Source organism: Streptomyces sp. R302, from assembly GCF_012927245.1.
Taxonomy (GTDB): Bacteria; Actinomycetota; Actinomycetes; order Streptomycetales; family Streptomycetaceae; genus Streptomyces.
In genome coordinates this window covers 227,229-284,241 of the sequence record NZ_JABBGE010000002.1, presented here as the reverse complement: position 1 = coordinate 284,241, position 57,013 = coordinate 227,229, and the positions used below count along the sequence as shown (strand labels likewise).

The following is a 57,013-nucleotide window of genomic DNA, read 5'->3' as shown; positions in this document are numbered from 1 at the left end:
TCGCCTTCCACACGCGCGTGCGCCTCGACGACGTCTACCGCGAGGGCATGACCGAGGTCACCGCCGCCGACTTCGCCTCCGCCAAGGAGATGGGCTGCACCATCAAGCTGCTCGCGATCTGCGAGCGGGCCGCCGACGGCGAGTCCGTCACCGCGCGCGTGCACCCCGCGATGATCCCGCTGAGCCACCCGCTGGCCTCCGTCCGCGAGGCGTACAACGCGGTCTTCGTCGAGGCGGAGGCCGCCGGGCAGCTCATGTTCTACGGTCCGGGGGCGGGCGGCGCGCCGACCGCCTCGGCCGTTCTCGGCGACGTCGTCGCCGTCTGCCGCAACCGTCTCAACGAGGCGACGGGCCCCGGCGAGTCCGCGTACACCCAGCTGCCCGTGAGCCCCATGGGCGACGTGGTGACGCGGTACCACATCAGTCTCGACGTGGCCGACAAGCCGGGCGTCCTCGCCCAGGTCGCGACGGTCTTCGCCGAGCACGGCGTATCGATCGATACCGTGCGCCAGCAGGGCAAGGACGGCGAGGCATCGCTCGTCGTCGTCACCCACCGCGCGGCCGACGCCGCCCTCTCCGGGACGGTCGAGGCGCTGCGCAAGCTCGACACCGTGCGCGGTGTCGCCAGCATCATGCGTGTTGAAGGGGAGTAAGGACCCATGACCAACCAGGGCACCCACCAGTGGCGCGGCATCATCGAGGAGTACCGGGACCGCCTTCCGGTCACGGACACGACGCCGGTCGTCACGCTCCGTGAGGGCGGTACGCCGCTCGTCCCCGCCCAGGTCCTCTCCGAGCGCACGGGCTGCGAGGTGCACCTCAAGGTCGAGGGCGCCAACCCCACCGGTTCCTTCAAGGACCGGGGCATGACCATGGCCATCACCCGGGCGAAGGAGGAGGGCGCCAAGGCGGTCATCTGCGCCTCCACCGGCAACACCTCCGCCTCCGCCGCCGCGTACGCGGTGCGGGCCGGGATGGTCTCCGCGGTCCTGGTGCCCCAGGGCAAGATCGCGCTCGGCAAGATGGGCCAGGCACTCGTGCACGGCGCGAAGATCCTCCAGGTGGACGGCAACTTCGACGACTGCCTGGACCTGGCCCGCGCGCTGTCCGACAACTACCCGGTCGCGCTGGTCAATTCGGTCAACCCGGTCCGCATCGAGGGCCAGAAGACCGCCGCGTTCGAGATCGTGGACATGCTGGGCGACGCGCCCGACATCCACGTCCTCCCGGTGGGCAACGCGGGCAACATCACCGCGTACTGGAAGGGGTACCGCGAGTACGCCGAGGACGGGCTCGCCACCCGCCGCCCGCGCATGTGGGGCTTCCAGGCCTCCGGTTCGGCCCCCCTGGTGCGCGGCGAGGTCGTCAAGGACCCCTCCACCATCGCCACCGCGATCCGCATCGGCAACCCGGCCTCCTGGGACTACGCGATCGCCGCGCGCGACGAGTCGGGCGGCTTCATCGACGAGGTGACGGACCGTGAGATCCTGCGCGCCTACCGTCTGTTGGCCGCGCAGGAGGGCGTCTTCGTGGAGCCCGCCTCGGCCGCCTCGGTCGCCGGCCTGCTGAAGGCCGCCGAGCAGGGCAAGGTCGACCCGGGCCAGCGGATCGTCTGCACCGTGACCGGAAACGGCCTGAAGGACCCCGACTGGGCCGTCGCCGGCGCCCCGCAGCCGGTCACCGTCCCGGTGGACGCCGCGACCGCCGCGCAGCGGCTCGGACTGGCCTGAAACGGTCGAGGCCGCGTCGGTTCCTGATCGGACGAAACCCGATCAGGAACCTACATAGATGCACAGGTTGGCGCGCGACACGCATCGTGCGCCTCCTGTGCGCCCTATGTCGCCGCAGAACCTTCCTTGGATAGGCTGTACCGAACCCGCCGCGACGCAGACGCGACGCATATGCGTGGTGCCGTTGCCGTTGTCGCCTCCTCGCGGCCGAAACGGCCGAAACGGTACTCCGGGTTCCCCAGCACTTCTCTTGAACACCACGTCGCCGCAGTCAAGGAGAGTCATCGAGCGATGGCCGGTCCCGCGTTCCGCGCCGCCGCCGTACGGGTGCGCGTCCCCGCCACCAGCGCCAACCTCGGCCCGGGCTTCGACGCCTTCGGCCTGTCGCTGGGCCTCTACGACGACGTCGTCGTCCGGGTCGCCGACTCCGGGCTGCACGTCGACATCGCCGGAGAGGGCGCCGAGACGCTCCCGCGCGACGAGAGACACCTCCTCGTACGCTCCCTGCGCACCGCCTTCGACCTGCTCGGCGGGCAGCCGCGCGGCCTGGAGGTCGTCTGCGCCAACCGCATCCCGCACGGCCGCGGCCTCGGCTCCTCCTCCGCCGCCATCTGCGCCGGCATCGTCGCCGCCCGCGCCGTGACCATAGGCGGGGACAGCAAGCTCGACGAGGCCGCCCTCCTGGAGCTGGCCACCGAGATCGAGGGCCACCCCGACAACGTCGCCGCCTGTCTGCTCGGCGGCTTCACCCTCGCCTGGACCGAGTCCGGCGCCGCGCGGGCGATCAGGATGGATCCCTCGGATTCCATCGTTCCGGTGGTTTTCGTCCCCGGGAAGCCGGTGCTGACCGAGACCGCCCGCGGTCTGCTGCCGCGCACCGTCCCGCACGTGGACGCCGCCGCCAACGCCGGGCGCGCCGCCCTCCTCGTCGAGGCCCTGACCCGCCGCCCCGAGCTGCTGCTCGCGGCCACCGAGGACCGCCTGCACCAGGAGTACCGGGCCCCCGCGATGCCGGAGAGCATCTCACTTGTGAACCGGCTGCGGGCCGACGGCGTGCCCGCCGTCATCTCCGGCGCGGGGCCCACGGTCCTCGCGCTGGCCGACGGGAAGACCGCCGACAAGGTCGCCCTGCTCGCGGGCGAGGGGTGGGCCGCGAACAGGCTCGACCTCGACGCGCCCGGAGCGAGCGTGCTGCCGCTGGCGCCCTGAGGCGCGGCGGCGGGCGGTGCCAAGGACGCCGGGCAGCGTCCTGAACACGCGATTGCCGGTGAGTGAGAGGGGGAATGTTTGTTGGAGCCGGTAGTGTTAACCTCAAGTCTGCACCCGACCTCTTTGTGGAGCGGTGCGGAGTGTCCCCTCAGGGACCACACATTCTTCCGGGAGCCTCCCCAACTGCCTGAGCAGCCTGCCTGAGCAGTTTCGAGCACGCTCCGGAACCGGCACGACACCCCTCGCTCATTCCATGCGAGGGCCGAGCAGGGGGCGCTCGGGCCGGACCCACAGCACGTTTCCTCTCTCTCGCCGCATCCCGGCGGGACCACCGCCCCGGACACGGTCCACCAACCAGGACCCTGCCGGACAGCACAACCGGTCGCCGAGCCACAGGGCCGACGTCCGCTCCAGGGAAGGACCCTTCGTGAGCGACACCACCGATCTGATGGGCGTGCCTGCCGACAGCACTGTCGACGCCGCCGCGCCCGCCGCAGGTGCCGCCGGCAGCGGCACCGCACGGCGCCGCCGCTCCGGCACCGGCCTCGAGGGCATGGTCCTGGCCGAGCTGCAGCAGGTCGCGTCCGGCCTCGGCATCAGGGGCACCGCGCGCATGCGCAAGAGCCAGCTGATCGAGGTCATCAAGGAGGCGCAGGCCGGTTCCGGCTCCGCCGCCCCCGCCAAGACCGAGGCCGCCGCCGAGACCAAGCCGAAGCGCCGCGCCACCTCCAAGGCCCGTACGGGCGAGTCCGCCGAGGCCGCCGAGCCGAAGGCGGAGAAGGCCGAGCCGGCCCCCGCCCAGCAGCAGATCGACATCCCGGGCCAGCCGTCGAAGTCCAACGGTGCCGACCAGGGCGACGAGCAGCCGGCCGGCGAGCGCCGCCGCCGTCGTGCCACCGCCCCCGCCGGTTCGCCGGAGGGTGCCGAGGGCGCGCAGGCCGTGAAGACCGAGGCCCGTACCGAGGCGCGTGCCGAGGCGCGTACCGAGGTCAAGGGCGAGCAGCAGGGCGAGAAGGCCGAGGCCGCCGTCGACGGCGCCGAGGGCCGCACCCGCCGTGACCGCCGGGACCGTCGTGACCGCCAGCGCGAGCGCGGCAAGGGCGACGACAAGGAGCAGGGCGGCGGCCAGCGCAAGGACCAGCAGCGCCAGGGCCAGGGCCAGCAGCAGGGTCAGGGCCAGCGTCCGCAGGGCGGCGCCCCGCAGGACGACGACGACGACTTCGAGGGCGGCCGCCGTGGCCGTCGCGGCCGCTACCGCGACCGCCGTGGCCGTCGCGGGCGCGACGAGTTCGCCGCCGGCGAGCCGCAGGTCTCCGACGACGACGTCCTGATCCCCGTCGCGGGCATCCTGGACATCCTCGACAACTACGCGTTCATCCGGACCTCCGGCTACCTGCCCGGTCCGAACGACGTGTACGTCTCCCTCGCCCAGGTCCGCAAGAGCGGTCTGCGCAAGGGCGACCACCTCACCGGCGCGGTCCGCCAGCCGAAGGAGGGCGAGCGCCGCGAGAAGTTCAACGCGCTGGTCCGCCTCGACTCGACCAACGGCATGGCGCCGGACTCCGGCCGCGGCCGCCCCGAGTTCAACAAGCTGACCCCGCTGTACCCCCAGGACCGGCTCCGTCTGGAGTCCGACCCGGGCGTGCTGACCACGCGGATCATCGACCTCGTGTCGCCGATCGGCAAGGGCCAGCGCGGTCTGATCGTGGCCCCGCCGAAGACCGGCAAGACCATGATCATGCAGGCGATCGCCAACGCGATCACCCACAACAACCCCGAGTGCCACCTGATGGTCGTCCTGGTCGACGAGCGTCCGGAAGAGGTCACCGACATGCAGCGGTCGGTGAAGGGCGAGGTCATCTCCTCGACCTTCGACCGCCCGGCCGAGGACCACACCACCGTCGCCGAGCTGGCCATCGAGCGCGCCAAGCGCCTCGTCGAGCTGGGTCACGACGTGGTCGTCCTGCTGGACTCCATCACCCGTCTGGGCCGCGCGTACAACCTCGCGGCGCCCGCCTCCGGCCGCATCCTGTCCGGTGGTGTCGACTCGACCGCGCTCTACCCGCCGAAGCGCTTCTTCGGTGCCGCGCGCAACATCGAGGACGGCGGCTCGCTGACCATCCTGGCCACCGCGCTGGTCGACACCGGCTCGCGCATGGACGAGGTGATCTTCGAGGAGTTCAAGGGCACCGGCAACATGGAGCTCAAGCTCGACCGGAAGCTCGCCGACAAGCGGATCTTCCCCGCCGTCGACGTCGACGCCTCGGGCACCCGCAAGGAGGAGATCCTCCTCGGCAGCGACGAGCTCGCCATCACCTGGAAGCTCCGCCGCGTGCTGCACGCGCTCGACCAGCAGCAGGCCATCGAGCTGCTCCTGGACAAGCTCAAGCAGACGAAGTCGAACGCCGAGTTCCTGCTGCAGATCCAGAAGACGACGCCGGGCGCCAACAACGACTGACGCCGTCGGTGGCGGGGGGAGACCCTCGTCACACCGCGGGAACAGGGCGCCGACCTTGTGACCCGTTCGTGACCTGCGCGAACACTGTGCCCACCGCTCCCCGAGCGGTGGGCACAGTGCGTTGTCGACAGCTCGCTCATCGAAACCTCACAGAACGCCGTGCAACCCTTTCGGATGCTTCGCCGTCACAAAAGGTGAACCATAGGCCCGAGGGAAGACGATGACCGAGCAGAACAACAGCGGGCGCGCACGCGGAGGCGCCACCGGACGCCGCCGCAAACCGACCGCCACACGCCGCCGCCGGATCGCCATAGCCGTGTCCGGCGCCACCGCCGTGCTCGTCCTGGCCGGCGCCGGACTCGGCTACGTGTACCTCAAGCTCGACGGCAACCTCCAGGGCGTCGACATCAACGCCCAGCTGGGCACCGACCGCCCCAAGAACGTCGACGACGGCTCCATGGACATCCTCGTCCTCGGCTCCGACTCCCGCTCCGGCGACAACGGCGCCTACGGCAAGGACGAGGGCGGCGCCCGCTCCGACACCGCGATGGTCCTCCACGTCTACGAGGGCCACAAGAAGGCCAGCGTCGTCTCCATACCCCGCGACACCCTCGTCGACCGCCCCGCCTGCACCGACGGGCAGGGCAACGAGGTCGCCGGCCGGAGCCGCGCCATGTTCAACACCGCGTACGAGGTCGGCGGCCCTGCCTGCGCCGTCAAGACCGTCGAGTCCCTCTCCGGGATCCGCATGGACCACTACGTCGAGGTCGACTTCACCGGCTTCAAGAAGCTCATCGACACCCTCGGCGGCGTCGAGATCACCACCACCCGGGCCATCAAGGACTCCAAGAGCCACCTCGACCTGGAGCCCGGCACCCACACCCTCGACGGCGAGCAGTCCCTCGGTCTCGTCCGCACCCGCAAGAGCGTCGGCGACGGCAGCGACCTCGGCCGCATCCAGCTCCAGCAGGCCTTCATGAAGGCCTTCATCGAGCAGGTCAAGGACGTCGGGGCGGGCACCAGCCCCAAGAAGCTCCTCGACCTCGCCGACGCCGCCACCAAGGCCATCACCCCGGACTCCGAGCTCGACTCCGTCCAGGAGCTCATGGGCTTCGCCCAGGGCCTCTCCGGGCTCGGCGCCGAGGACGTCCACATGATCACGCTGCCCGTCGAGTACGACCCCCGGGACCTCAACCGCGTCGTGCCCCTCGAAGCCCAGGCGGAACAGGTCTGGAAGGCCCTCAGGGCCGACCGCCCCATCCCCGCCTCCGCCACGAAGGACGCCGCCACCGGCAAGGCCGAGGGCGTGATCGGCTAGCCCCGGAATCCGGCCCCCGGAATCCGGCCCCCGGAATCCGGCCCCGGAATCCGGGGGCCGGGAATACCGCCGCCGTCACCCCGGTTTGGGGAGATGCGGCCAGTCCTGGCAGACTGGTACGTCGGCCCCGGTTCACGTCCGCCGCAACCCGCGGCGACGACCCGGCGCCCTCCCGAAACTAGGAGACACCTTGAAGCGCGAGATCCACCCCGAGTACGTCGAGACCCAGGTCAGCTGCACCTGTGGCGCGTCGTTCACCACCCGCAGCACCCTGACCGAGGGCACCATCCGTGCCGAGGTCTGCTCCGAGTGCCACCCGTTCTACACGGGCAAGCAGAAGATCCTCGACACCGGCGGCCGCGTGGCCCGCTTCGAGGCCCGCTTCGGCAAGGCCGCCGGCTCCGCCGCGAAGTAGCGAGCCCCCGCGCCGGTCATCGGCCGCCCCCGCGCGGGGCGGCCGGGACCGGCGCTTTGGCGTCCCCGTAGCACCACACGAAACCAGGAGCCCGAAGATGTTCGAGGCCGTCGAGGAACTGGTCGGCGAGCACGCCGACCTTGAGAAGAAGCTCGCCGACCCGTCGGTCCACGCCGACCAGGCCAACGCGCGCAAGCTGAACAAGCGCTACGCCGAGCTGACCCCGATCGTCGGCACGTACCGCTCCTGGAAGCAGACCGGGGACGACATCGAGACCGCGCGCGAGTTCGCGCACGACGATCCCGACTTCGCCGCCGAGGTCAAGGAGCTGGAGAAGCAGCGCGAGGAGCTCACCGAGAAGCTCCGCCTCCTGCTGATCCCCCGCGACCCCAGCGACGACAAGGACGTCATCCTGGAGATCAAGGCCGGCGCCGGCGGCGACGAGTCCGCCCTCTTCGCGGGCGATCTGCTCCGGATGTACCTCCGCTACGCCGAGCGCGTCGGCTGGAAGACCGAGATCATCGACGCCACCGAGTCCGAGCTCGGCGGCTACAAGGACGTCCAGGTCGCCGTGAAGACCAAGGGCGGCAACGGCGCCACCGAGCCCGGCCAGGGCGTCTGGGCCCGCCTCAAGTACGAGGGCGGCGTCCACCGCGTGCAGCGCGTGCCCGCCACCGAGTCGCAGGGCCGCATCCACACCTCCGCCGCCGGCGTGCTCGTCACCCCCGAGGCCGAGGAGGTCGACGTCGAGATCCACGCCAACGACCTGCGCATCGACGTCTACCGCTCCTCCGGCCCCGGCGGCCAGTCGGTCAACACCACCGACTCCGCGGTCCGCATCACCCACCTGCCGACCGGCATCGTCGCCTCCTGCCAGAACGAGAAGAGCCAGCTCCAGAACAAGGAGCAGGCCATGCGCATCCTGCGCTCCCGGCTCCTCGCCGCCGCCCAGGAGAAGGCCGAGGCCGAGGCCGCCGACGCCCGCCGCAGCCAGGTCCGCACCGTCGACCGCTCCGAGAAGATCCGCACGTACAACTTCCCGGAGAACCGCCTCTCCGACCACCGCGTCGGCTTCAAGGCGTACAACCTCGACCAGGTCCTCGACGGCGACCTCGACGCCGTCATCCAGGCCTGCGTCGACGCCGACTCCGCGGCCAAGCTCGCCGCGACCTGACCGGCCCGCGGCACCTCTCCCCGCCCCACCCCGCACCACGGAGGACCAGCGTGAACCTGCTGCTTGCCGAGGTGGCCCAGGCCACCCAGCGGCTGGCCGACGCCGGCGTTCCCTCACCGCGTTTCGACGCCGAGGAGCTCGCCGCGTTCGTGCACGGCGTCAAGCGGGGGGAGCTGCACAACGTCAAGGACGCCGACTTCGACGCCCGCTACTGGGAGGCCATCGCCCGCCGCGAGGCGCGCGAACCCCTCCAGCACATCACCGGCCGGGCGTTCTTCCGCTACCTGGAGCTCCAGGTCGGCCCCGGGGTCTTCGTGCCCCGGCCGGAGACCGAGTCCGTGGTCGGCTGGGCCATAGACGCCGTGCGCGCGATGGACGTCGTCGAACCGCTCATCGTCGACCTCTGCACCGGCTCCGGCGCCATCGCCCTCGCCATGGCCCAGGAGGTGCCGCGCTCGCGCGTCCACGCCGTCGAGCTCTCCGACGACGCGCTCGTCTGGACCCGCAAGAACGCCGACGGCTCCCGCGTCACCGTCCACCAGGGCGACGCGCTCACCGCCCTCCCGGAGCTCAACGGCCAGGTCGACCTGGTCATCTCCAACCCGCCGTACATCCCCCTCACCGAGTGGGAGTACGTCGCCCCCGAGGCCCGCGACCACGACCCCGAGATGGCCCTCTTCTCCGGCGAGGACGGCCTCGACACCATCCGCGGCATCGAGCGCACCGCGCACCGGCTGCTCCGCCCCGGCGGCCTCGTCGTCATCGAGCACGCCGACACCCAGGGCGGCCAGGTGCCGTGGATCTTCAACGAGGAGGCCGGCTGGGCGGACGCCGCCGACCACCCCGACCTGAACAACCGGCCGCGCTTCGCGACCGCCCGCAAGGCGATGCCGTGAGCCGGCACCGCACCACCACGACTGAGGAGGAGCGCGACTGATGGCACGCCGATACGACTGCAACGAGGCGACCGACCGCGCGACCGGCCTGCGCGAAGCCGCGTCGGCCGTGCGCCGCGGCGAGCTCGTCGTGCTCCCCACCGACACCGTGTACGGACTCGGCGCGGACGCCTTCGGCAGCGAGGCCGTCGCCGAGCTGCTCGCCGCCAAGGGCCGGGGCCGCGGCATGCCCACCCCCGTCCTCATCGGCTCCCCGAACACCCTGCACGGCCTCGTCACCGACTTCTCCGAGCACGCGTGGGAGCTCGTCGACGCCTTCTGGCCCGGCCCGCTCACCCTGGTCGCCCGCCACCAGCCGTCCCTCCAGTGGGACCTCGGCGACACCCGCGGCACCGTCGCCATCCGCATGCCGCTGCACCCGGTCGCCATCGAGCTGCTCACCGAGGTCGGCCCGATGGCCGTCTCCTCCGCCAACCTCTCCGGACACCCGGCGCCGGAGGACTGCGACGCCGCCCAGCAGATGCTCGGCGACTCCGTCTCCGTCTACCTCGACGGCGGTCCGACGCCCGGCAACGTCCCCTCCTCCATCGTCGACGTCACGGGCAAGGTCCCGGTGCTGCTGCGCGAGGGCGCGCTGTCACCGGAGGAGCTCCGGAAGGTCGTACCCGACCTCGAGGTGGCCAGTTGACCGCCCCTGAGGGGCGTGGCATAGCGGGGTACGAGCACGACACCACCTTCCGCATCCTCCACGTCAGCACCGGCAACGTCTGCCGCTCGCCCATCACCGAGCGGCTGACCCGCCACGCCCTGGGCGAGCGCCTCGGCGACGGGCTCGGCCGGGGCCTCATCGTGGAGAGCGCCGGCACCTGGGGCCACGAGGGCGCCCCCATGGAGACCAACGCGGAGCTGGTCCTCGCCGACTTCGGCGCCGACCACAGCGGCTTCGTCGGGCGCGAACTCCTCGACGAGCACGTCATCCGCGCCGACCTCGTCCTCACCGCGACCCGCGACCACCGCGCGCAGGTCATCTCGATGGGCCACTCGGCCGGACTGCGCACCTTCACCCTGAAGGAGTTCACCCGCCTGGTCCGCGCCATCGACCCCGCCACCCTCCCGGACCCCCGCGACGGGGTGGTCGAACGCGCCCGCGCCCTGGTCCGCGCGGCCGCCGCTCTACGCGGGTGGCTCCTCGCCCCCTCCGCCGAAGCGGACGAGGTCAACGACCCCTACGGCGCCCCCATCACCGTCTTCCGCTCCATCGGCGACGAAATCCAGGAGGCCCTGGACCCGGTCGTCACGGCCCTGACGGGCGTCCCGACGAAGGGCTGACGCCGGCGCGGCGAAGGACCGACGGGTGCGGGCTGCTCCGGGGGCGGGCCCGGGGGCCCGCGCCTACATTGGTGCTACGTCCCCCAGGCCCGGAGTCAGCCATGTCGGTCAGCGCGCCCCCAGATGAGGTCCTCGACGTCCTGCGGCGGCAGGATCCGCAGATCGCCGACGTGCTGGCGGGGGAGGCGCGGCGACAGGCCGAGACGCTCCAGCTGATCGCGGCGGAGAACTTCACCTCGCCCGCGGTGCTCGCGACGCTGGGGTCGGCGCTCGCGAACAAGTACGCCGAGGGGTATCCGGGCGCCCGGTACCACGGCGGCTGCGAGTACGCCGACGCGGCCGAGCGGATCGCCGTGGAACGGGCCACCGCGCTCTTCGGAGCCGAGCACGCCAACCTCCAGCCCCACTCGGGCTCCGCGGCCGTCCTGGCGGCGTACGCGGCCCTTCTGAGGCCCGGTGACACGGTCCTCGCCATGGGCCTGGACCATGGCGGGCACCTCACGCACGGTTCGCCCGCGAACTTCTCCGGCCGCTGGTTCGACTTCGTCCCGTACGGCGTCGACGCCGAGACCGGCCTCATCGACTACGAGCAGCTCGCCGCGCTCGCCCGCCACCACCGGCCAACCGCGATCGTGTGCGGCTCCATCTCCTACCCCCGCCACCCCGACTACGCCCTCTTCCGGGCCGTCGCCGACGAGGTCGGGGCGTACCTCATCGCCGACGCCGCCCACCCCATCGGACTCGTCGCCGGGGGAGCGGCGCCGAACCCGGTCCCGTACGCCGACGTCGTCTGCGCCACCACGCACAAGGTGCTGCGCGGTCCGCGCGGCGGGATGGTGCTGTGCACGGCGGAGCTGGCGTCGCGGATCGACCGGGCGGTCTTCCCGTTCACCCAGGGCGGCGCCCAGATGCACACCATCGCGGCGAAGGCGGTCGCCCTGGGGGAGGCGTCCACCCCGGCCTTCACCGGGTACGCCCATCGGGTGGTCGAGCACGCGCGCGTGCTCGCGGCCGCGCTCTCCGCCGAGGGCTTCGCACTGACCACCGGCGGCACCGACACCCACCTCATCACCGCCGACCCCTCCCCGCTGGGCCTCGACGGCCGCACCGCCCGCGCCCGGCTCGCCGCCGCCGGCATGGTCCTGGACACCTGCGCCCTTCCGTACGGGGACGGGCGCGGCATCCGGCTCGGCACCGCGGCGGTCACCACGCAGGGGATGGGCGCCCCGGAGATGGCCAGGATCGCCGGGCTGTTCACCGCGGCGCTGCGCGACGAACCGGAGGAAACGGCTCGGGTACGTGCCGAAGTACGGGAGCTGACCAGCGGGTTTCCCCCGTATGGACGGTGAGCGGGAGAAGCCCGCGGGGCGCCCGCAACCGTTCCGGGGCCCGGGGTGTCTCCAACCACATGGACGGCACGGCTAGGGTGTGGGGCTGAGATGGCCAGCGATTCCTGTGGGGACAGCCCGTGCGTGATTACCTGCTGACGCTCTGTGTCACGGCCGCGGTGACCTATCTGCTGACCGGTCCGGTGCGGAAGTTCGCCATCGCGACCGGCGCGATGCCGGAGATCCGCGCGCGCGACGTGCACCGAGAACCGACTCCGCGGCTCGGTGGCATCGCCATGTTCTTCGGGCTGTGCGCCGGCCTGCTCGTCGCCGACCACCTGCAGAACCTCAACAGCGTCTTCGACCAGTCGAACGAGCCCCGCGCGCTGCTCTCCGGCGCGGCCCTGATCTGGCTGATCGGCGTCCTGGACGACAAGTTCGAGCTGGACGCGCTGATCAAGCTGGGCGCCCAGATGATCTCGGCCGGCGTGATGGTGGCGCAGGGCCTGACGATCCTGTGGCTGCCGATCCCGGGCGTCGGCACGGTCGCGCTGACCCAGTGGCAGGGCACCCTCCTGACGGTCGCCCTGGTCGTCCTCACCATCAACGCGGTCAACTTCGTCGACGGCCTCGACGGTCTCGCCGCCGGCATGGTCTGCATCGCCACCGGCGCCTTCTTCCTGTACGCGTACCGCCTCTGGTACGGCTACACGATCGAGGCGGCCGCCCCCGCGACCCTCTTCGCCGCGATCCTCATGGGCATGTGCCTGGGGTTCCTGCCGCACAACATGCACCCGGCGCGGATCTTCATGGGCGACTCGGGCTCGATGCTGATCGGCCTGATCCTCGCCGCCTCCGCCATCTCGATCACCGGCCAGGTGGACCCGGACACCCTGAAGATCTTCGAGGGCTCGACCCGGCAGGCGACCCACGCGGCCCTGCCCGTCTTCATCCCGCTGGTCCTGCCGCTGACCATCATCGCGATCCCGATGACCGACCTGGTCCTGGCGATCGTGCGGCGGACCTGGAAGGGCCAGTCGCCCTTCGCCGCCGACCGCGGCCACCTGCACCACCGGCTCCTGGAGATCGGCCACTCGCACAGCCGGGCCGTGCTGATCATGTACTTCTGGTCGGCGCTGATCGCTTTCGGGGCGCTCGCGTACTCGGTGCACTCGGCGTCGATGTGGATCGTCCTCGCCATCACGGTGCTGAGCGCCCTCGGTCTCGTCCTGCTCCTGATGCCGCGCTTCTCGCCGCGGGCGCCCCGCTGGGCGGAGACCATCGTTCCGCCGCGGTACCGGCGCCGGAGGCGGGTCGTCGAGCCGGAGCCGGAGCACGGGGCGACGGCGGAGGAGGACCGGGTGCCGGTCCCGGCCGGGCTGCACGGCTCGACGGCCATCGGTCACCGTTCGCGCTTCTCCGACCGGAGGAAGGCCGGAACGCCGAGTTGACGCCGAGGTGACGTTGCGTCAGCGGTGGTCGGCGAAAGCCTCAACTGGGCTCAATACCAGACAAGGTGCCCTGCTGTCGCGCACAATCGCGCGTTGTAACCCTCATGTGTGACAGTTGGCACACCCCCTGGGTAAAGACCTATTCAAATAGTTTGTGATACGGTTCACGAGACCCGGCGACAGAGCCGAAAGACCGTAGTGCGACGGTCTGTTGGCCCCGAGACCCACCTCGGACCGGGCCTACGCTCGTCCCTGACGACACCATCGCCCCCTCCATCACAGCGGAGACACCGCCATGCCTTCCACCGACGCACGCCTCCTTCTCTCGGCCGTCGTACCCACTGCCGCCGTCGGCGCCATCGCCACGGTGATCAGCGGCATCGTCGCCGGCGGCAAGGGGGCTATCGGCGCCGTGCTCGGCACCCTGGTCGTGCTCCTCTTCATGGGTATCGGGATGCTGGTGCTGCAGCGGACGGCAAAGAAACTTCCGCAGCTGTTCCAGGCCATGGGGCTCATGCTCTACACGGCCCAGCTGCTGGTTCTCTTCGTCTTCCTGGCCTTGCTGAAGGGCACCACGGTGTTCGACTTCAAGGCCTTCGCCTTCACGCTGCTCGCGGCGACCGTGGTGTGGGTCGCGGCCCAGGCCCGTGCCTACATGAAGGCCAAGATCGCGTACGTCGAGCCCGAGAAAACGGGTTCGAAGTCGTGAAGGGTAGGGCCGGGATAAAGAGCCGTTCGGCTTCCTGCTATCGTCCGGTGCCAACTGCGGCATTGCGGGCGCGGGCATCCGAAGCGGCGCCTGTCCCAGCGCGAGGCTCGAAGCCGACCCGCCGCCCCCTTATCCGTAAGACCAGTCCAGTGCCGACCCGCGGCTGCGTGCCGCGCCGACACAACGAGGTTGCCGTACCTATGCGCCACGCTGAAGGAGCCCGCGGTGAGTGCTGACCAGACGCTTGCCTTCGACCCGGATTGCCACATCTTCACCGGATGTGGCTTCCCGGCTCCGGGCCTGCACACGTTCATCTACGAGCCCGTCGCCACGTGGGGCAGCTTCGAGCTGACCAAGCCCATGCTGCTCGCGATCCTCAGCTCGGTCGTGGTGGTCGGTTTCTTCTGGGCGGCCTTCCGCAAGCCGAAGCTGGTCCCCGGCAAGATGCAGATGGTCGGCGAGGCCGGTTACGACTTCGTGCGCCGCGGCATCGTCTACGAGATCATCGGCAAGAAGGACGGCGAGAAGTACGTCCCCTTCATGGTCTCGATGTTCTTCCTCGTCTGGATGATGAACCTCTGGTCGATCATCCCGCTGGCCCAGTTCCCGGTCACCTCGCTGATCGCCTTCCCGGCGGCCCTCGCGCTGATCGTGTACGTCCTCTGGGTCTCGCTGACCTTCAAGAAGCACGGCTTCGTCGGCGGCTGGAAGAACATCGTCGGCTGGGACAAGTCCCTCGGTCCGATCCTGCCGCTGGTCGTCGTCCTCGAGTTCTTCTCGAACCTGATCATCCGGCCCTTCACGCACGCGGTCCGACTGTTCGCGAACATGTTCGCCGGTCACCTGCTGATCGTGATGTTCTCGCTGGCCTCCTGGTACCTGCTCAACGGCATCGGCATCGTCTACGCCGGCACGTCCTTCGTGATGGTCCTCGTGATGACCGCCTTCGAGCTCTTCATCCAGGCCGTCCAGGCGTACGTCTTCGTCCTCCTGGCCTGCAGCTACGTCCAGGGCGCGCTCTCCGAGCACCACTGAGCCCCCTGCCACGGACCAGCTCCACCACCCACCCCGCAGTCTCCGGTGGCCAACCCCCACCGGGTCCTTGAAAGAGAAGGAAGAACCGGCATGTCCGCTCTCCAGACCCTTGCTGCTGTCGAAGGCAACGTCGCCGCCATCGGTTACGGCCTCGCCGCGATCGGCCCCGGCGTCGGCGTCGGCATCATCTTCGGTAACGGCACCCAGGCCCTCGCCCGCCAGCCCGAGGCGGCCGGCCTGATCCGCACCAACCAGATCATGGGTTTCGCCTTCTGTGAGGCGCTCGCCCTCATCGGCATCGTCATGGGCTTCGTCTACTAAGCCTGCTTCTCGACGACAGCCACATTTTCACGGAAGGCACTGATGTGAACGCTCTGCTTCTTGCGGCCGAGGGGGAGCCCCAGCCCCCCCTCCTCCCGCATCTTGACGAGCTCGTCATCGGCCTGATCGCCTTCGTCATCGTCTTCGGCTTCCTCGCCAAGAAGCTCCTCCCGAACATCAACAAGGTTCTGGTCGAGCGCCGCGAGGCCATCGAGGGTGGCATCGAGAAGGCCGAGTCGGCCCAGATCGAGGCTCAGAGTGTGCTGGAGCAGTACAAGGCACAGCTTGCCGAGGCCCGCCACGAGGCCGCGCGTCTCCGCCAGGAGGCGACGGAGCAGGGCACCGCGATCATCCAGGAGATGAAGGCGGAGGGCCAGCGCCAGCGCGAGGAGATCATCGCCGCCGGTCACACGCAGATCGAGGCCGACCGCAAGGCCGCCGCCTCCTCCCTGCGTCAGGACGTCGGACAGCTCGCCACCGACCTGGCCGGCAAGCTGGTCGGCGAGTCCCTCCAGGACGTCGCCCGCCAGAGCCGCACGATCGACCGCTTCCTCGACGAGCTCGAGGAGAAGGCTGAGGCCGTCCGATGAACGGAGCGAGCCGTGAGGCACTGGCCGCCGCCCGCGAGTCCCTCGACGCACTGACCGACAACACCTCGGTCGACGCGGCGAAGCTCGCTGACGAGCTGGCCGCGGTCACCGTCCTGCTCGACCGCGAGGTGTCGCTGCGCCGGGTCCTGACCGACCCCGCCCAGTCGGGTGAGGCCAAGGCCGAGCTCGCGCAGCGACTCCTGACCGGTCAGGTGGGCGGCGAGACCGTCGACCTGGTTTCCGGCATGGTCCGGTCCCGCTGGTCGCGCTCCCGCGACCTCGTCGACGCGGCCGAGGAGCTGGCGAACACCGCCGACCTCACCGCGGCGCAGAAGGCGGGCGCCCTCGACGACGTCGAGGACGAGCTGTTCCGCTTCGGCCGGATCGTGACCTCCAGCACCGAGCTCCGCTCGGCGCTGACGGACAAGACCGCGAAGCCCGCCGCCAAGGGCGAGCTGCTGCGCACGCTGCTCGGCGGCAAGGCCAACGCCACCACCGAGCGCCTGGTCGTCCGTCTGGTGACCCAGCCCCGGGGACGTAGCCTGGAGGTGGGACTCGAGTCCCTGTCCAAGCTCGCCGCGGCGCGCCGGAACCGGATGGTCGCCGTCGTCACCTCGGCGGTGCCGCTGTCCGACCAGCAGAAGCAGCGCCTCGGCGCCGTACTGGCGAAGCTGTACGGCCGCGAGATGCACCTGAACCTGGACGTGGACCCCACGGTCCTCGGCGGGATCTCGGTGCGGGTCGGCGACGAGGTCATCGACGGCACGGTCTCCGAGCGCCTCGGCGAGGCGAAGCGGCGGCTGGCCGGCTGACGGCTCACGCCGCCGGCAACACAACACGCATCACAGCGGCCCGGTTGGGCCGTGCAGAGATTGCAGAAGATTCCTGGGGGTCGGCCCCCAGACCCCTTAAGAAACTTCGGGCCCAACAAGGAGAGCAGGGAACCCAGATGGCGGAGCTCACGATCCGGCCGGAGGAGATCCGGGACGCGCTGGAGACCTTCGTCCAGTCGTACCAGCCGGACGCGGCCTCGCGCGAGGAGGTCGGCACGGTCAGCCTGGCCGGTGACGGCATCGCGAAGGTCGAGGGTCTTCCCTCGGCCATGGCGAACGAGCTGCTGAAGTTCGAGGACGGCACCCTCGGTCTCGCGCTGAACCTCGAAGAGCGCGAGATCGGTGCGATCGTTCTCGGTGAGTTCAGCGGCATCGAGGAGGGGCAGTCGGTGCAGCGCACCGGCGAGGTCCTCTCCGTCGGCGTCGGTGAGGGATACCTGGGTCGCGTCGTCGACCCGCTCGGCAACCCGATCGACGGTCTCGGCGAGATCGCGACCGAGGGCCGCCGCGCCCTCGAACTGCAGGCCCCCGGCGTCATGGCCCGTAAGTCGGTCCACGAGCCGATGGAGACCGGCTACAAGGCCGTCGACGCCATGACCCCGGTCGGCCGTGGTCAGCGTCAGCTGATCATCGGCGACCGCCAGACGGGCAAGACCGCCCTGGCCGTCGACACGATCATCAACCAGCGCGACAACTGGCGCTCGGGCGACGTGAACAAGCAGGTCCGCTGCATCTACGTCGCCGTCGGCCAGAAGGGCTCCACCATCGCGTCCGTGCGCGGCGCGCTGGAGGAGGCCGGTGCGCTCGAGTACACGACGATCGTCGCCGCCCCGGCGTCCGACCCGGCCGGCTTCAAGTACCTCGCCCCGTACACCGGCTCGGCCATCGGCCAGCACTGGATGTACCAGGGCAAGCACGTCCTGATCATCTTCGACGACCTGTCGAAGCAGGCCGACGCCTACCGCGCCGTGTCGCTGCTGCTGCGCCGCCCGCCGGGCCGTGAGGCCTACCCGGGTGACGTCTTCTACCTGCACTCCCGCCTCCTGGAGCGTTGCGCCAAGCTCTCGGACGAGCTGGGTTCCGGCTCGATGACCGGTCTGCCGATCGTCGAGACCAAGGCGAACGACGTCTCGGCGTTCATCCCGACCAACGTCATCTCCATCACCGACGGCCAGTGCTTCCTGGAGTCCGACCTGTTCAACGCCGGCCAGCGCCCGGCCCTGAACGTCGGTATCTCGGTCTCCCGAGTCGGTGGCTCCGCCCAGCACCCGGCCATGAAGCAGATCGCCGGCCGCCTCCGCGTGGACCTCGCCCAGTTCCGTGAGCTGGAGGCCTTCGCGGCCTTCGGTTCCGACCTGGACGCGGCCTCGAAGGCGCAGCTGGAGCGCGGTCAGCGCATGGTCGAGCTGCTCAAGCAGGCTCAGTACCAGCCGATGCCGACCGAGAACCAGGTCGTCTCCGTCTGGGCCGGTACCACCGGCAAGATGGACGACGTCCCGGTCGCCGACATCCGTCGCTTCGAGGCCGAGCTCCTGGCGTACCTCCGCCAGAACCACTCGGGTCTCATGACCTCCATCCGCGAGGGCAAGAAGATGTCGGACGACACCCTGACGGCCGTCGCCGACGCCATCGCGGAGTTCAAGAAGCAGTTCGAGACCTCTGACGGCAAGCTGCTCGGCGAGGACGCCCCTGCCGCCGTCAACGTCTCGAAGTGACGACGGAAGGGACCTGACTCATGGGAGCGCAGCTCCGGGTCTACAAGCGTCGCATCAAATCCGTCACCGCGACGAAGAAGATCACCAAGGCGATGGAGATGATCGCCGCCTCGCGCGTCGTCAAGGCTCAGCGCAAGGTGCAGTCCTCGACCCCGTACGCCACCGAGCTCACCCGCGCGGTGACCGCGGTGGCCACCGGTGCCAACGACAAGCACCCGCTGACCACCGAGGCCGAGAACCCGACCCGCGCCGCGGTGCTGCTCCTCGCGAGCGACCGCGGTCTGGCCGGCGCCTTCAACTCCAACGCCATCAAGGCGGCGGAGCAGCTCATCAAGCGCCTGGAGGGCGAGGGCAAGGAGGTCGACGTCTACGCCGTCGGCCGCCGCGGCATCGCGCACTTCAACTTCCGTGAGCGCAAGCTGGCCGGCTCGTGGGCCGGCTTCACGGACGAGCCGACGTACGCGGACGCCAAGAAGATCGGCGAGCCGCTGATCGAGGCGATCGAGAAGGACACGGCCGAGGGTGGTGTGGACGAGCTCCACATCGTCTACACCGAGTTCGTCTCGATGATGACGCAGACGGCGGTCGAGGCCCGGCTGCTGCCCCTCAGCCTCGACGAGGTCGCGAAGGAGGCCGGCGAGTCGGACACGCTCCGCCCGCTGTACGACTTCGAGCCGTCGGCGGAGGACGTCCTGGACGCCCTTCTGCCGCGCTACGTCGAGAGCCGCATCTACAACGCGCTGCTCCAGTCGTCGGCGTCGAAGCACGCCGCGACGCGGCGTGCGATGAAGTCGGCGACCGACAACGCGGGAGACTTGATCAACAACCTCTCCCGACTTGCCAACGCGGCCCGCCAGGCCGAAATCACCCAGGAAATCAGCGAGATCGTCGGTGGCACCGCAGCCCTGGCCGACGCGACCGCGGGGAGTGACAAGTAATGACGACCACTGTTGAGACGGCCGCCGCCACGGGCCGCGTCGCCCGGGTCATCGGCCCGGTCGTCGACGTGGAGTTCCCCGTCGACGCGATGCCGGAGATCTACAACGCCCTGCACGTCCAGGTCGCCGACCCGGCCGAGGAGGGCGCGCTCAAGACGCTGACCCTCGAGGTCGCGCAGCACCTGGGCGACGGCGTGGTCCGCGCCATCTCCATGCAGCCCACCGACGGCCTGGTCCGCCAGGCCCCCGTGGTGGACACCGGCGACGGCATCACGGTGCCCGTCGGCGACGTCACCAAGGGCCGCGTGTTCAACACGCTGGGTCAGATCCTGAACGAGCCCGAGGCGGAGTCGGAGGTCGGCGAGCGCTGGTCCATCCACCGCAAGGCCCCGGCGTTCGACCAGCTCGAGTCGAAGACCGAGATGTTCGAGACCGGCCTCAAGGTCGTCGACCTTCTCACCCCGTACGTCAAGGGTGGAAAGATCGGTCTGTTCGGTGGTGCCGGTGTCGGCAAGACCGTTCTGATCCAGGAAATGATCATGCGTGTGGCGAAGCTGCACGACGGTGTCTCCGTGTTCGCCGGTGTCGGTGAGCGCACCCGTGAGGGCAACGACCTCATCCAGGAGATGGAGGAGTCCGGCGTTCTGGACAAGACCGCCCTGGTCTTCGGCCAGATGGACGAGCCCCCGGGCACCCGTCTCCGTGTGGCCCTCGCCGGTCTGACCATGGCGGAGTACTTCCGCGATGTGCAGAAGCAGGACGTGCTGTTCTTCATCGACAACATCTTCCGCTTCACGCAGGCCGGTTCCGAGGTGTCGACCCTGCTCGGCCGTATGCCCTCCGCGGTGGGTTACCAGCCGAACCTGGCCGACGAGATGGGTCTCCTCCAGGAGCGCATCACCTCGACCCGTGGTCACTCGATCACCTCGATGCAGGCGATCTACGTCCCCGCCGACGACCTCACCGACCCGGCGCCGGCGACCACCTTCGCCCACCTCGACGCGACGACGGTTCTCTCCCGTCCGATCTCCGAGAAGGGCATCTACCCGGCCGTGGACCCGCTGGACTCCACGTCCCGGATCCTGGACCCGCGCTACATCGCGCAGGACCACTACGACGCCGCCATGCGCGTCAAGGGCATCCTGCAGAAGTACAAGGACCTCCAGGACATCATCGCGATCCTCGGTATCGACGAGCTGAGCGAGGAAGACAAGCTCGTCGTGCACCGCGCGCGTCGTGTCGAGCGCTTCCTGTCGCAGAACACCCACGCCGCCAAGCAGTTCACCGGTGTGGACGGTTCGGACGTTCCGCTCGAGGAGTCGATCGCGGCGTTCAACGCGATCTGCGACGGCGAGTTCGACCACTTCCCGGAGCAGGCGTTCTTCATGTGCGGTGGTCTTGAGGACCTCAAGAACAACGCCAAGGAGCTCGGCGTCTCCTGAGCCCCGTGCTCGCCCGAGGGGGGCGGGAGCCGTTCCCGTCCCCCTCTCCACGCCCCTTAGAATTGATCCCAACACCCGGCAGCACCGCCGGGTGGTGACCCGAGGAGCCACCCTTGGCTGCTGAGCTGCACGTCGAGCTGGTCGCCGCGGACCGGAGTGTCTGGTCCGGCGAGGCCACCCTGGTCATCGCGCGTACCACCTCCGGCGACATCGGCGTCATGCCCGGCCACCAGCCGCTTCTGGGTGTGCTGGAGTCGGGCCCGGTGACCATCCGCACGAGCGAGGGCGCCACCGTCGTGGCCGCCGTCCACGGCGGTTTCATCTCCTTCGCCGACGACAAGCTGTCGCTGCTGGCGGAGATCGCCGAGCTGGCGGACGAGATCGACGCCCAGCGCGCCGAGCGCGCGCTGGAGCGTGCCAAGTCGGACGAGGACGCCGCCGCCGAGCGGCGCGCCGAGGTCCGGCTGCGCGCGGTAGCGGTCCGCTAGCGGACCGGCGACCGAAGAGTAGTGCCCTCAGCCGCGGCACGGCTGGAATGTTCCAGACCGTGCCGCGGCTGAGGCGATGCAGATGCAGGTTGTATTCGTGAGGCCGGCGGCGCCGGTCACGGGACGCGGCGAGGAGGTCGGTGAAGATGTTCCTCGCGCTGCTCGTGTGCGGCCTGGTCGTCGCACTGGTGTTGATCGGGCTCTTCGTCTTCGGCTTGCGCCGGCGGCTGATCCAGCGGGCCGGCGGCACCTTCGACTGCTCGCTGCGCTGGGACGTCCCGGAGGAGCCGGACCTCAGCGGCAAGGGCTGGGTGTACGGGGTGGCCCGGTACAGCGGTGACGAGATCGCCTGGTTCCGGGTCTTCTCGTACGCGCCCCGGCCGCGCCGTTTCCTGGAGCGTTCGGCCATCGTGGCCCTGGAGCGCCGGATGCCGGAGGGCGAGGAGGAGCTGGCGCTCCTGTCGGACTCGGTGATCCAGCCCTGCATGTACAACGGCGTCCGGCTGGAGCTCGCGATGAGCGAGGACGCCCGGACGGGGTTCATGGCCTGGCTGGAGGCGGCGCCGCCCGGCCAGAGGGTGAACGTCGCGTAGTACTTCCTGCACGTACGGAAGCGGGGGGCGGTGTGCTGCACCGTCCCCCGCTCCGTCGTACCCGGGGTGCTAGCTCAGTCCGCCGTTGATGGCGTTCACGAGTTCGCCGTTCGCGGTGTCACCGCTGAACTCCCAGAAGAACGCGCCGCCGAGGCCCTGGTTCTTGGCCCAGCCCATCTTGGAGGTGACGGTGGCGGGGGTGTCGTAGCTCCACCAGTTGGTGCCGCAGTGGGCGTAGGCGGTGCCGGCGACCGTACCGTTGGACGGGCAGGAGTTCTTGAGGACCTTGTAGTCCTCGATGCCCTGCTCGTACGTGCCCTGCGCCGGGCCGGTGGCCGTGCCGCCGGGGGCGGACTGGGTGACGCCGGTCCAGCCGCGGCCGTAGAAGCCGATGCCGAGCAGCAGCTTGTTCGCCGGGACGCCCTTGGCCTTGAACTTGGCGATCGCCTCGGCGGAGTTGAAGCCCGCCTGCGGGATGCCGGCGTACGAGGTCAGGGGGGAGTGCGGGGCGGTCGGGCCCTTGGCCGCCCAGGCGCCGAAGAAGTCGTACGTCATCACGTTGAGCCAGTCGTAGTACGGCGCGGCGCCCGCGTAGTCGGCGGCGTCGATCTTGCCGCCGGCGGAGGCGTCGGCCGTGACGGCCGCGGTGACCAGGTTGTTCGCGCCGAACTTGGCGCGCATGGCCTGCATCATGTTCTTGAAGGACGCGGCGCCGCTGGTGTCGCAGGTGAGACCGCAGGCGTTCGGGTACTCCCAGTCCAGGTCGATGCCGTCGAAGACGTCGGCCCAGCGCGGGTCCTCGACCAGGTCGTAGCAGGACTGCGCGAAGGCGGCCGGGTTCTGGACGGCCTGGCCGAAGCCGCCGGACCAGGTCCAGCCGCCGAAGGACCAGAGGACCTTGATGTTCGGGTAGGCCTTCTTCAGCTTGCGCAGCTGGTTGAAGTTGCCGCGCAGCGGCTGGTCCCAGGTGTCGGCGACGCCGTCGACGGACTGGTCGGCGGTGTAGGCCTTGTCGTAGTCGGCGTAGGCGTCGCCGATGGTGCACTTGCCGCCCTGGACGTTGCCGAAGGCGTAGTTGATGTGGGTGATCTTGGACGCGGAGCCCGAGGTCACGATGTTCTTCACGTGGTAGTTGCGGCCGTAGACGCCCCAGTTGGTGAAGTAGCCCATCTTGACCGCGTTCGGCGGCGGCGGAGTGGTGCCGCCGCCGGTGGTGCGGACCGCGACGGGGCCGGCGGCGGGGCCGGTCTGGTCGATGGTGTCGCGGGCGACGACGGTGTAGCTGTAGTCGGTGCCGGCGGTGAGGCCCTGGTCGGTGTAGTTCAGGGCCGTGGTGGTGGTGACCTTGGTGCCGTCGCGCAGGACGTCGTAGTTCTTGACGCCCTTGTCGTCGGTGGCCGCGCCCCAGGAGAGCTTCACCGAGGTGTCGGTGATGTTCGAGGCGGTCGGGGTGCCGGGGGCCGAGGGCGGGTTGTCGCCCGGCTGGGTGGAGCCGTCGCAGGAGGCGCCGTTGATCTTACAGCCGGAGGGGGCGCCGGAGCCGGCGCCGTTGTAGCCGAAGGAGACGGAGGCGCCGGGGGCCAGGGTGCCGTTCCAGCCGACGTTCTTGGCGGTCCAGTGGTCGCCGCTGTTGGTGACGGTGGCGTCCCACGCGGAGGTGACCCGGGTGCCGGAGGGGTAGTCCCACTCCAGGTTCCAGGAGGAGATGGTGGTGGTGCCGGTGTTCTTGATGGTCCAGTTGGCGCCGAAGCCGGTGCCCCAGTCCTGGGTCTTGGTGTAGGTCGCGGTGACCGAGGTGGCGGCCTCCGCGGGGGAGGCGAGGCCGACCATCGCGGCGAGGGGGAGGGCCAGGGCGGTGAGGCCGGCGGCGGCCTTCGCCTTGAGGCCTCTTCGGCGCGTCGGTGCTTGAGTGCTCAACGGTGCTCCTCAAGTAGCGGACGTTCGGGGTGGGGGTGGTCCGTGGAGAGTTGCGCGCGCCCCGCGAGCGTAGGAAGGTCTGGACCAATCGTCAAGAGGTCCAGACCAACGTCGGTTCCGTTCCCTCAGAGCCCCAACTCCCGGGCCAACACCGCAGCTTGGACCCTGCTCCGCAGCCCCAGCTTCCCCAGCACCTTGCTGACGTGCGTCTTCACCGTCGCCTCCGCCATGTCCAGACGTACCGCGACCTCCGCGTTCGAAAGCCCCGCCCCCAGAGCGGCGAGGACCTCCCGCTCCCGGGGCGTCAGCCCGTCCAGGACGGCGGGATCCCTCCGTACCGGCGGTGCCGGGGAGGCGAACTCCGCGATCAGCCGCCGGGTCACCGCCGGCGCGATCAGCCCCTCGCCCCGCGCCACCGTCCGCACCGCCTCGATCAGCTCCCGCGCGTCCGCGTTCTTCAGCAGGAAGCCCGACGCCCCCGCGCGCAGCGCCCCGAAGACGTACTCGTCCAGATCGAAGGTGGTCAGCACCAGCACGTCCGCGAGGCCCTCGGCCACCACGAGCCGGGTCGCCGTCACCCCGTCCATGCGCGGCATCTGCACATCCATCAGCACCAGATCGGGGCGCAGCTCCCGGGCCAGTTCCACCGCCCGCTCGCCGTCCGCCGCCTCCCCGACCACCTCGATGTCCGGCGCGCTGCCCAGGATCAGTACGAGCCCCGCCCGTACCGCGCTCTGGTCCTCGGCCACCACCACCCGCACCGTCATGCCCGCTCCTCCTCGCTCGCTCCCACGGGCAGCTCCGCCCGCACCCGCCACACCTCTGCGCCCCCGTGCTCCGCCACCGGACCGGCCTCCAGGGACCCGTCGAGCAGCGCCACCCGCTCCCGCATCCCCACAAGCCCCACCCCCGAGCCCGGCGCGCGCGGCCCCGGCCGCTCCCCGTACGGGCTCGTCACCTCCACCCGCAGCGCCCCGTCCGCCCGGGCGAGCGCCACCCGCACCTCGCCGGGCGCCGCGTGCTTGAGCGCGTTCGTCAGCGCCTCCTGCACGATCCTGTACGCGGCCAGCTCCACCGGTGCGGGAAGGTTGGCACCGTCCCGCCGGGCGTCGTCCAGGACGAAACGCAGCCCGCTCGCCGCGCCGTTGGTCCCCGCCTGCGCCACCAGGGCGTCGAGCCCCGCGAGGGAGGCCGTCGCGGCCGGCTCGCTCTCCGCGCCGCTGTCCCGGAGCAGCCCGATGAGGCGTCGCATCTCCCCGAGTCCCGCCACGCTGTTCTCCCGGATCACCGTCAGCGCCTGCCGGGTGGTGCCGGGGTCGTCGAGGGAGAGCGCCGCCGTCGAGTGGATCGCGATCGCCGACAGGTGGTTGGCCACCATGTCGTGCAACTCCCGTGCCATCCGCGCCCGTTCCGCCGCCACCGCCTGCGTCCGGTCCATCTCGGCCAGCAGTGCGGTCTGTTCGGCGCGCAGCCGGGCTGCCTCCGCCGCTTCCCGGTGGTTGCGCACGATCGAGCCGGTGACGGCGGGCAGGAAGGAGATCATGCCGGTGATGACGCCGATGAGCAGTGCGAACGCGTTCTGCCACCACACCAGGAACGCCACCGTCGTCGCGACGGTGACCAGCGCCGTCGTGTACGGGATGCGGCGGGCCTGCGCGGGGGTGCCGTAGACGACCGCCGCGTAGACGACGTCCGTGAACATCAGGACCGTGGCCAGGTTCCCGTTGGTGAACTGGTCGGCCACGATGGCCAGCGTGCCCAGGACGAGCCCGGTCTGCGGGGCCACCCGGCGCAGTGCCTCCGCCCCCGCCATCACCGCCAGCGGGACGAGCGCCGCCCAGCGCTGGTCGAAGATCCGGCCGCCGGTGGTGTACAGCCCGTACGACCAGAGCAGCACGCCGACGGAGAGACCGGCGACGGCGATCAGTACGTCGTGGCGGTGCGGGCGGGGGAGGGCCGGGCGGGGCGGGACCGGGCGGGGCGGGACCTGGCGGGGGAGGATCACGTACCCATCCAACACGTGCTCCGGCCCCCGGACGTCGACATCCGGACCGATCCGCGCCCGCCCGCGCCTCCGTCGAAGGATGTAGGCGGGTTTCCTCACCCGCGACGACGAAGCGGGCCCTCCCGGACGGGACGCTGGGAGGGACCCGACGGGGGAAGGAAAGGGGAAGCTCGTGATCGTCACGGTGATCGTGGTCTGCGAGGTGGGGTTCTGGGTCCTGCTGGCCGCCGGACTCGGCGCGCGCTACCTGCTGCGCATGCCGAGGCTGGGCGCCGCGCTGCTGCTGTGCGAGCCGCTCCTGGAGGTCCTGCTCCTGGTCGTCTCCGCGATCGACCTCAAGAACGGCGCCGAGCCCAGCTGGCGGCACGGGCTCGCCGCGATCTACATCGGCTACACCGTCGGGCACGGGCACCGCACCGTGAAGTGGCTCGACGGCCACGCCGCCCACCGCTTCGGCGGCGCCCCGCCGCCCCCGAAGCCGCCCCGCCACGGCATGGCCCGGGCCCGCCACGAGGGCGCGATCTGGCTCGGCACGCTGATCGCCGGCGCCGTCGCCTCCGCGCTGCTCCTCGCCGCGATGTGGTACGTCGGCGACGCCGGCGACACCTCGGAGCTGGAGGCCTCGATCGGCGGCGTCTGGCGCGCCGTCGGCATCCACGGCCTGATCGCCCTCAGCTACGCGGTCTGGCCGCACAAGGCCCCGAAGGGCGACGCGGAGAGCGGTGCGGAGAAGGCGTCAGCGCTCCCCGCCCGGCACCCGGAGCACGCCCCCGACCTCCTTGTCGGCGACCCGCGCCAGGATGCCGTGTCTCCCGGGGGTCAACCCCCGGACCCCCGGCAGGGGGCCGTCGGTCCGACGTCCTAGCGCTCCCCGCCCGGGACCCAGAGCACGTCTCCGACCTCCTTGTTGGCGACCCGCGCCAGGATGAAGAGGAGGTCGGAGAGGCGGTTGAGGTACGTCGCCGTCAGCGGGTTCATCGTCTCGCCGTGCACCTCCAGGGCCGCCCACGTCGAGCGCTCGGCACGGCGGACCACCGTGCACGCCTGGTGCAGCAGCGCAGCGCCGGGCGTGCCGCCGGGCAGGATGAAGGAGCGCAGCTTCTCCAACTCCTCCAGGAAGCGGTCGCAGTCCGCCTCCAGCTTGTCCACGTAGTACTGCTCCACCCGCAGCGGCGGGTACTCCGGGTTCTCGACCACCGGCGTGGCGAGGTCGGCGCCCACGTCGAAGAGGTCGTTCTGGACGCGGGTGAGGACCGTGACGACCTCCTCGTCCAGGTGGCCGAGGGCGAGCGCCGTGCCGATGACGGCGTTGGCCTCGTTGGCGTCCGCGTAGGCCGCGATCCTGAGGTCGGTCTTGGCCGTGCGGCTCATGTCGCCCAGGGCCGTCGTGCCCTGGTCGCCGGTGCGGGTGTAGATGCGCGTCAGATTGACCATGGACCCAGCCTAGTGACGCCCCCGCCCGCCGCGCCTGTCGCGAGTGTGACGTCCGTCAAAGAGAGCGTGACGCGCATTACTTCGCGGTCACATGGTGCTCCCGGCCCGCTAATCTCCGCCGGAGAGAGCCAGAAGTGAACAGGTGTAGAAGGGGTGGAATTCGTGGCTGGGAAGCTCGCCGTCATCGGGGCCGGACTCATGGGATCCGGCATCGCTCAGGTCTCCGCGCAGGCCGGCTGGGACGTGGTCCTGCGGGACGTCACCGACGCCGCGCTGACCCGCGGTACGGACGGCATCAAGGCCTCGTACGAGAAGTTCGTCGCGAAGGGCAGGCTCGACGCCGCCGACGCGGAGGCCGCCCTCGGCCGCATCACCGCCACCACCGAGCTGGACGCGGTCGCGGACGCCGACATCGTCGTCGAGGCCGTCTTCGAGAAGATCGAGGTCAAGCACGAGATCTTCCGCTCCCTCGACAAGATCGCCAAGGACGGCGCGGTCCTCGCCTCCAACACCTCCGCCATCCCGATCACCAAGATCGCCGCGGTGACGGAGCGCCCCGAGGCCGTCGTCGGCGTCCACTTCTTCTCGCCGGTCCCGATGATGCAGCTCGTCGAGCTCGTCCGCGGCTACAAGACGAGTGACTCCGCCCTCGCCGCCGCCCGCTCCTTCGCCGAATCGGTCGGCAAGACCTGCATCGTCGTCAACCGCGACGTCGCCGGCTTCGTCACCACCCGCCTGATCTCCGCCCTCGTCGTCGAGGCCGCCAAGCTGTACGAGTCGGGCGTCGCCACCGCCGAGGACATCGACATCGCCTGCAAGCTGGGCTTCGGCCACGCGATGGGCCCGCTCGCCACCGCCGACCTCACCGGCGTCGACATCCTGGTCAACGCCACCAGCAACATCTACACCGAGTCCCAGGACGAGAAGTTCGCGCCGCCGGAGCTGATGCGCCGGATGGTGGACGCGGGTGACATCGGCCGCAAGAGCGGGCAGGGCTTCTACAAGTACTGAGCTCTGCCCGCCACACGGCCTCACTCCATGGAGTGAATCCAGGTATCGGTTCGACGACAAGGCGCAACGTATCTGCCGAGGCGGCAGTCAGTTTGTTTGCGAAGACGGAGCATTCCCGGGGAGCGACTATGCACATCAGGGGCGACCATGCCGAGCTGGTCGTCGGGGGCCGCCTCGACGTCCGGAGCGCGGCGGACGCCCGTACGGTCCTGCACACGGCCGTCGACGACGGAGTCGGCGACCTCGTGCTGGACCTGACCGGACTCGACTCCTGGGACGCCACAGGCCTCGGCGTCATCATGGGCGCCCACAGACGGGCCGGCCGCTGCGGCCGCCGGCTCGTCCTGCGCGGGGTGCCGCCGCAGATGCAGCGGCTCCTCGTCGCCACCCGCCTCCACCGCATCCTCGCCATCGAGGGCGGCCTCGTCGTGGAGTCCCTGCCCCGGGTCTGAACGGACGGCGCGCGGACGCCGCGCCCGGTGAACCGTCTGTGAAGCCCCTGTGAGAACCAGGCGTCACGCTCAATCCTCACAAGACCGTGACGTCTTGGTCTCCACGGCACCCCGGCTGTTCCCGGGCGCCCGGCGACCGTCTAGGGTTCGGTCGCCCGCACCCGACGACGGACCCACCCGGCGGGCTCCGCACCACCGCTCTTGGGGGCTTTGACCATGGACCCGATACACCGGGGGCCGGACGAGTCCGGTCACGACACCGCGGCCGAGGACGCCCGCCCCACCCAGCCCACCGCCCTGCCCGACCGCACCGCCGCGGCGCCCGCCCGCGCCCGCGTCACCCGGATCGTCTCCGGAGGGCTGCTCCTCACCGTCAACCCCGTCGACGGCAGCGAGATCGAACCCTGCCCGCCCGGCGAGACACCCCCGCAGGCCCGCCGCCGCACCCCCGAGGAGCGCGCCGAGGCCGACCGCGCCGCCGCCGCGCCCGTGCCGCCAGGACCCGCGGGACCCGAACTCCCCCTCCTCGAACGCGACGAACCGCGCGCCCGGCTCGCCGAGACCCTCACCCGCGGCCGCTCCGCCCGCCTCACCGGCCCCGACGGCGTCGGCCGCACCGCCCTCCTCGACGTCGTCGCCGCCGACTGCGCCGACCTCGCCCCCGACGGCGTCGTCCGCCTCTCCGGCCACCACCGCACCGGCGGCGAACTCCTCCACGAGCTGCGCACCGCCGTCCTGCACGCCCCCGGCCACCGGCCCGACCGCGACGGCCTGCGCGGCGACCTCGCCACCGTCGGCGCCGTCGTCGTCGTCGACGACCTGGAGTTCGGCGGCGCCGCCCTCGACGAACTCCTCGCCGCCGCCCCCGAGTGCGCCTTCCTCCTCGCCGCCGCCCCCGGCGTCCCCGCCCCCTCGGCCGAGGCCCGGATCGAGGAGGTCGCCCTGTCCGGCCTCGGCCGCGCCGCCTCCCTCGCCCTCCTGGAGGCCGCCGTCGGCCGCCGCCTCACCGAGGAGGAGGCCAACTGGGCCGGCGACCTCTGGTTCGAGTCCGAGGGGCTGCCGCTCCGCTTCGTCCAGGCCGGCGCCCTGCTCCGACAGCGCGACCGGCTGCGCGTCACCCCCGCCGAGTTCGACGCCTTCGGCGCCCTGGAGGAGGCCTTCGGCCCGTCCGGTACGACCCCGGGGGCCGGCCCCGCCGGCACCGCCCCCGATCCGTACGAGAACCCCGACGTCGAGCTCCACGAGGTGCCGCTGCCCAGCCTCGGCGAGGGCGCAGCCCCCGCCGCGCTGCTCGCCTCCCGGCTCAGCCGCTCCGCCCAGGCCACCCTCCGCTTCGCCGTCGCCCTCGGCGGCGAACTCCCGCACCACGCCCACCTCCCGGCGCTCGTCGGCGACACCCACGCCGACGCCGCCCTCGGCGAGCTGCGCGCCTGCGGGCTCCTCAGCCCCGCCGGCGCCCGGCACCGGCTCGCCGGCGGCGTCCTCACCCAGCTCCTCGCCCACGGCTACGGCCACGACACCGCCGACCGCCTGCGCACCGCCGCCCAGCACTACGCCTGGTGGGCCGGCCATCCCTCGGTGGGTCCCGAGCGGGCCGCCGCCGAGTCCGACGCCCTGCTCGCCGCGCTCGGCGGCCTCGTCGGGGACGGCGACGGCGGCCCCGAGGAGGCCGTCGAGCGGCGCGCCGCCGCCGTCGCCCTCGCCCGCGCCGCCGCCCCCGCCTTCGCCGCGGGCCTCCACTGGGGCGCCTGGGAGCGGGCCCTGCGCTCCGGCCAGGAAGCCGCCCGGCTCGCCGGGGACGTCGCCGAGGAGGCGTACTTCCACCACGAGCTCGGCATCCTCGCGATCTGCGGCGGCAACCTCGCCCGCGCCCGCGCCGAGCTGGAGGCCTCCATCGGGCTGCGCGGCGCCCTCGCCGACAAGCGCGGCACCGTCGCGGGACGCCGGGCCCTCGCCCTCGTCGCCGACCTCGGCCGCGAGCGGGAGCCCGCGACGGCCGTGCTGCCGTCCCGTACGGACTCGCCGGCCCGCGGCCTGCCCGCCGTACGCGCCACGGCCCCGGTCCCGCGGACGCCCGCCGAGCCGCCGACCGAGGTGCTGCCGCCGGTCGCGACGACCGCGGGCGTCACCCCGCCCGCCTTCCCGGCCTTCCCCGACTACCCGGACCTCGCCGACCAGGGCCCCACGGTGGCCGCCCGCCCCGCCGCCCCGGCCGAACCCGCGCGCAAGGGGCTCAAGGCGATCGTCCTCGACGGCACCCGGCGCAACCTCGCCGCCGTCGGCGCCGGAGCGCTCCTCGTCGCCGTCCTCGGCACGGTCGTCACCCTCGGCGCCACCTCCGACAACGACGAGACCCCCACCTCCGGCACCGTCAGCACCGACAGCACCACCGACACGGGCGTCGCCGAACCGCCGGACACCGGCGACGGCGCCCCGGCGGAGGACGAGCCCGGCGCCCCGGCGGAGACCGGTACGCCCACCACCTCCGGCTCGCCCGGCCCCACCACCTCGGGCACGACCCCGACCGCCTCCGCCACGGACCCGACGGCGACCGGCTCGCCGTCCACCAGCGCCTCCGGCGAACCGGACCCGACGGCCACCAGCGCGCCGGGCACCGCGACGGGGACGACGGACGCGCCGACGACCCCGCCGACGACCAGGCCGACGACGACCCGCCCGCCGTCCTCGCCCACGGGACCGAAGCCCAGCTCGTCGTCGCCGACCTCGTCGCCCTCGGCGTCGTCGTCCACCCCGGACCCCGACCCGAGCACGCCCTCCGAGTCCCCGTCCCCGACCCCGACGCCGGAGGAATCGTCCGGCGGCGAGGCCCCGACCAACTCCGCCTCCTCCACCCTCGACGGCACCCCCACCGCCTCCGACACCGTGAGCTGAGAACCGCGCCGGAACACCGGAACACCGGAAGAGCGGAAGAACGGCGAAGGGGACGGCCCCGGGCGCTCCTCGCGCCCGGGGCCGTCCCCTTCGCCGTACCGGCTAGAACAGTCGCAGCTTGTCGTCCTCGATGCCGCGCAGGGCGTCGTAGTCGAGCACCACGCAGCCGATCCCGCGGTCCGTCGCCAGGACCCGTGCCTGCGGCTTGATCTCCTGCGCCGCGAAGACGCCCTTCACCGGGGCGAGGTGCGGGTCGCGGTTGAGCAGCTCCAGGTAGCGGGTCAGCTGCTCCACGCCGTCGATCTCGCCGCGCCGCTTGATCTCGATCGCGACCGTCGCGCCGTCCGCGTCCCGGCAGAGGATGTCGACCGGGCCGATCGCCGTCGGGTACTCGCGGCGGATCAGCGTCCACCCCTCGCCCAGCGTCTCGATCCGGTCGGCGAGCAGCTCCTGGAGGTGCGCCTCGACGCCGTCCTTGATGAGGCCCGGGTCCACGCCGAGTTCGTGGGACGAGTCGTGGAGGATCTCCTCCATCGTGATGATCAGTTTCTCGCCCGCTTTGTTGATCACGGTCCAGATGCCCGCGTCGCCGTCGGCCCCCTCCTTGAGGGTGCACGGCGGAGACATCCAGTTGAGCGGTTTGTACGCCCGGTCGTCCGCGTGGATCGAGACGCTGCCGTCGGCCTTGATCAGGATCAGACGGGGGGCGGAGGGCAGGTGGGCCGTGAGCCGGCCCGCGTAGTCCACGGAGCAACGGGCAATGACGAGACGCATGGTCGGCAACGCTACAAGAGGAGCGCCCTTCTACGCGATTCGGGCATCGGCATGAGCCGAACACCCGTCGGTTATCGGCCTGTTGTGTGCCCATTCTCCTGGTGCGGGCAGCAACACGCGCTTACCGTGGAAGCTGGAGGTCGTCGTCCGTGCACGCTGCGTGGCGTACGTCGGCCTTCGGCCCTGCCCGCACAGACCCCGTCCGCGGGGTCGCGAGAGGAGAACCCATGTCGCTCGACGTCTCACCGGCACTGTTGGAACAGGCCGAGCGAGGCGAGGTCGACGAAGCCGCCTTCGTCGACTGCGTCCGGACCTCCCTGCCCTTCGCGTGGGAGATGATCAGTTCTCTGGTGGCCCAGCTGGAGGTGGAAGGCGGCGAGTTCGCCGACAACCAGACGCCGCCGCCGAACGAGCAGGCACGTGGTCAGCTGCTGCGCGCGCTGGCGAGCGACGCGATCCGCGGTGCGCTCCAGCGCCACTTCGGAGTGCGTCTGGCCTTCCAGAACTGCCACCGCGTGGCGGTCTTCCCGCTGGACCCGGCGGTGGACGAGCGGCTCACCCGCTTCACCTCCGTACGGGCCCAGCTGCTCAACCAGTCGCCCGAGCTCCGCGACTGCTGAGGCCCGACCGTCGTCACCGGGATCCGCCGGGACTCGTACGCCGCCGCTCCGCGTCGAGCGAGCCGCGATCGGTGCGTGCCGACACGCACCGTCCCGCGGGGATGCCGGGGCGGCGGCGGGTTCCGGCCCTCAGACCAGCCGGGGGAGGACCTCGGCGCCGAGCCGCCGCAGGTTCTCCTCGGTCGCCGCGAGGTCGCCGGAGCCCTCGGCGAGCAGCGCGAAGCGGGTGATGCCGGTGCGCTCGGCGGTCGCCGCGAGCCGGTCCGCCGCGAGCTCCGGGGTGCCGACCGGGTGCAGCGAGCAGAGCAGCTCGGTGTACGCCACCGGGTCCCGCATCGCCCGGTGCCGGCCGTCCACCGTCACATGCGCGTCCAGGCCCTGTTTCAGCCAGCCCGGCATCGCCTTCACCAGCGTCTCCACCGCGTCCCCGGTCCGGTCCGCGAGCTGCGCCACGCCCGCGGAGACATGACCGGCGCCGATCCGCGCCACCTCGTCGGGATCCCGCCCGGCCTCCCGCGCCCAGCGGGCCCAGGCCGCGACCGCCTCCGCCTTCTCCTCGTCGCCGCAGTGCATGCCGAGCAGCATCGGCAGCCCGCGCTCTGCGGCGAGCCGCACGCTCTTCGGCGAGGTGCAGGCCACGATCACCTCCGGCGCCGCCTCGCCGCCGATCAGCTCGTCCGCCCGGGGCACCACCGCCACCTCGCGGAAGGAGAAGCGCTCGCCCGCGGCGCCCACCCGGGGCTCGGTCAGCCAGCGCAGCAGCAGGTCGAGGGCCTCGGGGAAGCCGTGCTCGTACGCCTCCAGGCCCGCGCCGAACACCTCCAGGTCCACCCACGGCCCGCCGCGCCCCACCCCGAGGGTGAACCTGCCGCCGGAGGCGATGTGCAGGAGCGCCGCCTGCTCGCCGAGGGCGACCGGGTGGACGGACGGCAGTACGCTCACCGCCGTCCCCACCCGCAGCCGCCGGGTGCGGCCCAGGAGCAGCGCCGCCAGCGTCACCGCCGAGGGGCAGACGCCGTACGGCACGAAGTGGTGCTCGGCCAGCCAGACCGAGTCCAGGCCCGCCTCCTCGGCCACCTCGGCGGTCCGCACCGCCCGGTGCAGCGCCTCTCCCTGACCCTGGCCCGGGAACTGGGCCGCCAGAACGAACGTTCCCACCCGCATCGTCTTCTGCCTCCTCGCGGCCGACGCGTCACTGACCCTCGTACCGGCAACAACGTCTGACACGTGCCAAAGGCAACGGCCTCGCGTGAAGTTCTTGCGATTTTCGGTCCGGAGGCCGGGACCGGGCACCCGGGCACCACGTCGCGGCCCGTACGCTGGAGGGAACGGTCCGTGTTCCCCGACCCCGTGAGGTGTGCTGTGTCCCCGCGTCACCACCGCTCCCGCCGCGGCGCGAAGCCCGAGGCGCAGGACGAGCGCGACGACCGGTACGGCGGCTCGCAGCGCACCGAGACCTGGCAGGGCGAGGAGTGGTACGTCCGCCTCGTCGCCGGCGCCAGCTCCCCGGGCAAGCGCTACCGCTGCCCCGGCTGCGACCAGGAGATCCCGGCCGGCGCCCCGCACGTCGTCGCCTGGCCCGAGTACGGCGGCGTCGACGACCGCCGCCACTGGCACAAGGCCTGCTGGAACGCGAAGGACCGCCGCACCACCCGGGTGCAGCGGTCCCGCAACGCGCCGAAGTACTAGGGTCCGTCCGCGCTCAGACGTCCCGATTGTTCAGCAGGGCGAACGCGCCGCCAAGACCCACCGTGGCGGCCACCGCCATGATCAGGAGCGTCTCCCAGCCCGCCGGGCCGTTGTCCGTGAACGGCGGCCGCGCGCTGTACAGCGAGATCAGCTGCGAGGGCACCGAGTAGGTGAAGAGCACCTCCTGGAGCCCCTTCAGCGCCGACGAGAACATGAACAGCGCCGCCACCAGCGGCAGCAGCAGCACGCCGATCATCACCGTGATCGCGCCGGCCGAGTGCCGCACCAGCGCCCCGACCGCCATCGACAGCAGACCGAGCAGCGCCATGAAGCCGGCCGCGCCGACCGTGGCCCGCGCCCACTCGCCGCCCGTCGGCTCCGCCGCGTCCACCATCGCCACCTGCGCGGTCGCCACCCCGAAGGCCACGACCAGGGTCACCGTGAAGACCAGCAGGAAGAAGACGATCGCCTTCGCCGCGAGCACCCGAGACCGGCTCGGGCACGCCGTCAGCGTCGTCCGGATCATGCCCGTGCCGTACTCGGACGAGATCGTCAGCACACCCAGCGTGATCACGCAGATCGAGGCCGGCAGCATCCCGAAGAAGCCCAGCGGCAGCGCCGACTCCTCGCCCATGTTCCCGCCCTCGGAGGCGGCGATCGCGCCCACGCCCAGGCCGATCACCAGCATCAGCAGGACCATCGTGCCCAGCGTCCACACCGTCGACCGCACCGAGCGGATCTTCGTCCACTCGGAGGCGAGCGCGTCCCCGAGGTGCGCCCGGCGGACCGGGATGGGGGAGACGTAGCCGTACGGCGGGGCGGGCGTCGGGGTCGGCGTGGGGGCGGTCATCGGGCGTCCTCGGTGGTGTCGCTCGGCTTCTGGAGGCTCGGCTGCGGGGCGGCGTACGAGTTCTGTCCGGGCGGCGGCGGGGCGTACCAGCCCTGCTGCGGCACGTCCGACGGGACCGGCGGCCCCTGCGGCATCCCGTACCCCGGCTCTCCGGGCTGCGGCGGGGCCTGGAGGTGGGCCAGCTTGTCGTCGGTCGAGCGGTAGTCCACCGCGCCCTGCGTGAGGCGCATGTACGCCTCCTCCAGGGAGGCCTGGTGCGGGGACAGCTCCCAGAGCCGTACGTCCGCCCCGTGCGCCAGGTCGCTGATCCTCGGCAGCGGCAGGCCGGTGACCCGCAGCGCCCCGTCCGGCTCGGACAGCACCTGGCCGCCGGCCTCGACGAGCACGCCCGACAGCTTGTCCCGCAGCGCGGGCTCGCCCTCCGGGGTGCGGACCCGGGCGAAGTCCGCCGAGTTCGCCGAGATGAACTGCTTCACCGGCATGTCGGAGAGCAGCTGCCCCCGGCCGATCACGATCAGGTGGTCCGCCGTGAGCGCCATCTCGCTCATCAGGTGGCTGGAGACGAAGACCGTGCGGCCCTCGGAGGCCAGCTTCTTCATCAGGTTCCGCACCCAGAGGATGCCCTCCGGGTCGAGGCCGTTGACCGGCTCGTCGAAGAGCAGCACCTGCGGGTCGCCGAGCAGCGCCGCCGCGATGCCGAGCCGCTGGCCCATGCCGAGCGAGAAGCCCTTGGAACGCCGCTTCGCCACGTCCTGGAGGCCCACCACGCCCAGCACCTCGTCCACCCGGCGGGCCGGGATGCCGGCCAGCTGGGCGAGGGACAGGAGGTGGCTGCGGGCGCTGCGGCCGCCGTGCACGGCCTTGGCGTCGAGGAGGGCGCCGACCTGCCGGGGCGCGTTCGGCAGCCGCCGGAAGGGGTGGCCGCCGATCGTCACGTGCCCGGCCGTGGGGGTGTCCAGGCCGAGGATCATGCGCATGGTGGTCGACTTGCCGGAGCCGTTCGGGCCCAGGAAGCCGGTGACGACGCCCGGCCTCACCTGGAAGGAAAGCTTGTACACGGCCGTCTTCGCGCCGTAGCGCTTGGTCAGGCCGACTGCCTCGATCATTCTCCAGCCCCATCGACGGCTCGGTGGTGTGCGATCGGGGGCAGGACGACGCGCGTGGCCACGAGGCCCCCGTACGAGTCAGGAGCTTATCCAGCCGTTGACGGTTCCCGCGCCCGCGATTCGAGACCGAAGCGAAACCTCCGGGAGAAATCCGGGACGCCCCTGAGGGGGCCAGGGGCCTCGGGCCCCCTCAGGCGCGTCCGCCGTCAGGCGTCCCGCCGCTTCAGCACCAGGTAGCCGCCGAGCAGCGAGGCCGCCACCCAGAGCAGCATGATCCCGAGCCCGCCCCACGGCCCGTACGGCGCCTTCTCCGAGCCGAGGGCGTCCGGCACCACCTGCATGATCTTGGAGCCCGCCCGGTCGGGGAAGTACTTCGCGACCTCCTTCGCCTTCGGCACCGCCGACAGGATCTGGGAGATCAGGAAGAAGAACGGCACCAGGATGCCGAGCGACAGCATCGAGGAGCGGAGCATCGTCGCCACGCCCATCGAGAAGACCGCGATCAGCCCCATGTAGATCCCGCCGCCGACCACCGCCCGCAGCACGTTGTCCGCGCCGATCGTCGTCCGGTGCTCGCCGAGCAGCGCCTGCCCGAGGAAGAACGACAGGAAGCTCGTCACCAGGCCGACGACCAGGGCGAGCACCCCGGCCACCGCGATCTTGGAGATGAGGAAGGTGGCCCGCTGGGGGACGGCCGCCAGCGAGGTGCGGATCATGCCCGAGGAGTACTCGGTCCCCACCACGAGGACACCGAAGACCACCATCGCCAGCTGGCCGAGGACCATCCCGGAGAAGCTGACGAACGTCGGGTCGAAGGTCGCCCGCTCCAGCTCGGACAGCTCGTCGAAGGTGGAGTTCAGGACCGCGGAGAGCGCCGCGCTCATCGCCACCGTGACGATCAGCGCCGACGCCAGCGTCCAGACCGTCGACGAGACCGTCCGGATCTTGGTCCACTCGGACTGGAGGACCGCAGGTACCGCCGCCATCCTCAGACCCCCTCACCGCTCTGGCCGGCCGCCGGGCCCTGCGCGGGACCCCAGCCGGAGTTCGCGCCCCACGCGGGGCCGGGCGCGGCCGGCTCGTCGCCGCCGTGTACGTCGGTGCCGTGCGCGTGGTACTCCACCGCACCCGCCGTCATCTGCATGAACGCCTCCTCCAGGGAGGCGCGCTGGGCGCTCAGCTCGTGCAGCGTCAACCGGTGCGCCGCCGCCAGCTCGCCCAGCTTCTCCGTCGAGGCCCCGTCGACCTCCAGGGTGCCGTTTCCGGCCTCGACCACCACGAGACCCGCCTCGTGGAGCACGTCCCGCAGCCGTTCCTGCTGCGGGGACCGCAGCCGGACGAAACTCCGCGAATTCTGCTGGATGAAATCCGCCATCGACGTGTCGGCCAGCAGCTTTCCCTGGCCGATGACGATCAGATGATCCGCCGTCAGTGCCATTTCACTCATCAGATGGCTGGAAACGAAGATCGTTCTTCCTTCGGCCGCGAGGGACTTCATCAGATTGCGGATCCAGTGAATTCCCTCGGGGTCCAGACCATTGACGGGTTCGTCGAACATCAGGATCTCGGGATCGCCGAGCAGCGCCGACGCGATCCCGAGCCGCTGGCCCATGCCGAGCGAGAATCCCTTCGACTTCTTCCGTGCCACCGCCGTCAGCCCGACCAGGTCGAGCACCTCGTCCACCCGCCGCTCCGGGATCCGGTTCGACTGCGCCAGGCAGAGGAGGTTGTTGTGGGCCGAGCGGCCGCCGTGCATCGCCTTGGCGTCGAGCAGCGCCCCGATGTACTTGAGCGGCTCGTCCAGCTCCCGGTAGTGCCGGCCGTCGATCCGCACGGTCCCGCTCGTCGGGTTGTCCAGATCGAGCATCATCCGCATCGTCGTCGACTTCCCCGCCCCGTTGGGCCCCAGGAAGCCGGTGATCATGCCCGGCCGGACCTGGAAGGAGAGATGATCGACCGCCGTCTTCGTCCCGAACCGCTTCGTCAGCCCCTCAAGCTCGATCATGCGTACCAAGCTAAGGGCGCGCGAAACCCCCCGCCACCGGAGTGACGGGGGGTTTTCACGGGGTCTCGCAGCCGGCCCGGGGGCCGGGGCCTTACCGGGTCTGCTGGGCCGGGACGCCCGCGGAGCGGTCCTCGTCCAGCGGGGAGCCGGCGGCGGCCACCGCGGCACCGGTCAGCGTCGCCAGCATCTCGCGGACGTTGGTCAGCTGCGCGTTGATGGAGTCGCGGCGGTTGGTGAGCGCCGCCAGCTCGCGCTCCGATTCCGAACGGATCCGGTCGGCCTTGGCGTTCGCGTCGGCCACGATGTCCTCGGCCTGGCGCTGCGCGGTCTCCACCGTCTGGCGGGCCCGGCGCTCGGCGTCCGTACGGAGCTTCTCGGCCTCCAGGCGGAGCTGCTCGGCGCGGTGCTCGATCTCGGCGAGGCGCTTCTCGGCCTTGGCCTGACGGGAGGCCAGGTCGCGCTCGGACTGCTCGCGGCGCTTCGCCAGGTTGGTCTCGAAGTCCGCGGCGGCCTGGGCGGCCTTGGCGCGGGTCTCCTCGAAGAGGGCGTCCGCCTCCTCGCGCTTCGACTGGGCGTCCTTCTGCGCCTCGGCACGCAGCGAGTTCGCCTCGCCCTGCGCCTTCTCGACGATCCGGACGCCCTCGTCCTCGGCCTTCGCCTTGCGCTCGGCGGCGAAGGACTCCGCGTCGTTGCGCACCTGCTGGGCGGCCGACTCGGCCAGCTCGCGGTGCTGCTCGGCGGCGCGGCGGGCCTCCTCGCGCAGGTCCTTCGCCTCCTCCTCGGCGAGGCGGAGGATCTTCTCGACACGCGCGCCGAGACCGGCGTACGACGGCTCCGCGTCGCTCACCTGCGCCTGGGCGTTCTGCGTTTCGAGGTGGAGCTCCTCGATGCGCTTCTCCAGGGAGGTGATCCGGGCCAGAGCACTGTCACGGTCGGCGACCAGCTTGGTAATGCGGTCGTCCACCTGACCGCGGTCGTAACCACGCCGCACGAGCTCGAAGCCGAAGGGGGAGGATGTGTCGCTCATGGGGTTCCTGTCGAATGAGACCGGTGAGGTGTTAGAGGGAATCCTAGGGGCCGAAGCGGCGTGTCATCGAGCGTATGCCCGTTTGATCTGGAGAATGTCCAGCCTTTTGAGTGGCTAGCCGTCCTGGGACTTGCCACCCGAACGAGTGGACCCCGAGGAAGCGCCCGCCTTGAGTCCGTCCTTCGTTCCCGCCGACGGAGTCTCGAAAGACTCCAACGCTTCGAGAACGTCCTGGACACGGGAGATCTCGGCATTGATGTCGGTACGACGCCGGGTCAGGACCTCCAGCTCGCGCCGGCCCTCCTGGACCAGCCGGTCCGCCTCGGCCTCCGCCTCCGCCTTGATCCGCTCGGCCTCCGCCACCAGCGAACTCTTCTTCTGCTCGGCCTCCTTCAGGAGCCCGTCGGCCTTCCGCACGGCCGCGATCCGGACCTTGCTCGCCTCCGAACTCGCCTCCGAGAGCAGTTCCTTGGCCTTCTCCTCGGCCTCGGCCCGCTGCTCCTCCGCGGCCTTCACCAGCTTGTCGACCCGCTCGCCGGCCGTCTTCATCTGCTCGGCCGACTCGCGCCGGGCGCGCTCGTGCAGCTCCTCGATCTCGCCCTCGACGCGGCCCCGCAGCTCCTCCGCCCGCTCCCTTATGGCGGTGGCGTCCTTCCGCGCCCCGACGAGGAGTTCGTCCGCGTCGGTCCGCGCCTTCTCCACCAGCGCGTTGCCCTCCACGGTCGCCTCGGCGACGATCCGGTCGGCCTCCTTGCGGGCGGCGCCGACCATGGTGTCGGCCTGCGTCTCGGCCTCGGCGGTGGCGCGCAGCGCCTCCTCCTGCGCCTTGGCGATCAGCTGGTCGGCCTGCTCGGCCGCGTCCGCGCGCTTCTTCGCGCCGGCCTCGCGGGCCTCGTCCAGGGTCCGGTCGGCCTCCGCGCGGGCCTCCGAGCGCATCTGCTCGGCCGCCGCCTCGGCGTCCTCCTTGACCCGCGCCGACTCGGTACGGATCCGCTCGGCGTCCTGACGGGCCGACTCCAGCGCCTGGGCGCCGTCGGCCCGCAGCCGCTCGGCCTCGCCGGCCGCGTCCGCGATGGTCCGCTCGGCCTCGGCACGGGCGTCGGCGGTCACCGAGTCGGCCAGCTCGCCGGCCTCGTCGGTGATCCGGCCCGCCTCGGCGGTCGCCTCGCCGACCAGCGCGTCAGCCTGCTCGGCCGCGTCCTGGCGGCGCTTGTCGGCGGCCTGCCGGGCTTCGTCCAGGATCTGCTCGGCGTCCGCCAGGGCCGCCGTCCGCAGCGCCTGGGCGTGCGCCTCGCCGTCCGTCTTGACCTGCTCGGCCTCGGTCCGCAGCCGCGCCGCGTCCCGCTCGGTCGTCTCCCGCAGCTCGGCCGACTCCGCCGCGATCCGCTCGGCCTCGGCCGTCGCCTCGCCGATGAGGGTGTCGGCCTGCTCGGCCGCGTCCTGGCGGCGCTTGTCCGCCGCCTGCCGGGCCTCGTCCAGGATCTGGGTGGCTTCGGTGGTGATGCGTTCGGCTTCGGTGGTGGCTTCGCCGATGAGGGTGTCGGCCTGCTGGGCCGCGTCCTGGCGCCGCTCGTCCGCCGCCTGCCGGGCCTCGTCGAGGACCTGGGAGGCCTCCGCCGCAATGCGTTCGGCTTCGGTGGTCGCCTCGCCGATGAGGGTGTCGGCCTGTTCGGCGGCGTCCTGGCGGCGCTTGTCGGCGGCCTGTCGGGCGTCGTCGAGGATCTGGGTGGCTTCGGTGGTGATGCGTTCGGCTTCGGTGGCGGCTTCGCCGATGAGGGTGTCGGCCTGTTCGGCCGCGTCCTGGCGGCGCTTGTCCGCCGCCTGCCGGGCGTCGTCCAGGACCTGGGAGGCCTCCGCGGCGATCCGCTCGGCCTCCGCCGTCGCCTCGCCGACCACGCCCTCGGCCTTCTCGGCCGCCTCCGAACGGATCCGGTTGGCGTCGTCCCGGGCGTCCGCCCGGGTGCGGGCCGCGTCCTGCTCGGCCGAGGCCAGCGCGTCCGTCGCCTCGGTGCGCACCCGCTGGGCGTACTCGGCGGTGTCCGTACGGAGCTTCTCCGCCTCCGCGATCGCGTCCCCGACCGTCCGCTCGGCCAGCGCCTTCGCCGCCTCGGACTCCTCCTGGGCGCGCGCCCGCGTGCGGGCCGCGTCCTCCGCGGCCCGCTCCTGCTCCTCGTGCGCGTCGGAGCGGACCCGGTCCGCCTCCTCCTGCGCCTCGGCCCGGGTCCGCTCCGCCGCGTGCTCCGCGGCCGAGCGCAGCCCGGCGATCTCCTCCTCGGCCTGCTCGCGCAGCCCGGCGACCGAGTCGCGGACCTCCTGCGCGGCTCGCGAGGCGGCGCCGACCATCTCGGTCGCCCGCGCGTCCGCCTCCTCGACCAGGCGCTGCGCCTCGGCCTGCGCCTCCTCCACCCGCTTGCGGGCGGCGGCCAGGAGCTCCTCGGACTGCTCGCGGGCGTGCTCGCGCTCCCGGCCGGCCTCGGAACGCGCCGACTCCAGCGTCTCCTCGGCCTCCCGGCGGCGCCGGACGGCCTCCTCCTGCGCGGCGGCCAGCGCCTCGGCGGCCTCGGCGGCCACCCGCTCGGCGGCGGCCGCGGCCTCCGCCCGCACCCGGTCGGCGGTCTCCTGGGCCTCGGACCGCAGCCGCTCGGCCTCGGTCTCCGCCTCGGAGGTGAGCCGCTGCGCGGTCGCCTCGGCCTCGGCACGGGCCGCCGACGCGTCCGCCGCCGCCTCCGACCGCAGCCGCTCGGCCTCCTGCTCGGCCTGCTCCGACAGCGTCCTGATCCGCTCGGCGCCCTCCGCGCGCAGCCGCTCGGTCTCCTCGGCGGCCTCGCGCCGGATCCGCTCGCCCTCGGCGCGGGCGTCGGTCAGCTCCTGCCCGGCCGCGGCCACCTTCGCCTCGGCGTCGGTGTGCAGCCGGGTCAGCTCCTCGGCGGCCTCGGCACGGCGGGCCTCGGCGGCCCGCTCGGCGTCCGCGCGCAGCTCGGCGGCGGCCTTCTCGGCGGACGCCCGTACCGCCTCGGCGTGCTCCTCGGACTCGGCGCGCAGCCGCTCGGCCTCCGCGCGGGTCCGCTCCAGGGTCTCCTCGGCCTGGGTCCGGAGCGTCTGGGCGCGCTCCATCGCCTCCGAGCGGACCTTCTCGCTCTCGGCGCCGGCGCTGGAGCGCAGCTCGTCGGCGTCGGCCTTCGCCTTGGCCAGCAGCTCCTCGGCGGTCTTCGCCGCCTCCTCGATCTGCTGGACGGCCTCGCGGCGGGCCTCGCCGCGGATCCGCTCGCCCTCGGCGACGGCCTCGGCGCGCAGCTGCTCGGCCTCGCCGCGCAGCCGCCGGGCCTCCTCCTGGAGCTCGACCGTCTTGGCCCGGTACTCCTTGGTGTCGTCCTTCGCCGAGCCGAGCAGTTCGTCGGCCTGCTCCTCGGCGCGGGAGCGCAGCCGGTCGGCCTCGGTCTCGGCCTCGCGGCGGATCCGCTCGGCCTCCTCGGAGGCCCTGCGGGTGGTCTCGGCGGCGTCCTCGGAGGCCTTGCTGAGGATCTCCTCGGCGCCCCGGGCGGCCTTGGCGAGCGCGGCGGCCGAGTCCTCGGCGGCGCTGGCGCGGGCCTTCTCGGTGGCCTCGGCGAAGACCTTCTCGGTGTGGGCGGTGGCCTCGCGGAGCTTCTCCTCGGCCTCGGCCTTGAGCTGCTCGGCCTTCTCGGTGGCCTCGCCGACGAGCCGGGCGATCTCCGACTTGGCGGTACGGGTGCGCTGTTCGTTGACGGAGTCGGCGGAGGCCAGCGTCTTCGCGGCGGACTCCTTGGCCTCCGCGAGGGCCTTGTCGGCCTCGGCGCGGGCCTGCCGCAGCTTCTCCTCGGCCTCCTGGATCCGCTGCTCGGCGGCGCGGGTCAGCTCGGTGGCCTGGCGGCGGGCCTGGTCGGTCTCGGCGACGGCTGCGGTGCGCAGCTGCTCGGCGTGGCCGGTGGCCTCCTGCGCCTGGGTGGAGGCGGCCGTCATCAGCCGCTCGGCGTCCTTGCGGGCGCGCAGCAGAATCGCTTCGGCCTCGGCGCGGGCGGCTTCCGCCTCGGCGCCGACGCGGCGGCCGGTCTCCTCGGAGAGGCGGGCGGCCTCGGCGCGGGCGGCGGCGATCGACTGCTCGGCCTCGGCGCGGGCCTCGTCCATCAGGCGGCGGGCCTGGGACTCGGTGCGGGCGCGCAGCTGTTCGGCCCAGGCCACGTTCTCGTTGACGTGGGCCTCGACGGTCTGGCGGCGCTCGTTCAGCTCCTGGTCGAGCTGCTGGCGGCGCTGCACCGCCTCGTTGTGGAGCTCGGCCTGGAGCCGGGCCTGGTGCTCGGCGTGCTCCTGGAGGATCCGCTGGGTCTGTGCCCGGGCCTCGCGCAGCTCCCGCTCGGCGTCCTGGCGGAGCTGCTCGGCCTGCGCCTGCGCGTTGCGCAGCAACTGCTCGGCCTGGTAACCGATGTCCGCGCTGTCGTAGGCGGGGCGGGACGCGATGGTGCGCCGCGCCTCGTGGAGCTTGGCACGCAAGACCTCGACCTGGTAGCCCAGGTCCTCGGCGTGCTGGACGGCCTTCTCTCGCTCCTTCTTCAGCCGGTCCATCTCGGCTTCGAACCGCGAGAGATGGTCGTCTTCAGCTCGGTGGCTCTCCTGCCGTTCGTAGCCCCGCACCGCGCGGTCCATCCTTCCCCGAGCCCTGCGAGCGGGGGAGACCCCGACCCCTGGTCGCGACGTTCCGACGAGCACCGTTCACCCGACAGAACGGCCCCCCGGGGAATCGTGTCAGATCGGACGACCCCGACATCCCGACTACGACGCCGCGCGAAGCGGCCCCGACCGGCCCCGGCCCGGAGCCGCCCACTCTACCGGGCCGGGAATACGGAGGTCAGTGCTCCGCTGAGGAGTGGTCAGCGGAAGCGGGCGCGGAGGTGACGAGTTCGGTGAGGACGCCGTGGCAGTCCTTGGGGTGGAGGAAGGTGATCCGGGAGCCCATGGAGCCGGTCCGGGGCTCGTCGTAGAGGACCCGGACGCCCTTGCCTCGGATGGCCTCGGCGTCCCCGTCGACGTCCGCGGTGCCGAAGGCGATGTGGTGGACGCCCTCGCCGTTCTTGGCCAGCCACTTGCCGACCGCGGAGTCCTCGCGGGTGGGCTCCAGGAGCTGGAGGTAGGAGGCGCCGCCGTCGTCCGTGGCGTTGATCCGCAGCATGGCCTCGCGGACGCCCTGCTCCTCGTTGACCTCCGAGTGGTAGACCTCGAAGCCGTACGTGGCACGGTAGAACTCGACGGTCTTGTCCAGGTCGAAGCAGGCGATCCCGATGTGGTCGATACGCGTCAGCATGGTTCCAGTCCACCCTGGTGGGGGTGGTTACGCAACGTGCGCGCCGTCACACCGGCAGGCCGGTGACCGCGCGCCGCACCGCTCAGTACATTGGCGGTAAACCCTCGTTCACTCCTCATCCCAAGGGGCTGTGCCTCATGTCTGGAACGACCGGTACCACTTCAGTGATCGTCGCGGGCGCCCGCACGCCCATGGGTCGACTGCTCGGCTCGCTCAAGTCCTTCTCCGGCGCCGACCTCGGCGGTTTCGCCATCAAGGCCGCCCTGGACCGGGCCGGCATCGGCGGCGACCAGGTGCAGTACGTGATCATGGGCCAGGTGCTCCAGGCGGGCGCCGGGCAGATCCCCGCCCGTCAGGCCGCCGTCAAGGCCGGCATCCCGATGAACGTCCCCGCGCTCACCATCAACAAGGTGTGTCTGTCGGGCCTGGACGCCATCGCGCTCGCCGACCAGCTGATCCGCGCCGGCGAGTTCGACGTCGTCGTGGCCGGCGGCCAGGAGTCCATGACCAACGCCCCGCACGTGCTGCCGAAGTCCCGCGAGGGCTTCAAGTACGGCGCGATCGAGATGCTCGACGTGATGGCGCACGACGGCCTGACCGACGCCTTCGAGAACATCGCCATGGGCGAGTCCACCGAGAAGCACAACACCCGCCTCGGCATCGACCGCGCCTCCCAGGACGAGATCGCCGCGCTGTCGCACCAGCGCGCCGCCGCCGCGCAGAAGAACGGCGTCTTCGAGGCCGAGATCACCCCGGTCGAGATCCCGCAGCGCAAGGGCGAGCCGGTCGTCTTCTCGAAGGACGAGGGCGTCCGCGCCGAGACGACCGTCGAGTCCCTCGGCAAGCTCCGCCCCGCCTTCGCCAAGGACGGCACCATCACCGCCGGCACCTCCTCGCAGATCTCCGACGGCGCCGCCGCCGTGGTCGTGATGAGCAAGGCCAAGGCGGAGGAGCTCGGCCTGGAGTGGATCGCCGAGATCGGCGCCCACGGCAACGTGGCGGGCCCGGACAACTCGCTCCAGTCGCAGCCGTCCAACGCCATCCAGCACGCCCTGAAGAAGGAGGGCCTGACCGTCGACGACCTCGACCTGATCGAGATCAACGAGGCCTTCGCCGCGGTCGCCGTACAGTCCATGAAGGACCTCGGCGTGTCCCCGGAAAAGGTGAACGTCAACGGCGGCGCCATCGCGCTCGGCCACCCGATCGGCATGTCCGGCGCCCGTGTGGTGCTCCACCTCGCCCTGGAGCTCAAGCGGCGCGGCGGCGGCATCGGCGCGGCCGCGCTCTGCGGCGGCGGCGGCCAGGGCGACGCGCTGATCATCCGCGTGGCCGGCAAGTAAGCACTTCCGACAGGAGAAGGCAGCATGGTGGACGTCCCCGCACTGGTCGCCCAGGCACGGGAGGGCAGGCCGCGGGCCGTGGCCCGGCTGATCTCGCTCGTGGAGGGGGCGTCCCCGCAGCTGCGCGAGGTGATGGCGGCGCTGGCCCCGCTCACCGGAAACGCCTACGTGGTGGGCCTGACAGGCTCGCCCGGCGTCGGCAAGTCCACGTCGACCTCGGCGCTGGTGACCGCGTACCGCAGGGCCGGGAAGCGGGTCGGCGTGCTCGCCGTCGACCCGTCCTCGCCGTTCAGCGGCGGCGCGCTCCTCGGCGACCGGGTCCGGATGTCGGAGCACGCCTCCGACCCCGGCGTCTACATCCGCTCGATGGCCACCCGCGGTCACCTGGGCGGTCTCGCCTGGGCCGCCCCGCAGGCCATCCGGGTCCTCGACGCGGCCGGCTGCGAGGTGATCCTGGTGGAGACCGTCGGCGTCGGCCAGTCCGAGGTGGAGATCGCCGGGCAGGCGGACACCTCGATGGTGCTGCTGGCCCCGGGCATGGGCGACGGCATCCAGGCCGCGAAGGCGGGCATCCTGGAGATCGGCGACGTGTACGTGGTCAACAAGGCCGACCGGGACGGCGCCGACGCCACCGCCCGCGAGCTCAACCACATGCTGGGCCTCGGCGAGGCCCGCGGCCCCGGCGACTGGCGGCCGCCGATCGTGAAGACGGTCGCGGCGCGCGGCGAGGGCGTGGACGAGGTCGTGGAGGCCCTGGAGAAGCACCGGGCCTGGATGGAGGAGCACGGGGTCCTGGCGGAGCGCCGCAAGGCCCGGGCGGCCCGCGAGGTGGAGACCATCACCATCACGGCGCTGCGCGAGCGGATCGGCGACCTGCACGGGGACCGGCGGCTCGACGCGCTGGCCGAGCGGATCGCGACCGGCGCGCTCGACCCGTACGCGGCCTCCGACGAGCTCCTGGCGAGCCTGACCGGCAACTGACGCCTGGACGACGGAGAAGGGCCTCCCCGCCGCGGGGAGGCCCTTCTCCGTGGATCCGTCAGGTCACGGCTTGCCGCGCTTGCCGCGCAGCCGCTCCGCGATCGGCTTGAGCGACTCGTGGAGGTCGCCGAGCGCCTCGGGGGAGAGCCGGTCGATGAAGTGGTCGCGGACCGACTCCACGTGGTGCGGGGCGACCTTGCGCATGGTGTCCATGCCCTCGTCGGTGAGGACCGCGTAGAGGCCGCGGCGGTCGGACTCGCAGTTGACCCGCTGGACCAGGCCGGCGTTCTCCATCCGGGTGATCTGATGGGAGAGGCGGCTCTTGGACTGGAGGGTGGCGGTGGCGAGGTCGCTCATGCGGAGCCGGCGCTCGGCGGACTCCGAGAGGTTCACGAGGATCTCGTAGTCGTTCATGGTCAGGCCGAAGGGCTGGAGGTCGCGCTCCAGCTGGTGCGTCAGCATTCGCTGGACGTCGAGGAAGGTGCGCCACGCGCACTGCTCGGCGTCGGTGAGCCAGGGGGTGGCCGTCTCGGTGTCCATAGAGTGGATTCTACCTAAGAAGTTGAATACTTGACGAAATCTGAGGGGTGACGCGCGGCACCCGCCGGACCGGCCGCGGTCCTCGCGCGGCCGTTCGAAGCATCACGCTCCGCAGACTACCGCTCACAGCCCGAAGCGCCGCTGCAGGTCCCCGAGCTGGCCGGGAAGGCGCGGTACCGCTCCTTGCGCCGCCTGGCCGGAACCGTGCGCACCGTGCCCGCCCGGCACCCCCGCCTGGGCCGGCGGCGCGCCGATCGCCCGCTCCGCCATCAGCAGCTCCGTCGACTGGAGCAGCACCGTGCCCGCGCCGACGAACTCGAACTGGTGCTCCTCGCCCGAGGAGCCCCCGATGCCGGTCAGGGCGCGTACGCCGCCCATCACGCCCGTCAGGTAGGCGTGGTCGTAATGGTGGCAGGGGGACGGGCAGTCCGCCCAGCCGACCAGCGCCTGCGGGTCCACCCGCAGCGGCGGCTCCATGAAGACCACCGGACCGTTGGACGCGGCCACGAACTTGCCGGTTCCGATCAGCGTCACGAAACCCGGCACGATCGACTGCTTCAGCGCCAGCGTCGGCTGGTAGGCCAGCAGGTTCCCCGAGCGGATCGTCAGATTGCCCTCGTCCAGGTCGTACGAGTTCACGTCGAAGGCCCGGTCCGCGAGCAGCATCTTCCCGGAGCCCTCGGCCACCACCCAGTCGCTCGCGTGCAGCGGCGAGTGGAAGGCGGTCCGCACCAGCCGGTCGAGCCGCCCGTGCCCGATCCCGTTGAACTCGATCTGCCCGTAGTAGGCGATCATCTTCCCCTTCTGCAGGAACCACTGGGAGCCCTTGAGCTCCACGCAGAAGGTGTAGTCGTTGACGTTGTCGTCCGACGGCAGGGTGTGCGGATCGTGGATGACAGGGGTGCTCACAGCTTCTCCTCCGACGCCTGGACGTACACCGCACCGCTGCCGCTCAGCTCCAGCTGGAAGGCCTCGCCCGAGCCGCGGCCCACCATGTCGCGCCAGCCCAGCGCGGTCGAGAGCTTGTTCCGCACGTCGCCGTGGTGGGCCACGTACGCCTGCGGGTCGACGTGCACCGGGCGGCCCGGCGCGATCGGCAGCTCGATGACCCCGCCGTGCGCCATGACCGCCACCGAGCCGTGGCCCTTCAGGGTGGTGGTGAAGAGGCCCTGGCCGGTCACCTGGCCGCGGACCAGGCCCATGACCCCGCCCTGCGAGCCCATGAACATCGTGCCCTGCTCCAGGGTGCCGTCGAAGGCGAGCAGCCGGTCCGCCTCCACGTACAGGGTGTCGCCGGTCAGCGCGATCACCTGGATGTGGTGGCCGCCGTGCCCGAACATCACAAGTCCGTTGCCCTCCACGGTCATCAGCGGCGTGGCCTCGCCGGCCACCCGGCGGCCGATCATCGACATCAGACCGCCCTGCCCGCCCGCCATGTTCGGCGTGAACGTGACGTCCCCGCGGTACGCGAGCATGGCGCCGCGCTGGCTGAAGAGGCGCTGCCCGGGGATGACGGTCGCCTCGACCATCTTCGAGTTGATCTCACGGAAGGGCATCAGACGTCACCTCCGATCGTGTTCCGCTCGCTCGGCTGCACATAGACCAGTCCGTCGCCCTCGAAGCGGATCTGGAAGGCCTCGCCGCCGCCCTCGCCCAGCAGGGTGCGGAAGGTCACGCCCGACTGGAAGTGCTGCTGGAGGTTGCCCTGGTGGGCGACGTACGCGCCCGGGTCGACCGACAGCGGGTACTGCGGGGTCACCCGGAGCACCGTCGCCGGGCCGTCGGACAGGAGCGCCGCCTGCCCGGTGCCCTCCACCGTGGTGGTGAAGAGGCCGTTGCCGGTCGCGCCGCCGCGCATCCCCGTGAAGGTCGTGCCGGTGCGGAGCCCCGCGTCGGTGCAGAGCAGGTTGCTCGCCTCCACCCACAGCTTGTCGCCGTGCAGCTGGACGAGGTTGATCTCGGAGGCCCGGTCGGCGAACCAGCAGGTCCCCTGGCCCTTGACCTCCATCACCTCCATCTGTTCCCCCGTCAGGCGACGGGTGACCATGCCGCGCAGGCCCTCCCCGCCGCCGCTCATCTTCTTGAACGCCATCTGCCCGTCGTAGGCGACCATCGAGCCGTTCTTCGCCTTGACGGCGTCGCCGGTCATCGTCACGGCGAGCACCTTGCTGCCTTGGAGTCGGAACGTAGCCACCGGTCGAAGGTAGCGGGGACCCGGATAAAGAGACAGCAAAGTCGCGGTGCACAATGGACCCGCCCACCCTTGTGCATCCGTTCACAAGATCGCGCTCCTGTTTGAACGAAGGTGACCCCTCCGTGGACCTCAAGACCGCTTCCTCGCTGCACCGCCTCCGGCTCGTCTCCGCGCCCGAGGCCGTGTCGTTCCTGCTCCTGCTGGTCTGCTCGGTGCTCAAGCGGACCACGGACTTCAACGCGGTCCCGGTCATGGGCGCGGTCCACGGCATCCTCTTCGTCCTCTACGTGCTCTTCTGGCTGGACGCCTGGAACCGCACCAAGTGGAGCTTCGGCACCGCCGCCGTCTACTTCCTCCTCTCCGTCGTGCCCTTCGGCGGCTTCTTCGCCGACCGCAGGCTGAGGCGCGAGGCGGAGGCCGCCGTCATCGCCTCCCGCGCCCGCGCGGAGGCCGCCGAGGGCACGGTGAACGCGTGATCGTCGCCTTCTCCGTCACCCCGCTCGGCGTGGGCGAGGAGGTCGGCGAGTACGTCGCCGACGCCGTCCGCGTCGTCCGCGAGTCCGGGCTGCCGAACCGCACCGACGCCATGTTCACGTCCATCGAGGGGGAGTGGGACGAGGTCATGGACGTCGTGAAGCGGGCCGTCGCCGCCGTCGAGGCGCGCGCGCCGCGCGTCTCCGTCGTCCTCAAGGCCGACATCCGGCCCGGTGTCACCGACGGCCTCACCGCCAAGGTCGACACCGTGGAGCGCCACCTCGGCGGCTGAGTCCGCCCCGCCCGAGCCCCTGGCCGCCCGACCAGGGGCTTTGTGCTGCCCACCGGGACCTCGCCAGGACTTTGAGCGGGTGCTCAACATCGGTTAACGTCCTCCTTGAGCGATCGCTCAAGATCGCTCGACACGGGGCAGTGGCCGTGGGACGCCACCGGGCATCCCCGTTCCCGGCCGCCGCCGGCCCGGTGTCTCCGCGGGGGAGCGCCACCGGGCCGGCCGCGCGCCGCGCAGGTGAGGAGGGGGCGGTGTGAGCGGGGAGGAGAAGCCCCGGGGGGCGCGGGACGCCAAGGGGCGGGAGACCCGCGAGAAGCTGCTCGACGGGGCCCTGCGGGCGCTCGTCGAGCACGGGATCGCCGGGGCCTCCGCGCGGACCGTCGCGGCCGCCGCCGGAGTCAACCAGGCGCTCGTCTTCTATCACTTCGGCTCCGTCGACGACCTGCTCGCCGCCGCCTGCCGGCGCGGCGCCGAACAGCGGGTGGCCCGCCACCGCGACCGGCTCCGGGCCGTCACCTGCCTCACCGAACTGCTCGCCTTCGGCCGGGCCATGCACGCCGAGGAACGGGACGCCGGACACGTCGCCGTCCTCGCCCAGCTGCTCGCCGGCGCCCAGACCCACCCCCGGCTCGCCCCGGCCACCGCCGCCGGGCTCGACCTGTGGGCCGAGGAGATCGAGGGCGTGCTGCGGCGGGTCCTCGCCGGCACCCCGCTGGACGGCGTCACCGACCCGGCCGGCCTCGCCCGCGCCGTCGCCGCCTCCTTCATCGGCCTCGAACTCTACGAGGGCGTCGATCCGGACGGCGCGGACGCCGCGCTCGCCGCCCTGGAGCAGCTCGGCGCGCTGCTCGCCGCCGTGGAGGAGCTGAACCCGGTGGCGCGGAAGGCGGTCGCGTACGCGCTGCGTCGATCGGGTGGACGCGGGCGGTAGAACGCCCTCACTCGGAGTACTCCAGTCGACACGCCGGGCGGTGTCCCCTTTTGTGGGGATATCGACCCGATCGACGACAGCTGGAGGCACCGTGCGGCCGGGAGGCTACGACTACGACACCTACAGCCGACTCGCCGGTCCCCTCACGGAACCGGACACGGCGGAGTACCAGGTGCGGTACACGAGTCTGCTCTCGAAGGAGCCGCACCGAATACGAGCCGTCCTCCTCATGGCGCTCGCGCCGCTGCTCTCCGCGGTGCTCCTGGCCTACCTGGTCTGGCCCACCCACTGGACCGTCCGCGAGGGCGACGACACCTGGCGGGTGCCGTACGACACGGTGATGCTCGTGTCGATCGGCCTCATCTGCTTCTTCATGCTGGTGAACGTCGTCTCGATCGCCCACGCCACCATGGTCGCCCGCGACCCCGTCCCGGTGTACCCCGAGAAGGGCACCCGGGTCGCCTTCCTCACCACCTACGTGCCCGGCAAGGAACCCCTCGCCATGGTGCGGGCCACCCTGGAGGCCGCCGTCCGCATCCGGCACGACGGCACCCTGCACGTGTGGCTCCTCGACGAGGGCGACGACGACGCGGCCAAGGCCCTCTGCGCCGAACTCGGCGTCCGCCACTTCACCCGGGCCGGCGTGCCCGAGTGGAACCGGAAGAAGGGTGTGCACAAGGCGAAGACCAAGCACGGCAACTACAACGCCTGGCTCGCCATGCACGGCGACGCCTACGACTGCTTCGCCTCGGTCGACACCGACCACGTCCCGCTCCCCGACTTCCTGGAGCGGATGCTCGGCTACTTCCGCGACCCCGACGTCGCCTTCGTCGTCGGCCCCCAGGTCTACGGCAACTACACCGGCGCCGTCACCAAGGCCGCCGAGTCCCAGCAGTTCCTCTTCCACGCGCTCATCCAGCGCGCCGGGAACCGCTACCGCGCCCCCATGTTCGTCGGCACCAACAACGTCGTCCGGATCTCCGCCGTCAAGCAGGCCGGCGGCCTGTACGACTCCATCACCGAGGACATGGCCACCGGCTTCGAGCTGCACCGCCGCAAGAACCCGGCCACCGGCCGCCGCTGGCGCTCCGTCTACACCCCCGACGTCCTCGCCGTCGGCGAGGGCCCGGCCTCCTGGACCGACTTCTTCACCCAGCAGCTCCGCTGGTCCCGGGGGACGTACGAGACGATCCTCAAGCAGTACTGGAAGGCGCCGTTCAGCATGCCGCCCGGCCGCCTCCTCAACTACACGCTCATGCTCGTCTACTACCCCATGACGGCCGTCAACTGGCTGCTCGGCATCCTCAGCTGCGTCCTCTACCTGTGGCTCGGCGCCTCCGGCACCCAGGTCTCCTCCCAGGTCTGGCTCATGATCTACAGCGACGCCGTCGCCCTCCAGATCGGCCTCTACCTCTGGAACCGCCGCCACAACGTCTCCCCGCACGAACCCGAGGGCTCCGGCGGCCTCGCCGGCATGGTGATGTCCGCGCTCTCCGCGCCCATCTACCTCAAGTCCCTCGGCTCCGCGCTCCTGCGCACCCGCGGCCGCTTCGTCGTCACCCCCAAGGGCGGCTCCGCGAGCCCCGACCGCGTCCTCACCTTCCGCATCCACCTCTACTGGGCGGTCGTCCTCGTCGCCTCCCTGGCGGCCTCGGTCCACTACGACCACACCCACGCGGCGATGCGCACCTGGGCGGTCCTCGCCCTCGTCATCACGCTCGCCCCGGTGACCGTCTGGGCCTGGACGCTGCTGCGCGACCGGCGCGCCCGCACGGTCCGCGAACGGGCCCGCGCCCGGACCCGCGACCGCCGCCTCGCCATCGCCCGCACGGGCATCGAGCTGCGCACCGTACCGCCGCTGCCGCAGTTCCCGCCCCTGCCGCAGTTCCCGCCCCTGCCCCCGCACCCGCCCGCGACCACCGCGCCCACGACGACCGGAGGGAACTGAGCCATGGCCTACCGGCCGTCCAAGAAGTTCAAGAAGACCCTGCTCGGCAGCGGCGCCGTCCTCGTCCTCGCGGCGCTCAACGCCCCCGCGGCCGTCTCCTTCGCCTCGGAGAAGTACCACGCCTACAAGATCGCCCAGCCCGGCTACAAGAAGAAGTACGGCTCCTGGGGCGGCGTCTCCGTCCCCGACGGGGCGCGGATCAACGCCATCCACGCCGCCCTCCTGCACACCGGCAAGGTGCTCCTGATCGCCGGCTCCGGCAACGACCAGGAGAACTTCGACGCCGGGACCTTCGACACCGTCCTGTGGGACCCGGTGAAGAACACCTTCAAGAAGATCCCCACCCCCGAGGACTTCTTCTGCGCCGGCCACAGCCAACTGCCCGACGGGCGGCTCCTGGTGGCCGGCGGCACCGCCCGCTACGAGGTCCTCGACGGCGGGGTGAAGAAGGCCGGCGGCGGCATGCGGGTGAAGAACGAGAGCCCCGACAAGGCCGTCACCCTCAAGAAGGGCACCCGCTTCCGCTCCCCGTCCGGCGTCGAGTACGTCTCCACCACCGACGTCACCGTCCCCAAGGCGAAGCGCGAGTTCGAGATCTCGTACTTCAAGAGCGGCCAGATGAAGCCGTGGAAGACCAAGGTGACCGCGGCCGAGGCCCGGGTCTTCGTCGAGGCCGTCGAGGAGGGCCCGCAGGGCCTCACCACCGAGGCCGCGCAGTACGAGGTCGTCGGCCTCAAGGGCGAGCAGGCCGACAACGTCTACGGCCTCGCCCAGAAGCTCACCACCGAGAAGCAGGACTTCCAGGGCATCAAGGCCGCCTACGAGTTCGACCCCAAGGCGGAGAAGTACATTCCGGTCGCCCCGATGAAGGACGCCCGCTGGTACCCCACCCTGGTCGGCCTCCAGGACGGCAAGGTCCTCGCCGTCTCCGGGCTCAACGACGTCGGCGACGTCGTCCCCGGCGACAACGAGATCTACGACCCGAAGACCAAGAAGTGGACCAAGGGCCCCTTCCGCTACTTCCCCACCTACCCCTCGCTCTTCCTCACCAAGGGCGGCAAGCTCCTCTACACCGGCTCCAACGCCGGCTACGGCCCCGCCGAGAAGGGCCGGGCACCCGGCCTGTGGGACCTGAAGACCAACAAGTTCACCCCCCTGACCGGCCTCACCGACCCCGACCAGCTGGAGACCTCCGCCTCCCTCATCCTGCCCCCCGCACAGGCGCAGAAGGTGATGGTCCTCGGCGGCGGTGGGGTCGGCGAGTCCGCCAAGTCCACCGCCCGCACCTCCATCGTCGACCTGAATGCCGAGAGCCCGGCCTTCCAGGACGGCCCGGCCCTCCCGCAGGGCACCCGCTACCTCAGCAGCGTCCTGCTCCCCGACGACACCGTCTTCACCACCGGCGGCTCCCGCGACTACCGGGGCCGCAGCGGCAGCGACATCCTGAAGGCGCAGTTCTACGACCCCGCCACCAACGCCTTCGCGGCGGCGGCCGACCCCACCGTCGGCCGCAACTACCACTCGGAGGCGCTGCTGCTGCCCGACGGACGGGTCGCCACCTTCGGCTCCGACCCGCTCTTCGACGACAAGGACAACACCAAGCTCGGCACCTTCGAGCAGCGCATCGAGGTCTTCACCCCGCCCTACCTCCACAAGGCCGGCGCCGACCGGCCGGTGCTCGGCGAGGGCCCCCGGGAGCTCGACCGCAACGGCCGCGCCACCTTCAAGACCAAGGACGCCGGCCGGATCGCCAAGGCCCGCCTGATGCGGCCCAGCGCCGTCACCCACACCACGGACGTCGAACAGCGCTCGGTGGCCCTGGAGCTGACCAGGGGCAAGGACGGGCTCACGGTCACCGTGGACGCCCCCGAGGACCGCACCCTCGTCCCGCCCGGCTGGTACATGCTCTTCGTCACCGACGAGGAGGGCATCCCCTCCGAGGCCAAGTGGATCCAGGTGAAGGGAGGCTGACGAGGCTTCAGGAGTACTGACAAGGCGTCAGGAGTCGGCGCGGCGGGCCAGGCCGAGGGCGTACTCGGGCCACCAGGTCCCCGCGGACGGGCCGCCCCGGCACTGCCCGTCCGAATCCCCCGGACGCTTGATCCACAGGTACGCGTCCACCAGCGCGTCCCCGGTCCGGTCCGTCGGCGGCACGCCGAGCGACCGGCCCGGGGGATTGCACCAGGCCTCCGCCCGGTCCCCCGGGAGGGGGCCGGCGCCGTTCCGGCTCGTGTCGACCGTGAAGTGCATCCCGCCGAGCAGCCCCGACAGGGTCGCCCCGAAGTCCCGCACCACCGAGGTCTCCTGGAAGTTCGACACGTTCAGCGAGAAGCCGTCCGCGCGGGCGATCCCGGCCCGCCGCAGCGGCTCCACCAGCTTCCCCGGGTCGTCGATCCACGCCGGGTTCCCCGCGTCCAGGTAGACCCGGGTGCCCGGCTGCCGCTTCAGGCGCTCGATCGCCTCCGAGAGCAGCGCCGACCGCTCCTCGTGGTACTGCCCCGGCGTACAGCCGTCCACCATGTGCGGCACCGCGTCCGGCTCCAGGACCACCACCGCGGAGGCGTCCCCGATCGCCGAGGCGAAGGCGTCCACCCAGTCCCGGTACGCCTGCCCGTCCCGCGCCCCGCCGGCGGAGTACATCCCGCAGTCGCGGTGCGGGATGTTGTACGCCACGAAGACCGCCGTCCGGTCCTCGGCCGTCGCCCCGCGCACCGCCCGCCGGATCTCCGGCGCCGGGTCGTCCCCGGCCGGCCAGTCCGCGACCGGCTGCTCCGAGATCCGCTTCAGCACCCGGGCGTCGTCGGTGCGGCCCTGCGCCTCGTACTGCCGGACCTGCTTGGCCGCGTCGCTCTCCGGGTCCACCCAGAACGGCGAACCGCCGGTCGGCGCCGGCGCCTCGCCCTTCGTCGCGGCCGGGGGGCCGACGGGGGAGCGGGCGGGCTCGTCGGAGGAGCAGCCGCCGGTGGTCAGCAGCAGGGCGGCGGCGAGGGCGACGGCGGTGACGGTGGTGGTGCGGCGGGACATCCGGCCCCCAGGGTCGGCAACGTGGGGAGTACGGGCGCGAGGTCCGTCAGGGGATCACCGGACGAACGGGGCTCATCGTGACATAACGGTCACCCGGCGTCCGGCTGCGACACCGCGATCCCCAGCGGCGTCCGCTCGTACAGCACCTGGTGGCCGTAACGCCGCGAGGTCAGCAGCCCCGCGTCCCGCAACACCGCCAGGTGCGCCGACACCGACGACGG

At 71.7% G+C, this 57,013-nt stretch carries 54 protein-coding genes (2 of these 54 only partly in view); 35 read left to right on the top strand and 19 right to left on the bottom strand.

All coding sequences use genetic code 11. From position 1 onward, the window contains the following. The 22 genes from HHL19_RS07195 to HHL19_RS07090 all read left to right on the top strand — a co-directional run. Positions 1-653 carry the 3' portion of a homoserine dehydrogenase gene (locus HHL19_RS07195; RefSeq protein WP_169087565.1) on the top strand. It extends 637 nt beyond the left edge of the window, so only the last 653 of its 1,290 coding nucleotides appear in the window; its start codon lies off the left edge, out of view; its stop codon occupies positions 651-653. Positions 654-659: 6 nt separating this feature from the next. Next, a complete protein-coding gene (gene thrC, locus HHL19_RS07190; RefSeq protein ID WP_169086782.1) occupies positions 660-1,730 on the top strand; it encodes a threonine synthase in 1,071 nt (356 codons plus the stop codon). A 291-nt stretch (positions 1,731-2,021) separates the two neighbouring features. Next, on the top strand, positions 2,022-2,939 hold the full coding sequence (gene thrB / locus HHL19_RS07185; protein WP_169086780.1) for a homoserine kinase: 918 nt from the start codon (positions 2,022-2,024) through the stop codon (positions 2,937-2,939). Positions 2,940-3,366: 427 nt separating this feature from the next. Continuing rightward, positions 3,367-5,397, top strand: coding sequence for a transcription termination factor Rho (gene rho, locus HHL19_RS07180; RefSeq protein ID WP_346768522.1), 2,031 nt, complete (start codon positions 3,367-3,369; stop codon positions 5,395-5,397). Positions 5,398-5,617: 220 nt separating this feature from the next. Next, entirely contained in the window at positions 5,618-6,715 is a 1,098-nt protein-coding gene (locus tag HHL19_RS07175; protein WP_169086778.1) for an LCP family protein, read from the top strand. 190 nt (positions 6,716-6,905) lie between these two features. Next, positions 6,906-7,130, top strand: a complete 225-nt coding sequence (gene rpmE, locus HHL19_RS07170) for a 50S ribosomal protein L31 (RefSeq protein ID WP_169086776.1) — start codon at positions 6,906-6,908, stop codon at positions 7,128-7,130. A gap of 97 nt (positions 7,131-7,227) precedes the next feature. Further along, a complete protein-coding gene (gene prfA, locus HHL19_RS07165) occupies positions 7,228-8,304 on the top strand; it encodes a peptide chain release factor 1 (RefSeq protein ID WP_169086775.1) in 1,077 nt (358 codons plus the stop codon). 50 nt (positions 8,305-8,354) lie between these two features. Further along, positions 8,355-9,200: a peptide chain release factor N(5)-glutamine methyltransferase gene (prmC, locus tag HHL19_RS07160; RefSeq protein WP_169086773.1), complete on the top strand. Its 846-nt coding sequence runs from the start codon at positions 8,355-8,357 to the stop codon at positions 9,198-9,200. 40 nt (positions 9,201-9,240) lie between these two features. Beyond that, positions 9,241-9,888, top strand: coding sequence for an L-threonylcarbamoyladenylate synthase (locus HHL19_RS07155; protein WP_169086771.1), 648 nt, complete (start codon positions 9,241-9,243; stop codon positions 9,886-9,888). After that, positions 9,885-10,529, top strand: coding sequence for a protein-tyrosine-phosphatase (locus HHL19_RS07150; protein ID WP_169086769.1), 645 nt, complete (start codon positions 9,885-9,887; stop codon positions 10,527-10,529). The genes HHL19_RS07155 and HHL19_RS07150 overlap by 4 nt, the downstream gene beginning before the upstream one ends. A gap of 101 nt (positions 10,530-10,630) precedes the next feature. Further along, entirely contained in the window at positions 10,631-11,878 is a 1,248-nt protein-coding gene (gene glyA, locus HHL19_RS07145) for a serine hydroxymethyltransferase (RefSeq protein ID WP_169086767.1), read from the top strand. Between the two features lie 119 nt (positions 11,879-11,997). After that, entirely contained in the window at positions 11,998-13,308 is a 1,311-nt protein-coding gene (locus HHL19_RS07140) for an MraY family glycosyltransferase (RefSeq protein ID WP_169086765.1), read from the top strand. Positions 13,309-13,603: 295 nt separating this feature from the next. Further along, complete coding sequence (locus tag HHL19_RS07135; protein WP_169086763.1) at positions 13,604-14,017, top strand: hypothetical protein; 414 nt, start codon at positions 13,604-13,606, stop codon at positions 14,015-14,017. A 225-nt stretch (positions 14,018-14,242) separates the two neighbouring features. Then, positions 14,243-15,052, top strand: a complete 810-nt coding sequence (gene atpB, locus HHL19_RS07130; RefSeq protein ID WP_169086761.1) for a F0F1 ATP synthase subunit A — start codon at positions 14,243-14,245, stop codon at positions 15,050-15,052. Positions 15,053-15,142: 90 nt separating this feature from the next. Further along, positions 15,143-15,373 carry an ATP synthase F0 subunit C gene (gene atpE, locus HHL19_RS07125; RefSeq protein ID WP_006346597.1) on the top strand — a complete coding sequence of 77 codons (231 nt, stop codon included), beginning with the start codon at positions 15,143-15,145 and terminating at the stop codon, positions 15,371-15,373. A gap of 44 nt (positions 15,374-15,417) precedes the next feature. After that, positions 15,418-15,963, top strand: coding sequence for a F0F1 ATP synthase subunit B (locus HHL19_RS07120; protein WP_169086760.1), 546 nt, complete (start codon positions 15,418-15,420; stop codon positions 15,961-15,963). After that, positions 15,960-16,775: a F0F1 ATP synthase subunit delta gene (locus HHL19_RS07115; protein ID WP_169086758.1), complete on the top strand. Its 816-nt coding sequence runs from the start codon at positions 15,960-15,962 to the stop codon at positions 16,773-16,775. Before HHL19_RS07120 ends, HHL19_RS07115 begins: the two co-directional genes overlap by 4 nt. 137 nt (positions 16,776-16,912) lie before the next feature. After that, a complete protein-coding gene (gene atpA / locus HHL19_RS07110) occupies positions 16,913-18,511 on the top strand; it encodes a F0F1 ATP synthase subunit alpha (RefSeq protein ID WP_169086756.1) in 1,599 nt (532 codons plus the stop codon). 20 nt (positions 18,512-18,531) lie between these two features. Beyond that, a complete protein-coding gene (locus tag HHL19_RS07105) occupies positions 18,532-19,449 on the top strand; it encodes a F0F1 ATP synthase subunit gamma (protein ID WP_169086754.1) in 918 nt (305 codons plus the stop codon). Next, a complete protein-coding gene (gene atpD, locus HHL19_RS07100) occupies positions 19,449-20,891 on the top strand; it encodes a F0F1 ATP synthase subunit beta (protein ID WP_169086752.1) in 1,443 nt (480 codons plus the stop codon). The genes HHL19_RS07105 and atpD overlap by 1 nt, the downstream gene beginning before the upstream one ends. Positions 20,892-21,004: 113 nt before the next feature. Beyond that, positions 21,005-21,379, top strand: a complete 375-nt coding sequence (locus HHL19_RS07095) for a F0F1 ATP synthase subunit epsilon (RefSeq protein WP_031006240.1) — start codon at positions 21,005-21,007, stop codon at positions 21,377-21,379. Positions 21,380-21,525: 146 nt separating this feature from the next. Next, positions 21,526-21,972, top strand: a complete 447-nt coding sequence (locus HHL19_RS07090) for a DUF2550 domain-containing protein (protein ID WP_169087561.1) — start codon at positions 21,526-21,528, stop codon at positions 21,970-21,972. Positions 21,973-22,041: 69 nt separating this feature from the next. Here HHL19_RS07090 and HHL19_RS07085 read toward each other — a convergent pair whose 3' ends face one another. The 3 genes from HHL19_RS07085 to HHL19_RS07075 form a co-directional block, all read right to left on the bottom strand. Further along, positions 22,042-23,802: a glycoside hydrolase family 18 chitinase gene (locus HHL19_RS07085; RefSeq protein ID WP_169087559.1), complete on the bottom strand. Its 1,761-nt coding sequence runs from the start codon at positions 23,800-23,802 to the stop codon at positions 22,042-22,044. A gap of 212 nt (positions 23,803-24,014) precedes the next feature. Beyond that, a complete protein-coding gene (locus tag HHL19_RS07080) occupies positions 24,015-24,656 on the bottom strand; it encodes a response regulator transcription factor (RefSeq protein ID WP_169086750.1) in 642 nt (213 codons plus the stop codon). Next, a complete protein-coding gene (locus HHL19_RS07075; RefSeq protein ID WP_346768521.1) occupies positions 24,653-25,894 on the bottom strand; it encodes a histidine kinase in 1,242 nt (413 codons plus the stop codon). Before HHL19_RS07075 ends, HHL19_RS07080 begins: the two co-directional genes overlap by 4 nt. A gap of 172 nt (positions 25,895-26,066) precedes the next feature. Here HHL19_RS07075 and HHL19_RS07070 point away from each other — a divergent pair, with 172 nt between their 5' ends. Beyond that, positions 26,067-26,759, top strand: coding sequence for a hypothetical protein (locus HHL19_RS07070; protein WP_346768520.1), 693 nt, complete (start codon positions 26,067-26,069; stop codon positions 26,757-26,759). Here HHL19_RS07070 and HHL19_RS07065 read toward each other — a convergent pair. Beyond that, entirely contained in the window at positions 26,756-27,328 is a 573-nt protein-coding gene (locus HHL19_RS07065) for a cob(I)yrinic acid a,c-diamide adenosyltransferase (RefSeq protein ID WP_169086748.1), read from the bottom strand. The genes HHL19_RS07070 and HHL19_RS07065 overlap by 4 nt on opposite strands. A gap of 162 nt (positions 27,329-27,490) precedes the next feature. On the opposite strand from HHL19_RS07065, the gene HHL19_RS07060 reads away from it, so the two are divergent. The 3 genes from HHL19_RS07060 (at position 27,491) to HHL19_RS07050 (ending at position 31,683) form a co-directional block, all read left to right on the top strand. Beyond that, positions 27,491-28,339, top strand: coding sequence for a 3-hydroxyacyl-CoA dehydrogenase family protein (locus HHL19_RS07060; RefSeq protein ID WP_169086746.1), 849 nt, complete (start codon positions 27,491-27,493; stop codon positions 28,337-28,339). Positions 28,340-28,467: 128 nt separating this feature from the next. Next, positions 28,468-28,791 (top strand): STAS domain-containing protein, encoded by a 324-nt coding sequence (locus tag HHL19_RS07055; protein ID WP_169086744.1) that lies wholly within the window; start codon positions 28,468-28,470, stop codon positions 28,789-28,791. Between the two features lie 216 nt (positions 28,792-29,007). After that, positions 29,008-31,683 carry an ATP-binding protein gene (locus tag HHL19_RS07050; protein ID WP_169086742.1) on the top strand — a complete coding sequence of 892 codons (2,676 nt, stop codon included), beginning with the start codon at positions 29,008-29,010 and terminating at the stop codon, positions 31,681-31,683. Positions 31,684-31,785: 102 nt separating this feature from the next. Here the strand turns inward: HHL19_RS07050 and nucS are convergent, their stop codons facing one another. Then, positions 31,786-32,457 carry an endonuclease NucS gene (gene nucS, locus HHL19_RS07045; protein WP_206325480.1) on the bottom strand — a complete coding sequence of 224 codons (672 nt, stop codon included), beginning with the start codon at positions 32,455-32,457 and terminating at the stop codon, positions 31,786-31,788. A gap of 227 nt (positions 32,458-32,684) precedes the next feature. Between nucS and HHL19_RS07040 the strand changes: the two genes are divergently transcribed. Beyond that, on the top strand, positions 32,685-33,077 hold the full coding sequence (locus HHL19_RS07040; protein ID WP_169086738.1) for an SCO5389 family protein: 393 nt from the start codon (positions 32,685-32,687) through the stop codon (positions 33,075-33,077). Between the two features lie 129 nt (positions 33,078-33,206). On the opposite strand, the gene HHL19_RS07035 is transcribed toward HHL19_RS07040, so the two are convergent. Beyond that, complete coding sequence (locus HHL19_RS07035) at positions 33,207-34,241, bottom strand: LLM class flavin-dependent oxidoreductase (RefSeq protein WP_169086737.1); 1,035 nt, start codon at positions 34,239-34,241, stop codon at positions 33,207-33,209. A 198-nt stretch (positions 34,242-34,439) separates the two neighbouring features. On the opposite strand from HHL19_RS07035, the gene HHL19_RS07030 reads away from it, so the two are divergent. Next, on the top strand, positions 34,440-34,766 hold the full coding sequence (locus HHL19_RS07030) for an ATP/GTP-binding protein (protein WP_169086735.1): 327 nt from the start codon (positions 34,440-34,442) through the stop codon (positions 34,764-34,766). Between the two features lie 13 nt (positions 34,767-34,779). Here the strand turns inward: HHL19_RS07030 and HHL19_RS07025 are convergent, their stop codons facing one another. The 7 genes from HHL19_RS07025 to mce form a co-directional block, all read right to left on the bottom strand. Next, positions 34,780-35,616 carry an ABC transporter permease gene (locus tag HHL19_RS07025; protein ID WP_169086733.1) on the bottom strand — a complete coding sequence of 279 codons (837 nt, stop codon included), beginning with the start codon at positions 35,614-35,616 and terminating at the stop codon, positions 34,780-34,782. Next, positions 35,613-36,722 carry an ATP-binding cassette domain-containing protein gene (locus HHL19_RS07020; protein WP_169086731.1) on the bottom strand — a complete coding sequence of 370 codons (1,110 nt, stop codon included), beginning with the start codon at positions 36,720-36,722 and terminating at the stop codon, positions 35,613-35,615. Before HHL19_RS07020 ends, HHL19_RS07025 begins: the two co-directional genes overlap by 4 nt. Before the next feature lie 206 nt (positions 36,723-36,928). Next, a complete protein-coding gene (locus tag HHL19_RS07015; protein ID WP_169086730.1) occupies positions 36,929-37,708 on the bottom strand; it encodes an ABC transporter permease in 780 nt (259 codons plus the stop codon). Positions 37,709-37,710: 2 nt separating this feature from the next. Further along, positions 37,711-38,727: an ABC transporter ATP-binding protein gene (locus tag HHL19_RS07010; protein ID WP_169086728.1), complete on the bottom strand. Its 1,017-nt coding sequence runs from the start codon at positions 38,725-38,727 to the stop codon at positions 37,711-37,713. A gap of 91 nt (positions 38,728-38,818) precedes the next feature. Beyond that, positions 38,819-39,754, bottom strand: a complete 936-nt coding sequence (locus HHL19_RS07005; RefSeq protein ID WP_169086726.1) for a cellulose-binding protein — start codon at positions 39,752-39,754, stop codon at positions 38,819-38,821. Between the two features lie 114 nt (positions 39,755-39,868). Further along, the gene (gene scy / locus HHL19_RS07000) at positions 39,869-44,413 is read right to left on the bottom strand and encodes a polarized growth protein Scy (protein WP_169086724.1); all 4,545 of its coding nucleotides are present in this window, start codon (positions 44,411-44,413) and stop codon (positions 39,869-39,871) included. Positions 44,414-44,615: 202 nt separating this feature from the next. Then, positions 44,616-45,068, bottom strand: coding sequence for a methylmalonyl-CoA epimerase (gene mce / locus HHL19_RS06995; RefSeq protein ID WP_031006202.1), 453 nt, complete (start codon positions 45,066-45,068; stop codon positions 44,616-44,618). A gap of 137 nt (positions 45,069-45,205) precedes the next feature. On the opposite strand from mce, the gene HHL19_RS06990 reads away from it, so the two are divergent. Both HHL19_RS06990 and meaB read left to right on the top strand, forming a co-directional pair. Beyond that, positions 45,206-46,408 carry an acetyl-CoA C-acetyltransferase gene (locus tag HHL19_RS06990; RefSeq protein ID WP_169086722.1) on the top strand — a complete coding sequence of 401 codons (1,203 nt, stop codon included), beginning with the start codon at positions 45,206-45,208 and terminating at the stop codon, positions 46,406-46,408. Positions 46,409-46,432: 24 nt separating this feature from the next. Continuing rightward, positions 46,433-47,389, top strand: coding sequence for a methylmalonyl Co-A mutase-associated GTPase MeaB (meaB, locus tag HHL19_RS06985; RefSeq protein WP_169086720.1), 957 nt, complete (start codon positions 46,433-46,435; stop codon positions 47,387-47,389). 63 nt (positions 47,390-47,452) lie between these two features. Here the strand turns inward: meaB and HHL19_RS06980 are convergent, their stop codons facing one another. The 4 genes from HHL19_RS06980 to HHL19_RS06965 all read right to left on the bottom strand — a co-directional run bounded on the left by HHL19_RS06980 (position 47,453) and on the right by HHL19_RS06965 (position 50,123). Further along, a complete protein-coding gene (locus tag HHL19_RS06980) occupies positions 47,453-47,929 on the bottom strand; it encodes a MarR family transcriptional regulator (RefSeq protein ID WP_169086719.1) in 477 nt (158 codons plus the stop codon). 123 nt (positions 47,930-48,052) lie between these two features. Continuing rightward, a complete protein-coding gene (locus HHL19_RS06975) occupies positions 48,053-48,838 on the bottom strand; it encodes an AIM24 family protein (protein WP_169086717.1) in 786 nt (261 codons plus the stop codon). After that, positions 48,835-49,485 (bottom strand): AIM24 family protein, encoded by a 651-nt coding sequence (locus tag HHL19_RS06970; protein ID WP_169086715.1) that lies wholly within the window; start codon positions 49,483-49,485, stop codon positions 48,835-48,837. The genes HHL19_RS06975 and HHL19_RS06970 overlap by 4 nt, the downstream gene beginning before the upstream one ends. Next, positions 49,485-50,123: an AIM24 family protein gene (locus HHL19_RS06965; protein ID WP_169086714.1), complete on the bottom strand. Its 639-nt coding sequence runs from the start codon at positions 50,121-50,123 to the stop codon at positions 49,485-49,487. Before HHL19_RS06965 ends, HHL19_RS06970 begins: the two co-directional genes overlap by 1 nt. Before the next feature lie 122 nt (positions 50,124-50,245). Here HHL19_RS06965 and HHL19_RS06960 point away from each other — a divergent pair, with 122 nt between their 5' ends. The 5 genes from HHL19_RS06960 (at position 50,246) to HHL19_RS06940 (ending at position 55,739) form a co-directional block, all read left to right on the top strand. After that, positions 50,246-50,599, top strand: coding sequence for a DUF3817 domain-containing protein (locus tag HHL19_RS06960; protein WP_169086712.1), 354 nt, complete (start codon positions 50,246-50,248; stop codon positions 50,597-50,599). After that, positions 50,596-50,889, top strand: a complete 294-nt coding sequence (locus HHL19_RS06955) for an MTH1187 family thiamine-binding protein (protein WP_169086710.1) — start codon at positions 50,596-50,598, stop codon at positions 50,887-50,889. The genes HHL19_RS06960 and HHL19_RS06955 overlap by 4 nt, the downstream gene beginning before the upstream one ends. A gap of 253 nt (positions 50,890-51,142) precedes the next feature. Continuing rightward, on the top strand, positions 51,143-51,820 hold the full coding sequence (locus HHL19_RS06950; RefSeq protein WP_169086708.1) for a TetR/AcrR family transcriptional regulator: 678 nt from the start codon (positions 51,143-51,145) through the stop codon (positions 51,818-51,820). 91 nt (positions 51,821-51,911) lie between these two features. After that, positions 51,912-53,768, top strand: coding sequence for a cellulose synthase catalytic subunit (locus HHL19_RS06945; protein ID WP_346768476.1), 1,857 nt, complete (start codon positions 51,912-51,914; stop codon positions 53,766-53,768). A 3-nt stretch (positions 53,769-53,771) separates the two neighbouring features. Next, a complete protein-coding gene (locus HHL19_RS06940; RefSeq protein WP_169086704.1) occupies positions 53,772-55,739 on the top strand; it encodes a kelch motif-containing protein in 1,968 nt (655 codons plus the stop codon). 27 nt (positions 55,740-55,766) lie between these two features. Here HHL19_RS06940 and HHL19_RS06935 read toward each other — a convergent pair whose 3' ends face one another. Together HHL19_RS06935 and HHL19_RS06930 are read right to left on the bottom strand one after the other, a co-directional pair. Then, complete coding sequence (locus tag HHL19_RS06935; protein ID WP_169086702.1) at positions 55,767-56,792, bottom strand: glycoside hydrolase family 6 protein; 1,026 nt, start codon at positions 56,790-56,792, stop codon at positions 55,767-55,769. Positions 56,793-56,881: 89 nt separating this feature from the next. Further along, a protein-coding gene (locus HHL19_RS06930; protein ID WP_169086700.1) for a DUF5937 family protein crosses the window boundary here: on the bottom strand, positions 56,882-57,013 show its 3' portion. It continues 864 nt past the right edge of the window; 132 of the gene's 996 nt are visible here — the last part of the coding sequence; its start codon lies beyond the right edge, outside the window — the gene reads right to left on this strand; its stop codon occupies positions 56,882-56,884.

Bases quoted from the DNA above. Each gene is read 5' to 3' on its own strand.
- thrC (WP_169086782.1), top strand. From the start codon at position 660: ATGACCAACCAGGGCACCCACCAGTGGCGCGGCATCATCGAGGAGTAC.
- thrB (WP_169086780.1), top strand. From the start codon at position 2,022: ATGGCCGGTCCCGCGTTCCGCGCCGCCGCCGTACGGGTGCGCGTCCCC.
- HHL19_RS07175 (WP_169086778.1), top strand. From the start codon at position 5,618: ATGACCGAGCAGAACAACAGCGGGCGCGCACGCGGAGGCGCCACCGGA.
- prfA (WP_169086775.1), top strand. From the start codon at position 7,228: ATGTTCGAGGCCGTCGAGGAACTGGTCGGCGAGCACGCCGACCTTGAG.
- HHL19_RS07155 (WP_169086771.1), top strand. From the start codon at position 9,241: ATGGCACGCCGATACGACTGCAACGAGGCGACCGACCGCGCGACCGGC.
- glyA (WP_169086767.1), top strand. From the start codon at position 10,631: ATGTCGGTCAGCGCGCCCCCAGATGAGGTCCTCGACGTCCTGCGGCGG.
- HHL19_RS07135 (WP_169086763.1), top strand. From the start codon at position 13,604: ATGCCTTCCACCGACGCACGCCTCCTTCTCTCGGCCGTCGTACCCACT.
- atpE (WP_006346597.1), top strand. From the start codon at position 15,143: ATGTCCGCTCTCCAGACCCTTGCTGCTGTCGAAGGCAACGTCGCCGCC.
- HHL19_RS07115 (WP_169086758.1), top strand. From the start codon at position 15,960: ATGAACGGAGCGAGCCGTGAGGCACTGGCCGCCGCCCGCGAGTCCCTC.
- atpA (WP_169086756.1), top strand. From the start codon at position 16,913: ATGGCGGAGCTCACGATCCGGCCGGAGGAGATCCGGGACGCGCTGGAG.
- HHL19_RS07105 (WP_169086754.1), top strand. From the start codon at position 18,532: ATGGGAGCGCAGCTCCGGGTCTACAAGCGTCGCATCAAATCCGTCACC.
- atpD (WP_169086752.1), top strand. From the start codon at position 19,449: ATGACGACCACTGTTGAGACGGCCGCCGCCACGGGCCGCGTCGCCCGG.
- HHL19_RS07090 (WP_169087561.1), top strand. From the start codon at position 21,526: ATGTTCCTCGCGCTGCTCGTGTGCGGCCTGGTCGTCGCACTGGTGTTG.
- HHL19_RS07085 (WP_169087559.1), bottom strand. From the start codon at position 23,802: ATGGTCGGCCTCGCCTCCCCCGCGGAGGCCGCCACCTCGGTCACCGCG.
- HHL19_RS07080 (WP_169086750.1), bottom strand. From the start codon at position 24,656: ATGACGGTGCGGGTGGTGGTGGCCGAGGACCAGAGCGCGGTACGGGCG.
- HHL19_RS07065 (WP_169086748.1), bottom strand. From the start codon at position 27,328: ATGGTCAATCTGACGCGCATCTACACCCGCACCGGCGACCAGGGCACG.
- HHL19_RS07055 (WP_169086744.1), top strand. From the start codon at position 28,468: ATGCACATCAGGGGCGACCATGCCGAGCTGGTCGTCGGGGGCCGCCTC.
- HHL19_RS07050 (WP_169086742.1), top strand. From the start codon at position 29,008: ATGGACCCGATACACCGGGGGCCGGACGAGTCCGGTCACGACACCGCG.
- nucS (WP_206325480.1), bottom strand. From the start codon at position 32,457: ATGCGTCTCGTCATTGCCCGTTGCTCCGTGGACTACGCGGGCCGGCTC.
- HHL19_RS07040 (WP_169086738.1), top strand. From the start codon at position 32,685: ATGTCGCTCGACGTCTCACCGGCACTGTTGGAACAGGCCGAGCGAGGC.
- HHL19_RS07035 (WP_169086737.1), bottom strand. From the start codon at position 34,241: ATGCGGGTGGGAACGTTCGTTCTGGCGGCCCAGTTCCCGGGCCAGGGT.
- HHL19_RS07025 (WP_169086733.1), bottom strand. From the start codon at position 35,616: ATGACCGCCCCCACGCCGACCCCGACGCCCGCCCCGCCGTACGGCTAC.
- HHL19_RS07020 (WP_169086731.1), bottom strand. From the start codon at position 36,722: ATGATCGAGGCAGTCGGCCTGACCAAGCGCTACGGCGCGAAGACGGCC.
- HHL19_RS07015 (WP_169086730.1), bottom strand. From the start codon at position 37,708: ATGGCGGCGGTACCTGCGGTCCTCCAGTCCGAGTGGACCAAGATCCGG.
- HHL19_RS07010 (WP_169086728.1), bottom strand. From the start codon at position 38,727: ATGATCGAGCTTGAGGGGCTGACGAAGCGGTTCGGGACGAAGACGGCG.
- HHL19_RS07005 (WP_169086726.1), bottom strand. From the start codon at position 39,754: ATGAGCGACACATCCTCCCCCTTCGGCTTCGAGCTCGTGCGGCGTGGT.
- scy (WP_169086724.1), bottom strand. From the start codon at position 44,413: ATGGACCGCGCGGTGCGGGGCTACGAACGGCAGGAGAGCCACCGAGCT.
- mce (WP_031006202.1), bottom strand. From the start codon at position 45,068: ATGCTGACGCGTATCGACCACATCGGGATCGCCTGCTTCGACCTGGAC.
- HHL19_RS06990 (WP_169086722.1), top strand. From the start codon at position 45,206: ATGTCTGGAACGACCGGTACCACTTCAGTGATCGTCGCGGGCGCCCGC.
- meaB (WP_169086720.1), top strand. From the start codon at position 46,433: ATGGTGGACGTCCCCGCACTGGTCGCCCAGGCACGGGAGGGCAGGCCG.
- HHL19_RS06980 (WP_169086719.1), bottom strand. From the start codon at position 47,929: ATGGACACCGAGACGGCCACCCCCTGGCTCACCGACGCCGAGCAGTGC.
- HHL19_RS06970 (WP_169086715.1), bottom strand. From the start codon at position 49,485: ATGCCCTTCCGTGAGATCAACTCGAAGATGGTCGAGGCGACCGTCATC.
- HHL19_RS06940 (WP_169086704.1), top strand. From the start codon at position 53,772: ATGGCCTACCGGCCGTCCAAGAAGTTCAAGAAGACCCTGCTCGGCAGC.
- HHL19_RS06935 (WP_169086702.1), bottom strand. From the start codon at position 56,792: ATGTCCCGCCGCACCACCACCGTCACCGCCGTCGCCCTCGCCGCCGCC.